The sequence below is a fragment of the Tenacibaculum sp. SSH1-16 genome, from assembly GCF_040104435.1.
Classification (GTDB): Bacteria; Bacteroidota; Bacteroidia; order Flavobacteriales; family Flavobacteriaceae; genus Polaribacter; species Polaribacter mesophilus.
In genome coordinates this window covers 1-57,671 of the sequence record NZ_JBECOV010000013.1, presented here as the reverse complement: position 1 = coordinate 57,671, position 57,671 = coordinate 1, and the positions used below count along the sequence as shown (strand labels likewise).

The following is a 57,671-nucleotide window of genomic DNA, read 5'->3' as shown; positions in this document are numbered from 1 at the left end:
AGATATTTGTCTGTCCTCTCCAAAATATTCAGCAAAATTTGCTAACGTTTTTAATAATTTATGCGGACTCTCATAAAAAATCATAGTACGTGTTTCTTCTGCTAAGAATTGTAAACGTGTTTGACGTCCTTTTTTTACAGGTAAAAAGCCTTCAAAAACAAATTTATCATTCGGTAAACCTGAGTTTACCAATGCAGGTACAAAAGCGGTCGCTCCTGGTAAGCATTCCACCTCTATATCGTTTTGTACACAAGCTCTGGTAAGTAAAAAACCAGGATCTGAAATTGCAGGAGTTCCTGCATCTGAAATTAAAGCAAAAGTTTCACCACTCTGCAAACGTTTTACAATCGTTTCAACCGTTTTGTGCTCATTATGCATATGATGAGATTGCATAGGTGTAGCAATATCATAGTGCTTTAACAACTTCCCACTTGTACGTGTATCTTCCGCCAAAATATAGTCTACTTCTTTTAAAATATTGAGTGCTCTTAGCGTAATATCTTCTAAATTTCCAATCGGTGTAGGTACCAAATACAGTTTACTCATACAACAAAGCTACAACAAAGTTTTCTTACATTTGTCCTATGCCAAAAAAGCTGTTAAAAAATATTGGTTTTCCTTCGGATGTAAGGAAATTAACACCTGAAAACCTACCGCAACTAGCAAAGGAATTGCGTGAGTTTATTATTGATGTGGTTTCCACAAAAGAAGGGCATTTAGGTGCAAGCTTAGGTGTGGTTGAACTAACCATAGCACTTCATTATTTATTTGATACTCCTAACGATTTGCTAGTTTGGGATGTAGGACATCAAGCATACGGACATAAAATTTTAACAGGAAGAAAAGACGTTTTTCATACCAATCGTCAATTTGGCGGAGTTTCAGGATTTCCTAAACGCTCAGAAAGTGAGTACGACACTTTTGGTGTAGGACATTCTTCTACTGCTATTTCAGCTGCTTTAGGAATGGCTATTGCCTCAAAATTACAAGACATTGAAAAGCATCATATTGCGGTGATTGGTGATGCCTCTATCGCAAGTGGAATGGCTTTTGAAGCCTTAAATCACGCAGGAGACACCAATACTAACCTCTTGGTTATTTTAAATGATAATGCGATTGGAATTGACCCATCGGTAGGTGCGTTAAAAGATTATCTAACAAAAATCAAAGCCCCTCGATTAGAGATTGAACAGCATAATATTTTTGAAGCATTAAACTTCGATTATTCAGGGCCTATAGACGGACATAATTTTGAAGAGTTACTACGTGAACTAGATCGATTAAAAAAGATTCAAGGTCCGAAATTTTTACACGTAATTACTACCAAAGGGAAAGGGTTACGACAAGCAGAACAAGATCAAGTAAGATATCACGCTCCAGGAAAATTTGATAAAGTTTCTGGGGATGTATTACCTAAAAAAGAAAGTAAATACACCAAATTTCAAGATGTTTTTGGAAAAACCATTGTTGAACTAGCACAACAAAACGAAAAAATCGTAGGCATTACGCCTGCTATGTTAACTGGAAGTTCGTTAAAATTTATGATGCAAGAGTTTCCTGATAGAGCATTTGATGTAGGTATTGCTGAACAACATGCTGTAACCTTAGCTGCAGGTATGGCTACTCAAGGACTGGTTCCTTTTTGTAATATTTATTCTACCTTTTTACAACGGGCTTACGACCAAGTAATTCACGATGTAGCTCTACAAAACTTACCTGTAATTTTCTGTTTAGACAGAGCTGGATTAGTAGGTGAAGACGGAGCAACACATCACGGTGTTTTTGATTTAGCCTACTTACGTTCTATTCCGAATTTAATTGTTTTTGCTCCTCGTAACGAAATTGAGTTGCGTAATATGATGTTTACCGCTCAACAAGGGTTAGAGCATCCAATTGCAATTCGTTATCCAAGAGGTAAGGGAAAACTAGAACAATGGCAGCTTCCTTTTGAAAACATTGAAATAGGAAAAGGAGCTTGTTTGAAAGAAGGAAATCAAGTAGCTGTGTTGTCTGTAGGAACTATTGCTGATAATATCTCTGAAGCGATTAATCAGCTTGAAAATAAAGAATTGGTTGCACATTACGATTTACGCTTTGTAAAACCTTTAGATGCCCAACTTTTAGATACTATTTTCGACAAATTTGATACCATTATCACTATTGAGGATGGCACTATCAAAGGTGGGTTTGGGAGTGAAGTATTAGAGTATGCTTCCGAAGTAAACTATCAAGGAAAAATGAAACTATTAGGAATTCCTGATGAGTTTATACATCACGGTACAATTCAACAATTACAAGAAGTTTGTGGAATAGATGTTAGTTCAATTAAAAAAACAATTCAAAATTTATTATAAAAGAAAAGCGAACCAAATTGGTTCGCTTTTTAACTCTTTATTTCAAAATCTATTTCTTCATTATCTTTTCAGAAAGTTTCTTTAGTCCTAATTCATCATATATTTCAACAATATAAATTGAGTTATTTGAAATTGTAGAAACATCTATTGAGTTATTAATTACAGGTATTTCTATTACTTTTCTTCCTGATACGTCTACTATTTTTGCAATCCATAAAAATGTATTCTTTCCTCCTTTAATATAAATCTTATCAACAGCTGGGTTTGGATAAATACTCATTTCTGAATTGTTTATTTCTTCTGTTTTTTTACTTCTTAATTGCTCCTTTGCAGCAGTAGAAGTATTCAAACAAACTTGTTTGGTTTCAGATGAGCCAAAACTTCCTCCTGAAGCTAATACGTCACCTTTGCTATTTGTTATTTCATATGAACCACTTCCATAACTGCAACATATACCATCACCATATTCGTCATTAATTGTAAAATCATAACATCCTACAGGTATACATTTTGACACAGTAATAGACTCTCCATTTCCTTGAGTATAATCACCTCCGCTTATCACTGTTTGTCCATTGTTATCCTTCAAGGTCCAAGAAGTTTCGTAAGAATATTTATCAAAAGTAATTGTTACGTTTACATCCTCACATTCTGGAATCTCTCCTCCACCATTATCAGGAGATCCTGTACTATAAGTAACCATCAATTTTGGAGCACTAGCACTACTTCCATCATATGATTCTGCCGTTCGTTCACCTGTTCCAGAAATATAAAACATCATAGAGTTACCAGAACTCCAATTGGACTTGTTCACAACGTATTGTACCAGTGATTTTAAATCAGGAGTTCTTTGTGCTGTTCCAGATGCTCCAACAGAACTCCAAGAACTAGGATTCCAAGCAACCGATTGACTGTAATAACTTCTTGAAGTTATATTATAGCTTTGAGAAGTAATATCTGGTGCATTTGACGAATCTTGAATTTTGATTGTTAATGATGTGCTTCCTGAATTTGTTTCATCTGTTGTAAATTGTATATACGCATTCGTTATCGTAGCATTTGCAGGTATATTTAAGTTTCTAAATAGCATTCCTACATGCTGGTTTCCTTTTGAGCTTCCATCATAAACCAATTCTAAATCAGAACTGTTCATATACATTTGCCCTGACGATTCATATTGTTCAGCATCATCATTGGTACTATTGATTGTTGAAGTAACAGTTTTAGAAACGTTTCCTACAAAAACTAAAACTTCTTCAGAAGTAGTTTCATATCCATCATTATCTGTTGCTATTGCTTTAATAGTATATGATTGGTTATTATTTGTTGGTGTCCAGTTATAAGAATAAGGAGTACTCATATCAGTTTCTACTAAAGTATTATTTACGTAAAACTTAACACTTGAAATAGTTCCATCACTATCGGTTGCAGTAGCAGAAATTGTTACTGGAGTGTTTACGGTATGTGATGCGCCTGATGATGGATTTGTAATTGTAACTTCTGGATAGCTAACATTACTACTTATAATTGTTACTACACTTCCGTTAGATGGGTTCCATATATCTAAATTAGAGGGTATTGTGAATGGATTTTGATTTGAAACTGAACCTACACTACTCGCATTATCTACCTTAATCGTTCTAACCTCTATTTTAGGTTCTTCAACAAAAATCCATTTAAATTGATTAAAGGTACTCGCATCTCTCGTCCAGTTTTTTGAATCATTCGAAGAGCGTAAAGGTGCTCCCCAGCAACCTTCTCCTACATAAACGGTTCCGTTTACATCGTCTCTAACAAAGCCTTCATCGCAATTACTTCCGCTGGAACAAGGTTTTACTGGCCATGTAGTTTTTACTGTATGAGAATCTGATTCAAATACTAAGTTCACTCCCTTGTCATAAAATAATTGAGCCCAACTAGCATATTCATCATTTCCTTCTGATTTTGATGATACGTGTGGGCGCATCGGTTTATGGTATTGAGCCGACTTCCAAATAGAGTTATTAGCATTCAACTTTTGACTTAGCCATGAATACTGACTCCCTCCTGCTGAAATTTCTGAATTCAACGTATAAATTGTATACAAGTTATTTCCAAAAGTTATATCGTAATAAACACTCGTTGAAGGAACGTTAAACAAGTTATAAATACTATTATTTGAACCTTCGTGGTTTCCTCTTGTTGGTACAATAGGAAACATTCTTCCGTCACTTGCTATTGTGTATTGCCAATCGTTAAACCAATCTTGCCATTCAGAGCTTGAGTCTCCGTTAGTCATATCTCCTCCAAAAAACACAGCTGTTGGTTTTAATTTAGAAACTAATAAGTTAGCATCTCTTCTTGGTGTTCTATTGTTTCTTGAATCTCCACCAGCGATAAATGACATTTTATCATTGGTACTTGGAGCTGTTTTAAACCAGAATCGACTACTCACTCCTTGGCTATCTCTAATTACAAAATAATAATTAGTATTAGGACTTAAACCTGTTAGTTTAGCAAAACTATTACTCATTCCTTTATAAGAAACTGAACGGTCTACAGATTTAGAGTTTGGATAATTTGACCAGTTGGTTCCATTATCTGTCGTTCCATAATACACAACTGGGTTGGATCCTGAAATTTGGTTCCAACCAATCATTATAGTAGTTGCAGGATTATCTGTGATGATTAATCGGTACTTATCGTTAGAACCATAAGTACTAAGGACTGCTAAAAATAACAGTGTTAAAATAATTTTTTTCATCGTGAGGGGGCTTTTAAGTTTACTAGTTAGTTATCACAAATATATTTTTTACCTTTCAAATTAATCGTTTGTTTTTATTAAAATTAATTATATAATAACCTGACTAACATTAACCTAACTGTTATTTTATAGTTTACTAATCTTATTTTAACAAACTACATATCCTCTATTCTTACTTTTGTTTAAACCTTACTTTATGAGTACTAAAACCCTTCTTTCTTTTTTAAAAATTTCTTCTTTTTTTATTTTTTTCGGTAGAGCTTACCAGCATTTATTTTGGGATGCTCCATACAGAAGTTTCTTTTGGGACCAACACTTATTAGAACCTGTGATTAATTTTGTTTTTGACATTAGTTGGCAGTCGTATGTTACAAACCTAAATACAGATTTAGCTATCCAAATTTTAACTAGAAGTATTGGTGTTTTATACTTAGTATGTGCAATCATTTCAATAATAATAAATGAAAATTCAAAAAAATGGATGCGTTGTATCTTAAAATTAGGTGCAGTAAGTTTAATTTTTTTAGCTTTAATGATTACCAAGAATAAGTTTTTTCACCTTATAATGTTTTTTGAGCACACTATTCAGTTTGGAGTTCCTATTGCTTTATTATATTTCTTAAAACACAAAAACGCACTTCTTTTACTTTTTTATCTTAAAGTTTTTATCGCCCTAGCTTTTATATGTCATGGAATGTACGCTATTAGTATTTTTTATCCATTACCTGGTAATTTTGTTACTATGACCTTAAACATCTTACCTGTACAAGAAGAAATGGCTAAAAACCTATTATTCGTAGCTGGTGTTTTAGATTTTATCATTGCTATTGCTATATTTATTCCCAAACTTTCAAAACCAGTCCTGCTATATGCTTGTTTTTGGGGGGGTGTAACTGCTTTGGCTAGAATTTTTAGCGCTTTTCACTATGATTTTTCTTTGAGTATTATGCACCAATACTTATACTTAACAATATATAGGCTTCCTCACGGGTTGATTCCTTTATTAGTATACTTATATCTATATAAGAATAGCTTAGAAAAACAAAAAGGTCAAAACTTAAATAAGCTTTGACCTTTTAAATGATTGAAAATATTATTCTAGTTATTTAAAGCTTCTGCTCCACCAACTATTTCTAAAATCTCGTTTGTAATTGCAGCTTGACGTGCTTTGTTATAAGTTAATAATAACTCATCACGTAATTCTGTTGCATTATCTGTTGCTTTATGCATTGCAGTCATACGAGCACCGTGTTCGGCAGCAAATGAATCACGAATTGCTTTGTATAATTGCGTTTTTAATGACTTAGGAATTAATTCTAAAATAATCTCCTCTTTAGACGGTTCAAAAATATAATCTAAATTAGCATTTGTTTCTCCTTCTATAGGTTGAATTGGCAAGAATTGTTCTACTTGTGGTATTTGAGTCGCTGCATTCTTAAATCTGTTGTAAATGATTTCTATTTTATCGTAAGAACCATCTACAAATAAATTCATTAACTGTTCAGCAACTTCAGCAACGTTATCAAAAGTTAAGTTATCAAAAATATCGTTTCTATTTTCTACAACGGTGTAATCTTTTGATAGAATATCGTTTCCTTTTTTACCAATTGTTAATAATTCAACAGCAGTATTATTATATTTCTCGTTAATTGTTTTAACTGTTTCTTTAATGATAGATGAGTTAAAACCTCCACATAAACCTCTGTTTGAAGTTATAGTAACTAACAATACTTTATTTACTTCTCTTTCTGTTGAATATACTCCACCTGCATCGCTATCTAATGTAGCACTTAAGCTTTGTAATAATTCGGTAAGCTTAGATGAATACGGACGCATTGCTGTAATTGCATCTTGAGCTTTTTTCAACTTTGCAGCCGATACCATTTTCATGGCAGAGGTAATCTGCATTGTTGATTTAATCGAAGTAATTCTGTTACGTATTTCTTTTAAGTTTGCCATTTAATTGAACTTAAAATTTATAAAACCCCCGTTGTAACACGGGGATGCCTTTTTTGTTTTTATTAAGCTGAAAATTTAGCTGAAATTTCTTTAGCAGCGTCCCTTAAAGTATCAATTACTTCATCAGTTAATTTCCCTGCTTTTAAAGTATCTAAAGTATCTCTATGCTTCGCATTTAAGTACTCTAAATAATCTTTTTCAAATTCTTTTACCTTGTTTACAGGCACATCTTTTAACAAGTTCTTAGAACCTGCATAAATAATAGCTACCTGATCTTCTACAGTATAAGGATCGTTTTGAGCTTGCTTTAAGATCTCTACGTTACGCTTACCCTTTTCAATTACATTTAAAGTTGCAGCATCTAAGTCAGAACCAAACTTAGCGAATGCTTCTAATTCACGGTACTGAGCTTGATCTAACTTTAGTGTACCAGATACTTTCTTCATTGATTTAATCTGAGCCGAACCTCCTACACGTGATACAGAGATACCTACGTTAATCGCTGGACGAACCCCTGAGTTGAATAAATCAGACTCTAAGAATATCTGACCATCAGTAATCGAAATTACGTTTGTTGGAATATATGCTGAAACGTCTCCTGCTTGAGTTTCGATAATTGGTAATGCAGTCAAAGATCCTCCTCCTTTTACTTTAGATTTTAATGATTCTGGTAAATCATTCATATCTTTTGCAATAGAATCATCAGCAATTACCTTAGCAGCACGTTCTAATAATCTTGAGTGTAAGTAGAATACATCCCCTGGGTAAGCCTCACGCCCTGGAGGTCTTCTTAATAATAAAGATACCTCACGGTAAGCTACTGCTTGCTTAGATAAATCATCATAAACAATTAAAGCTGGTCTACCAGTATCACGGAAATATTCTCCAATTGCAGCTCCTGCAAATGGTGCATATACCTGCATAGGTGCAGGGTCAGATGCATTTGCAGCAACGATAGTTGTATATGCTAACGCTCCTTTTTCTTCTAACATGTTAGCAATTGCTGCTACTGTTGAAGCTTTTTGACCGATAGCTACGTAGATACAGTACACTGGTTGTCCTGCATCATAAAATTCTTTTTGATTTAAGATAGTATCAATAGCAACAGTTGATTTACCTGTTTGACGGTCTCCAATGATTAACTCACGTTGACCACGTCCTACTGGAATCATTGCATCGATAGATTTAATACCTGTTTGCATTGGCTCAGTTACAGGCTCACGGAAGATAACTCCTGGTGCTTTACGCTCTAAAGGCATTTCAAAAGTTTCCCCTTCGATTGGTCCTTTACCATCGATTGGTTGCCCTAAAGTGTTAACAACACGTCCTACAATTCCTTCTCCAGCTTTTAAAGAAGCAATTCTTTCTGTACGTTTTACAGTAGATCCTTCTCTTACTGAAGTAGAAGCTCCTAATAATACAACACCTGCATTATCCTCTTCTAAGTTTAATACGATACCTTCTAATCCGTTATCGAATTCTACTAATTCTCCGTATTGTACGTTAGATAACCCATAAACACGTGCAATACCATCACCTACTTGTAATACAGTCCCTACTTCATTTAATGAAGCTTTAGACTCAAAATTTGTTAATTGTTCCTTTAAAATTGCTGATACTTCAGCTGGTTTAATTGCTGCCATCTTATTTCTTTTGATGTATAATTAAATTTTTGGAATGTAATGACCGTTGTCAAACTCTCTCCTTAACTCATTAAATTGACTAGAGATACTTGCATCATACTGCACATCTCCAACTCGTAAGATAAATCCTCCTAATATCTCTGGATTTACTATATTCTCAATACTTGCATTGTTTCCTGTAAGGGCTACAATTTTAGCTTGTATTTTATCTTCTAACTCTTTTGTTAAAGCTACTGCGGTTGTAACTCTGGCAATTTTTGTGTTCTTATAGTGATCATATATAACTGCATATTGCTTAGCAATAGGGTCTAACATCACCATACGCTTATTTTCCTCTAATAAATTAAACAACCCTTTTACTATGTTGTCTACTTTATCTCCAAAAAGTGCATTTAAAACTTTACGCTTATCTGCAGCTTTAATTACAGGACTTTTAAGCATAACATCTAAATCAGCGCTTTCGGCAATTGTATCTACGATTAACTTCATGTTATCATTTACTAAAGCTTCATTTCCTGATTCTTTAGCTAAATTTAAAATTGCTTTTGCGTAACGTAATGCTGCTCTTGATTCTTTCATCTACTGATTAGTTTAAAGTAACCTCTTCTAACATTCCTTCCACAAGCTTTAATTGTTCATCTTGTGAAGCTAATTCTTTTCTTACTACCTTTTGAGCTATTTCGATAGATAAGTTACCTACTGTTTTCTTTAACTCAGCGATAGCTGCTTGTTGCTCTTGTTTTATTGTAGCTTTTGCATTATCTATCATTATAGTAGTCTGATCCTCTGCTTCTTTTTTAGCATCAGCTATAATTTTATCTTTTATCTCACGAGCTTCTTTCATCATTGCATCTCTCTCTGCTCTGGCTTCTTTTGCTAATCTTTCGTTATCCGCTTGCAAGTTTTGCATTTCCTTACGTGCATTTTCTGCAGCATCTAAAGCACCTTGAATCCCTTCCTCACGCTCATTTAACGCATTTAAAATAGGCTTCCATGCAAACTTTGCCATTATAAAGATTAATAAAGCTAAAATTACTAGTTGCATAAAAAACAACCCTACAGAAAAGTCATTAAATATTCCCATTATTATATATTTTTTGTGTTTTTTTGTTTAATTGTGTAAACAATTCCTGCAACCAACCGTTACAGGAATTTATTTGTTTTTTGTTGCTTATCCTAAAAGTAAAGCACCGAATGCTAAACCTTCTAATAATGCTCCAATAATAATCATTGCAGTTTGGATTTTACCAGCAGCTTCTGGTTGACGAGCAATAGCTTCCATTGCACTACTACCGATTTTCCCTAATCCTAATCCTGCTCCGATTACGATTAATCCTGCTCCAACTAAATTAAGTGTCATAATAATTGATTTATATATAATTAAACAAATTTTTGATTCTAGTTCTTAGTGATGGTCATGTTCTTCTACCGCCATACCAATAAATAACGATGATAACATGGTAAAAATATAAGCTTGTAGAAAAGCTACCAACAACTCTATAATAGTTAAAAACAAGGTTAAAAAGAAAGAGATTCCTGTTGCTCCCGCTGTTCCAAACTTTGCTTTTAATAAAATCATTAACGCTGCGATACCCATAACTACTGAGTGTCCTGCAGTAATATTCGCAAACAAACGCACAAATAAAGAAAATGGCTTAGTTAACATACCCAACACCTCAATTGGTGCTAATACTAATTTCATTAAGACTGGCACACCTGGCATCCAGAAGATATGTTTCCAATAATCTTTATTTCCGCTAAATTGTACGATGAAAAATGTAAATAAAGCTAAACAAACTGTTACTGCTATTTGACCTGTTACGTTAAAACCTAACGGGGTTAACCCTAATAAGTTTAAAACCCAAATAAAGAAAAATACGGTTAATAAGAACCCCATAAATTTACGGTAATGTTTCTCTCCAATATTAGGACGTGCAATTTCATCTCTTACATATAAAACTAAAGGTTCTAATATACGTGCTACACCTGTTGGTATTGGTCCTTTTTTGTACCCAGAAGCCAAACTTCTAAATCCAAAGAACATTAACAAACCTGCCAAAAACATACCAAACACACTTTTGGTAATAGACAAATCCAATACTTTCTGTGCGTTAGTAGCATGATGCTCCTCATCAAAAGCAACCACTTCTTCACCCGCATTTAATTCATATATTTTACTATGAATTTTCACCAATTTCACATCACCTGCATCCACAACCAATGTACCATCATCGTTATGATGAAATTTTGACGACATGAAAAACTTAATTCCTTTAGTAGTTTTCACTATAACAGGCAATGGAAAGCCTATATGCTTACGCTCTCCTGCATCATTCGTATATGAAAACAAGTTAAAATCATGAGAATCTGCCAAGTGATGCTTAATATAAGCATCTATTGACTCTTTAGTGTTAATTCTACCACTATCATTAGAAGTTGTATCGTCTCCACCTGCAAATGCAGTTAACGATGAAAACACAAGTGTTAAAAGTGTTAAAAACTTGATAGTTTTGTTTGCTACCATCATACCTTTACTAAATATAGATTTTGGGTCTGTAAATTTCGGTGCAAAGGTACACATTTAATTAAAACTACAAACCCTTTTTTTGCTTAGTTTTAAAGAACACCACACATCGCCATAAACAACTCATCTATTTAGTGTTAAGTATTTTTGACAATGCTACAGTTTCGATAGCTAAAAAGACCATAATAGGAATTAATAAGGTTGCTTTTTCTGGGTTTGTTAACCCTGCTTCTGAAAAAATACTCTTTTGGAATAGTAGAATAAAAATTCCGAATTTTACCATTAACATTCCTAAATATAAATATCCTGTTTCATTTGGTAAATATCCAAGTACCCATTCTATTAAAGAATAAATTAAAATAGTTGCTATTACATTAAAACAGTATACTTGTAATACAGAAAAAGAAAGTGTTACACCCGCATTAGAAAGCAAAAAACTGTTTAAAAAGAAGCCTCCTATACCTAAAACTAATATAATAGAAGAAAATACTAAAATTCGTTTACTCATTATTGTCGGTTATCTTAATTACTTGGCGTATTACAGAGTAAATAGCACCAAAAACTGCTGCAAGTGTACAAATCTTTACGTAAAGTTGGTTGTCGTTTGGATATTTTTGGTCTAACCATTTACCTAGCAAACTTCCTAGGTAAATAGTTAATCCCATTTGAAGTGCGATTCCTGTGAATCGTATGTATTTATTAAGCGGTTTTTTCTTTGAGTCCTTGCTCATTTTTATTTAGTTCTTTTACCGCTCCTTTCATGGCACAAGTGGCATTAAATTCTGCTCCTGGTTCTACAGATAATTTTCCTATAATTACATCACCATTAATATTTGCTGAAGATTTTACTGTAAGAGTGTTTGAAACAAAAAGCTCTCCTGAAAACTCTCCTTCTATATCTGCATTAGTACATTCAACCTTTCCTTTAATTAAACCAGTATTTCCAATTATTACTCTTCCTTTAGTTTCTATGGTTCCTTCTAATATTCCATCTATTCTAAAATCTCCTTCTGAAATAATCTCACCTATTATTTTAGTGTTTTTTCCTATAATGTTTCTCTCTGCAACTTTGTTTTCTCCTGTTTTTTTACTCTCTTTACCAAACATATTCGGGGAATTTAAGGGGTTATGCTTTATTTAATAGTTCTATAATTTCTTTTGCTTTTTTACCTTCTTGAGTAGTAGCATAACTAACTGCAACAAACTCTAGCGCTTTTTTATAGGTCTCTTTATCTTGATATTTACCTATCGCCAAGGCTTTTAGAAGTGCGAATTTAGGGATTAAATTTGAATTTTTTAGTGTACTTGAAAATTTATCTATTTCACTAACAACCTCTTCAAATTTATTTTCTTTATATAAATAATATATTTCTTTATACTTATTTAAAACCTCATCTTCTTTCTTCTTTTTAACAAGTTTTTTATCTGGGTTTAAAATTATTTGAGCAAAACTTGTTTCTGGATACTTTTCTAGGATAATGTTCTTATAATCATTTGACTTAGCTACATTTCCTTGCTTTTTATATATTTGATACAAGTGGTAACTTATTGGCAGTTCCAACTTATTATTTATACTCACCTGTCTTAAGCGTTCTAGGTTTTTAATTGCTAGTGTAGTGTTTGTAAACTGCTCTTTATAAATTAGTCCTAATTGATATAATGCATCATTTCGCTCTTTTACAAGGTCATTAATTACATTGTCATCAGTTGGTATAGCTTCAAGATATGTTGAAAGCTCGTATCTTTTGTTGATTTTTTTTCCATTAGTATCATCAGACACATCTTCTGTGACGCTAATAGATTTGTCTGATAATCGCCAGTTATCTTCTAGAGGGCGTGTTCCCCATATTTTTTGAAAATCTGCTCTTCCAAATCCTAATGCTTGAGTATTGTAAAAGTACCACTTCCCTTTATTTGCACTATTATTTATAGATACACCGCCTCCAAAACCATTTCCAAAGTTCTGAGCATTGAGCATTTGTTGTCTTTTTTCTTCGTCTTCTTTCTTTATTTTTTCTATATATGTCTCAAAAAAAGAAGTTCTTTCATCTAGCGTCATTCCAACTAAACTAAGAATACTGTCGTTATTTTTAACAGTTTCCTCATATTTTCTTAAAGTTGTTAACCCTTTACTCTTTCTACGAATTCTACGAATTCTTTTTTCTTGATCAAACTCTTTGGAAACCACCTGCAATACGCTATCATAATATGAGCCTGCTAACAAATAATTCTCTTTTTCAAAAGCTATATTTGCCAAGCGTTCATACGCATATGTTTTTTGGTAATTGTTGTTATGCTTCGCTTGTAAAGATTTTTTATAATATTCTGCTGCCGCTTCAGGATTATTTCTCCCTTCTTGAATCACCCCTGCTTGGTAGTATAACTCGTTTAAAAACTTGCGGTTATCAGAGTTTTTAATCAGTTTTCTTAACCTTGCCAACATTAATATTGATGTTGAATCATTTGGAGTATTTTTAGCAAGTTCAATATTTGCTCGAATACGGAACTTGTCTGGTGCTCTTTTAAATTCTGATAATCTTCGAAACACCATTCTTGCTGAATCTTTTCTATCTAATTCGCTGTAAACCTGACCTAACACAAACATATTTCTTGCTGTTTGCTCTTTATTGTAACGTGTTTTAGTTGCTAATTTTAAATAATCTACCATTTTTTGAATGGTATCGGTTTGTTCATATGCCATTGCCATGGCTGTATAAGCTTGTTCTTTTACCGTTTTATTTATTTTTTCTTTCTCATCTAAAACATCTAATAACAACATTAATGTTTCTATAGCTCTTTTTTCATTACCTAGACGAATATTTGTTTTCGCCCTCCAAATTTTTGTTTCATAATTTAAATTTGCTTTTGGATAATTAACTATTACGTAGTTAAAGGCTTCTAATGCTGGAATAAAACGCTGGGTATAATATCTTGATTTACCTAACAATAAATAAGCGTCATCTATCTGGCTATTTTTTTCATAGCCATTAATATTCATTGAATGTGTTTGAATGGCTTTTATTGCTTTTTCTTCTGCTTTTTCAAAAGGAGTTAGGTTTTTGTCTTCTTCACTCTCTTCAGTATTAAATCCTGTACCTGGTGTAAGTACTTTCGTAGCTAACTTACTTTCATCAAAAGTTATAGGTTCTATTTGTAAGCGTTTCCAGAAATTGTCTTCGTGCTTTTCTTGAATTTCTTCAAGTCCTTTTAAATACGCTTGCTCTCCATTAAAAAGCACATTATATTTAGTAGTAACAGCATGGTAACTTCTATTTAAAAAAGCATCCTTTTTAACACTACACGAATACACAATAGCTACTAAAACACTGAATACTATTATATTTACCCCTTTTTTCATATACTATTACTTTTACAGTACAACAACGTAATAATTGTATTTTTTGTACGTAAAGAGGTAAAAATAATAATTATAAGATGATTTATACACTGTTTTATTCAGAAAAATAGCTTTCTAACTCTTTTAAGGTTTCTTGCGATGTGCTTATATCTTTTACTACATTTCCTTTATCTAAGACTACTATACGTTCACATACCTCAGTTACATGACTTAAATCGTGACTAGAAACTAGTACAGTTACATCATTATTTTCTGTAAGTTTTTTAATTATTTTTTTTAATCTAATTTGTGTTGTAGGGTCTAAGTTTGCAAAAGGTTCATCTAAAATTATCACTTGTGGATTCCCCATCATTGCAGCTACAATACCTACTTTCTTTTGATTTCCTTTACTTAAGCTTCGTAAGTATTTTTTCTTTCCTAAAATCTCTTCATTAAAAAACTCGTCAAACTGAGCTAAAAAAGCTTTTACATCAGCTTTATTCATCCCGCGTAAATCTCCAACAAAATCAAAATATTCTTCAGGTGTTAGATATCCTATTAAAAAAGTTTCATCTATAAACGACCCTGTAAATGTTTTCCAGTTTTCACTTTTGTTTACAATTACTTCATTATTTACAATCTCTCCTGTAGTTGGTCTAATTAAATCTAATAACAGGTTAAACAAAGTTGTTTTTCCTGCTCCATTATTCCCTACTAACCCAAAAGCTTGTCCGCTTGGAATATTCAACTCTTCTATGTTTAAAACTTGTGTACTTCCGTATGTTTTTGAAATATTATGTATAGATATCATTTTGTTTAGTTTTTGGATTGTTATGATTTTTGACTGAATGCATGTATTACTGCATACTTACTTTTAATGTATCTTTTTTCTATAAAGTTCATAAAGTAATTTTTGAACGCTAATGCTAGTACTCCTGCAATAGCAATTGCTAAAACTCCTGCATTAAAGCTGACAAACTTATTGAAAACCCAGAATAAGAACATAGGAATTCCGATTATGGGAATTATGATTAAAAAATGGGTTGCACTGGTTCCTTGATAATTTGAAAACCCACTTTTATTTAGGTCTATACGTTTTCGGTTAAAAGAACCTGCAAATAACAAAAAGAGCGAGTTAAAACCAATATTAAATATTGCTCCTGCGGTTATCATTAAAAAAATATTTACTCCATAGAAATAAGCATAAGGAATACTCAATAGGTATAATGCTCCTGACATTACAACCATTAAATACCATTTACTTTCTAAGAATTTTCGGTAACGAATATTTTGACTCATAAGCATGTTGTAGTACTCACTATCCCACGCAGGAATAAATTGTCCATAATTTATCGTAAAACCTCCTGTCACAAAAATTGCTGCAAAGACTAAGAAAGCAGGCATTTTTTCTCGATATGTTTCTTCTCCAAAGAAAATAGTTCCGTAAAAAAGAAATATAAACGACATAAAAAATACCGTTTTGGTACGTTTATTCCTCCAAATTTGACGAATATCATTTTTAATAAATGGCGCGACATCTCCTAATCTATCAACAAAAGATAAGTCTGATTCTTTTGCTACTTCTTCTTTACTTTTTATAGCGTCATCTAAATATGCTTTTTCTCTTAATAATTTAAAGTTTATATAATATAAACCTATCAATAGAACCACTCCTATTAATGCAAAAGCAGGAAGGTTATATACTGATTGAAAAACAGGAGCAAACACATCATTTACGTTAAACAGCTGGTATTTATTTCCAAAAAACAATATTGCTAGTACAACAATCATTACTCCTAGTGCATAATTGTTTTTATTTATTAAAAAATTTACGTAGTTAGCACTTAACACTAGCATAACCATTAAAAACAACCATCCTAAAACCCCTATAATATCATAGCCTTGACCTATTAATACTATTGAAAAAGGCACATAAAAAAACAACGGCATTATATTGAAGAATGACACTGCTGATTTTCCTAATACAAAATGGACTAACTTTTCTTTTTTTACCGGTAAGTTTAGAAACGGCTTAATGTTTAGTACTGGTAATTTTTGCATTAAGTAACGAAAAATTAAATCTCCAAGTAGTAAAAAAACAAGAAATCCATTCACAAAAAAAAGTGGATCTGTATTTGGGTATTCTTTTTTAATGAAAAAATACCCTCCTATTCCTATCATTAAAAATGAAACTAGCATATACAATGCAAAAAAGCCCATGATAATTTTTAATGCAATACTTTTTCCGAAATAAGAAGAGCGAAAAAACTGCTTCCACTCTAACTTTAAAAAATGTGCAATCATTTGGTTTTGTATTTGGTTGATTATCTTATTTGTCTTTTTCTACAACTTTTTGTTACATAAAAAAAGCATCAATTTTTAAATTGATGCTTTTCTACCGTTGTTATGATTTATCTTTTATTTTATTTTTAAAGATTTTGCTATTGCTTCTAACTCAAATATAAAATCTCTTTTATTTACTGAAGGTGCATAAGTAAAGCCTTCAAAAACAAGAACACGGTTGTTTTCTTTATCAATTATCGAGTAATTAATAAACGGTCCTGCCATAAAATCATTCTTTACTTCCCATTTACCTCTAGTTTCATAAGCTTTTCTTCCATCAATTTCTGCATCGAAAGTAAATGGCGTATATGCTTGTTCGGTAATCATGTGCATTCCTTCTTTACTTCCTGGAATATATTTTTTACCAATCGTATCGCGCATTCTTGTTATATTATCTTCTACTTTGCTTTCATCTTCTAATGGATAACTATACACTAAAATATTGTTGGTTCCATCTCCTCTTGCTATTCCGCTTTTTAAGTGTTGACGTAACCATAAAAAGTCTCCCGTATCTTCAACAAGTTTAAACCTTTCAGGAATGGTTAATGAAATACCTAATTTTTTTATTGTTTTGAATTGGCTTTCGTCTAATTTCTCTTTTTTAAAAATGTTTTGAGTAAATTTTACATCTTCATCTTTAAATAATTTAATAATCTCTTTTCCTCTGTTGCGAATCAAGTCAACCAAAGCTCCTTTACTTTTAGCTGTTGCATAAACTAAAATTTGAGGTTCAGCATATTTGTTTTTTTCTACTGCTATTTTTTCTTTTTCTCCTTCTCTAAGAATCAAAACAGCTCTTGCATTCCTTATAAAACCTTTAAATCCTATAGGGTCTATTTGTCCTACTGAAAGTAATGTTTCAGGCTGTGGTAATCCTACCTGATGCTCCCCAAAAACAGAGCGAATTTCGTCACCAATTTTACCTTCCCAATCATTTCCTTTAATTACTACTAATATTTTATTAGTATTTCCATTTGATGTTGGTAAAACATAGTCGCTTTTCTCTCCTTTATTTTTACACGAAACTGTTATAAAAATCAGGGCAAATAATGCTATTAGTTTATTCATAGTTTGTGGTGTTTAGTAGTTGTTTTTTTAGCTTTTAAATATTTTAAGTTTCATTCCTGGTTTCAAACTCTTAACACTCCAAATATTGTTCCATTTTTTAATTTCATCAACAGAAACTGATGGATATTTTTTTGAAATAGTCCATAATGAATCTCCTTCTTTAACAACATACACCTCATGCTTACCTGTTGGTGCTTTATATTTTTTCTTTGAAACCTTTTTTGGAACAGCCATTCTTTTAGGATAAACACTTAATCTCTGACCTATTTTTAAATGATGTGTGCGTAAACCATTCCAACGTTTAATATCACTTACTCGTACTCCAAATTTATTAGCTATTTTACCTAAATAATCTCCACTTCGAACTCTGTAACGAATACGTTTATCCATTTCAAAATACTTTGGTAATGGCTTTTCTCTTTTAGCATCATCTTCATTTGCTAAAGCATATATTTCTTTTTCCTTTTCTAAGAAGTCCATTAAGTTTCTTCGAGGTAATCGAACTGCATAATTTTTTTCTTTTACATATGGAATAATATCTAGCTTATACGACGGGTTTAGAAACGCTAATAAATCAGGATCTATCCCTGTTTTTTCTGAAATCTGATCAAAACTAATGGTTCTTTTTACACGAACTGTATCTGTCTCAAAATTGAAGATTTTCGGTGCTTCAGAGTAAATATGGTGCTTTTCTGCATACTCAAAAATATACATCGTTGCATAAAATGCTGGTACATACCCTGCTGTTTCACGAGGTAAAAAAGGGCGGATATTCCAATAGTTTTTATATCCTCCAGAACGCTTTATTGCCTTTGATACATTTCCTGGACCCGAATTATATGCTGCTAAAGCTAAATCCCAATCACCAAATATTTTATATAATTGACTTAAATATTGACAAGCTGCTTTTGTTGATTTCACAGGATCTTGACGTTCATCTACATACGAATTTACTTTCAAATCAAACTGAACACCTGTTCCATACATAAACTGCCATAAACCTGTAGCTCCTACCCAAGAACGAGCGTCTGGTCTTAACGCTGACTCAACTATAGCCAAATATTTCATTTCTAACGGAATGTCGTATTGATCTAAGTATTGCTCAAACATTGGAAAATAATATTGAGCACGAGCCATTAATGCTGGATAGTATTTTTTTCGGTATTTTAAATAACTGTTTATTACTTTTTCTAACGCAGGATTATACTCTAAATGAAACGGTGTTTTTACGTTTAGGTCTTGTAATCTTTTCTTTAATAAATCTGTTGTTAGAATTGTGGTTGTATTTCCTAAAATATCTTTATCGTTAATTACATATTGAATACTATCAAACAATGATGAGTTGAATTTTTCTTCAATTAGTAAACTATCAATTATTTTTAAATCTTCTGTAGAAAATAGCTCTTGGTTTTGCGATAAGTTTATAGAGTCATTTACCACAACATCAATACTGTCTTTAGCTATAAAAAGACTATCAACAGGTTGTTGCGCAAAAATTGAAGTTGTAAAAAGTAGTAGTGTTAGTAATTTCTTCATGTTGGTTTTATAAATCTAATTCAACTGCAATTGGGCAATGATCTGAATGCTTTGCTTCTGGTAAAATATACGCTCTTGAAATTTTGTTTTTTAAAGTTTCTGTTACCATGTTATAATCAATACGCCAACCTTTATTATTCGCTCTTGCATTTGCTCGATAACTCCACCAAGAATACTCTTGTTTTTCTGGGTGTAAATGGCGGAAACTATCAATAAATCCACTATTGATAAACTTCCCTAACCATTCACGCTCTTCTGGTAAAAACCCAGATACTCCTTTCATTTTCGGGTTGTGAATATCTATTTCTTCATGACAGATGTTGTAATCTCCACAAATAACCAAGTTAGGAATTTCTTTTCTTAACTCTGTAGCATAGGTTAAAATTTCATCCATGTAGTTGAACTTATAGTCTAATCGAGCACTATTAGTTCCTGAAGGTAAATACATACTCATTACAGAGACCTCATCAAAATCTACACGAAGATTTCTCCCTTCAAAATCCATAGATTCTATTCCTGTACCATACTCTACATGGTTTGGTTCTTCTTTACAAAAAATTGCTACTGATGAATACCCTTTTTTCTCTGCTGAAAACCAATAATGGTATGGATACCCAGCGTTTTCAAACTCAGTTACATCTAATTGTTCTTTATGAGCTTTGGTTTCTTGAATACATATTACATCAGGGTTCGCTGCTTGTAACCAATCGATAAACCCTTTTTTTAATGCTGCTCTAATTCCGTTTACGTTGTATGAGATTATTTTCATCTATTTTTAAAATACAAAAACGTAAAGATTAACACTTTACGTCTTTTTTTTATCCTATAATTTTGTTAAATATTCATTTCTGGAATGTCTCCTTCGACTATTAAAGTTCCTTCTGTAGCTGCTTGAATTTCTTCTACAGATACTCCCGGTGCTCTTTCTAATAAGTAAAATTTACTGTCTTTAATTTCTAATACCGCTAGGTTGGTTACAATTTTAGTTACACAACCTACACCTGTTAATGGTAAGGAACATTTTTTAAGTAGCTTCGATTCTCCTCTTTTATTGGTATGCATCATTGCTACAATAATGTTATCGGCAGAGGCTACTAAATCCATTGCCCCCCCCATACCTTTTACCATTTTTCCTGGTATTTTCCAGTTTGCTATATCTCCATTTTCAGCTACTTCCATAGCTCCTAAAATGGTTAAGTGTACATGTTTACCACGAATCATTGAAAAGCTAGTAGCAGAATCAAAAAAACTAGCTCCTGGCATAGTTGTTATAGTTTGTTTTCCTGCATTGATGATATCAGCATCTTCTTCTCCTTCAAAAGGAAAAGGTCCCATACCTAACACTCCATTTTCTGATTGAAACTCTACTTCAATATCATCACGAACAAAATTGGCTACTAATGTTGGAATTCCGATACCAAGGTTTACATAATATCCGTCTTTTACTTCTTTTGCGATTCTTTTCGCTATTCCGTTTTTATCTAACATAACTAGCTTCTTTGTCTTACTGTTCGTTGTTCAATTCTCTTCTCATATTTTTCTCCTTGGAAAATGCGTTGTACAAAAATTCCTGGAATATGAATTTGATTTGGATCTAATTCTCCTACTGGAACTAACTCTTCAACCTCAGCAACTGTAATTGTAGCTGCCCCACACATATTAGGGTTAAAGTTTCTTGAAGTTCCTTTAAAAATTAAGTTTCCAGCAGCATCACCTTTCCATGCCTTTACAAAAGCAAAGTCTGCTTTAAATGCTGGCTCTAATACATACATTTTCCCGTCAAACTCACGAGTTTCTTTTCCTTCTGCTACCTCTGTTCCATAACCTGCTGGAGTATAAAATGCTGGAAATCCTGCTTGTGCTGCTCTACATTTCTCGGCTAAAGTTCCTTGAGGTGTTAATTCTACTTCTAATTCTCCGGATAACATTTGACGCTCAAATTCATCATTTTCTCCTACATAAGAAGAAATCATTTTCTTTATCTGACGATTTTGCAATAACAACCCTAAGCCAAAATCATCAACTCCTGCGTTATTAGAAATACAAGTAACATCTTTTACTCCTATTTTTACTAACTCAGCAATAGCATTTTCAGGTATTCCGCATAAACCGAACCCTCCTAACATAAAGGTCATTCCATCTTGCACACCTTGCAATGCTTCTTGTACGTTATTTACTTTTTTATTTATCATTATAGTTGTTGTTTTAAGCTTTATCCTACTAGGTGAGATTTTAAATACTTTACAATTTACTAAAAATCCGTATCGTCTGGTACTGTTTCTTCTTCTCCTTCTTTAGCTTCTTCAACTTTTGAACAGTCTAAATTAATACTTATATCTTTAGGTTTTTCAAAATTTCCTTTACTAACCTCTAGCGTTTTATCTTCATAGCATTTTCTCATAAATATTCCCCATGTTGGTAGTGACATTGTTGCCCCTTGACCATATCTTAGTCCTGCAAAGTGTGTTGCTCTATCTTCTCCTCCTGTCCATACTCCAGTTACTAAGTTTGGCACCATTCCCATAAACCAACCATCTGATTGATTTTGTGTTGTACCTGTTTTACCTGCAATAGGATTCGTAAATTTATAAGGGAAACCTGTTACTGCATCTCCTCCTGATGTCCATGTTGATCTTAAACGAGCTCCGGAACCTACTTGAGTTACTCCTTTCATTAAATCTAAAATCACATAAGCTGACTCTTCACTTAACACTTCTTTTGTCTCAGGAACAAACTCTTCTAAAACTGTTCCGTTTTTATCTTCAATTCGAGTAACCATTAGTGGACTAACACGTAACCCTTTGTTCGCAAAAGTTGAATATGCACTAACCATTTCTAATAAAGATAAATCAATTGCTCCTAATGCAATAGACGGATTTGCTTCTAATTTGGATTGTATTCCTGAAGACTCTGCTAGTCGAACTACATTTATAGGTGAGACTTTATCAATTAATTGTGCTGTAATCACATTTACTGATTTTGCTAAGGCGTCTTTTAACGTTAATTCACCTCCATATTTACCTCCTGCATTTTTTGGTGTCCAATCTTCTGGCATTCCATATTTTTCCTTCGGAATGGTGTATGGTGTGTTTGGTAATTTATCACAAGGTGACATTTTTAATTGATTAATTGCAGTAGCATATACAAAAGGTTTAAATGTAGAACCTACTTGGCGTTTTTGTTGCTCAACTGCATCATATTTAAAGTATCTATGATTAATTCCTCCAACCCATGCTTTAATGTGGCCTGTTTGAGGTTCAATAGACACCAAACCTGAACGCAAGAAGTGTTTATAATGACGTATTGAGTCAAAAGGAGTCATTACTGTATCACGTTCACCTTTCCACGTAAAAATACGCATATCAGTAGCTGTGTTAAACACCTTATCTATTTCTTTTTCAGACTTACCTGCTGCTTTCATTCGCTTATAACGGTCTGAATTTTGCTTTGCTCTTCTTATTATTTTTTCTATGTCCTTTTTCCCTATATCATAAAAAGGAGCTTTTTTATTTCTTTTTTGTTCTTTATCAAAATATGATTGAAGGTTTTCCATGTGTTCATAAACCGCTTCTTCAGCATATTTTTGCATACGAGAATCTATAGTAGTGTAAATTTTTAATCCATCTCTATAAATATTATACTCTTCTCCATTTGGTTTTGGGTTTTCTTTAACCCACTCTTTTAAGATACTTCTTAAATGCTCTCTAAAATATGTTGCTAAACCGTCACTATGTCCTTCTCTGTTTATATTAAGTCCTAGACCTAATTTTTGTAATGAGTCTTTTTGTTTTAAAGTAATAAACTCACTTCTATTCATTTGCTTTAAAACAACATTCCTTCGTTGCTTTACCATCTCTTTTCTCCTTAAAGGATTAAAAAGGGAAGAGTTTTTAAGCATTCCTACTAGCATTGCAGATTCTTCTATATCTAACTCTTTGGGTTCTTTTCCAAAATAAATTCGAGCTGCTGAACGAACACCTACTGCTTGATTTAAGAAGTCATATTTATTCAAATACATGGTTATGATTTCTTCTTTAGTGTATTGACGCTCTAGCTTAACAGCTACTACCCATTCTTTCACCTTTTGAAGTACTCTTTTGAAAATATTGCGAGAAGCTTTTCCTGTAAACAACATTTTTGCTAGTTGTTGGGTTATTGTACTCGCCCCTCCACTTCCTGGTTTTAAAACGGCTCTTGCTGTTCCTCTAAAATCAATTCCTGAATGTTCATAAAAACGCTCATCTTCTGTTGCAACTAACGCTTTTACCATATTTTGTGGAATGTCTTTATATTTTATAGGTGTTCTGTTTTCAACAGCGTACTTACCTAAAGTTTTACCATCAGCTGAAATAATTTCTGTAGCTAAATTATTCTCTGGGTTTTCTAACTCTTCAAAAGTAGGTAGTGCACCAAACACTCCCCAAGAAGCTAGTAAAAATAGTAGGCAAACAAATAAGAACCCTCCTAAAATGATACCCCAAAACCATTTAATGTACTTGCTAAAATTTGTTGTTTTTTTCTCTGTCATTACTTTATTTTTTCTATTCTAAACCCTACATGAGTTATTCCTTCTAATTCTTCAATTCCTTCCAACTTTCCATTTTTTCGCATGGCTTGTCGAACCTTAAAAGTATATTCTCCTTTTCGGGGAAACGTTATGTTTTCTTTATAAAAAAGTTTATTCTCTTTAATGTCTGTAAAACCTTGTCCTAAAAATTTCCCTGTAACGTCTGCCATATCATATTCCAATGTATCTATGATTATTTGTCCGTCAGGAAAATTCATTTGCGTAATTAAAAAAAGATTGCTGTATGCATAATCTTTATTATTTCTAAGGTTTATAAAAAGATTTTTCTTACCAATAGAGTCATTAATTGGAAATGTAAACTGTATTGCATTTTTTTTATTCCATGAGCTTTTAGGAAGCGCAATATAATTGTCAAACTCACTATTTGAGTCGCATGAAGCTAATAGTATGGCTACTAAAAAAATGATGCCAATTTTACTTCTCATTATTGGTATTGTTTTTATTATCGCTATTATTTCTTTTTCGTTGATTGTTGTTTTTTCTTCTGGGATTTCTCGGTTTTTTTTGTTGTCCTTGTGGTTTATCAGTTGTTTTACTTTCTGGTTTTGGCTTTCTAGTTTTTGGATTGTTTTTAGGTCTTGGTTTCCTTTTATCAACTCTCTTTTTTTCTGTTTTTTGGCCTCCTTCAGTTTTTTCCGTTTTTCCTTGTGGTTTTTTCTTTTGCCTTTTATTTGTTTGTGGCTGTTTATCTACTTCCGCTTTATTTGCTGGTTTTCTTTTTCTACGCCTACTGTTTTTACGACTTTTTTTAGGTGCATCAAAACGCGTTAAACTATCTTGACCTACAACATTCTCAAAATCGACAGAAACCTCTTCAGCTATCTCCAATTCATATTCTTCTAACGGTAACGCAAGTTCATTATTTTTGTTTAATTCTATAATCTCTTGAACTTGATCTAACGATAGTTTATACCATTTAAAACTTTCCTCTTTGTAGGTATACCAAAGTAATTTTTTGAATATGTCCATTTTAACGAAAACAGCATCTCCTTTTTCTGTTTTTAGCACTTTATCTTGCTTCGGAAAGCTTTGTAATGCATCTAAATACGTATCTAATTCGTAGTTTAAACAACACTTTAGTTTACCACACTGTCCTGCTAACTTTAATGGATTTAATGATAGTTGCTGATAACGGGCTGCTGCTGTATTTACTTTTCTAAAGTCGGTTAACCAAGTAGAGCAACATAATTCTCTACCGCAAGAACCAATTCCTCCTAAACGAGCTGCTTCTTGGCGCATTCCTACCTGACGCATTTCTACTCGTATAGAAAAAGCACTAGCTAAGTCACGAATTAACTGACGAAAGTCTACACGTTCGTCTGCTGTATAATAAAAAGTAGCTTTGGTTCCGTCTCCTTGATATTCAACATCAGAAAGTTTCATTTTTAACCCTAAACGGCTAATAATTTCTCTTCCTTTTCGTTGTGTTTCTAACTCTCTTCCTCTGGCTTCTTGCCAAACATCAATATCTTTTTGAGATGCCTTTCTGTAAATTTTCTTTACATCATCACTATCTGCAGTAATTTTTCTTTTTTTCATTTGAACTCTTACTAGCTCTCCTGCTAAAGAAACAATACCTACATCATGCCCTGAAGATCCTTCAACTGCAACCACATCTCCCATGGAAAGGGTTAAGTTTTCAGGATTTTTATAAAAGTGTTTTCGTCCATTTTTAAAACGGACTTCAAAAATATTAAATGGTGCTTCACCTGAAGGTAAAGTCATATTTGATAACCAATCAAAAACAGCGAGCTTATTTCCACTTCCACATGTACCTGTAGCACAATTTCCGTTACTCTTACAGCCATTTGGCACACCGCTTTTGTTAGTTGAGCAACTGCTACAACTCATACGATAATATATTTTTTTGAAATATTTTTTAAACCTGTGGTATTTACAGTATCAAAAAATATTTTTATTATTTGATTTTCAGCTGTATAAAATTTACTTTATAACAACTATCCTTAATCTGTAAAGATACATATTCTAATGAAAAGTGGAAATTGATTTTTTTGTTAAAAAAAATGCTGCTTTTTAACTTAAAAGCAGCATTTTTTATTTATTCTAGTCTTTGGGCACTAATTATTCTTTTTCGCCCAATTATCTCGTAATCCAACTGTTTTATTGAATACTAAACTTTCTGCTGTTGAATCATCATCTACATTAAAATATCCTAAACGTTGGAACTGAAAACGATCTCCAATTTTTGCTGTTTGTAAGCTTGGTTCAACGTAAGCCGTAATTTTTTCTAACGAATTCGGGTTTAAGAACTCCATAAAGTCTTTGTCTTTATGACTGTCCGGTGCTTCATCTGAAAACAACCTATCATACGCTCTTACCTCAGCTTTTACTGCATGTTTTATAGAAACCCAGTGTAAGGTTCCTTTCACCTTACGCTTACTTTCTTCTGTTCCACTTCCTGATTTTGTTAATGGATCATATGTACAGTGAATTACTGTAATGTTTCCATTTTCATCTTTTTCTACACTATTAGCCGTGATAAAATACGCGTTCTTTAAACGCACTTCTTTTCCTAATTTTAAACGGAAGAATTTTTTGTTTGCTTCTTCTCTAAAGTCTTCACGCTCTATATAAATTTCTCTTGAAAATGGAACTTCTCTTGTTCCTGAGTTTTCATCTTCTGGATTGTTTTCAGCAATTAAAATTTCTTCTTGATCTTCTGGATAATTATCTATTACCACCTTTACCGGATCTAAAACAGCCATTACACGATTTGCTGTTTTATTTAAATCTTCTCTAATTTTAAACTCTAGTAATGCTACATCAATCACATTTTCACGTTTAGAAACTCCTACCGTTTCAATAAAACTACGTATTGAAGCAGGTGTATAACCACGACGACGTAATCCTGAAATAGTTGGCATACGTGGGTCATCCCATCCTGAAACGATTCTTTCTTCCACCAACTTCATTAACTTACGTTTACTCATTACGGTATAACTTAAGTTTAAACGTGAGAATTCTCTTTGTTTTGGTGGTAATGGGTATTCTGATTGACTATACTCATATACGTTATCTCTAAACCAATTGTATAGTTCGCGGTGAGGCTTAAACTCTAATGAACATAATGAGTGCGAGATTTGTTCTATATAATCACTTTCTCCGTGTGTCCAGTCGTACATTGGGTAGATTACCCAATCACTTCCTGTACGGTGATGTTCTTTCTTTAAAATACGATACATTATAGGATCACGCATTAACATATTTGGTGAAGCCATATCTATTTTAGCACGTAATACATGAGACCCTTCATCAAATTCACCGTTTTTCATACGTATGAATAAATCTAAATTTTCTTCAATACTTCTGTCTCTATTAGGTCCTGCTACTCCCGGTTGCGTTGGCGTTCCTTTCTGTTCAGCCATTGCTTCAGAAGATTGATTGTCTACATATGCTTTTCCGTCTTTAATTAATTGAACTGCCCAATCATATAATTGTTGGAAATAATCAGAAGAATAGCATTCTTTTTCCCATTGATACCCCAACCAAGCTACATCTCGCTTAATAGCATCTACGTATTCTTGCTCTTCTTTTGCTGGGTTTGTATCATCAAAACGAAGGTTTACTGGAGCATTGTATTTTTCTCCTAAACCAAAACTAATACCAATAGCTTTTGTATGTCCTATATGTAAATATCCATTGGGTTCTGGTGGAAAACGAAAACGCAAATTTTCTTTTGGCATTCCATTAGCCAAATCTTCTTCAACAATTTGCTCTAAAAAATTCAATGATTTCTTTTCTTCTGACATCTTTATAAATTATGTACGTGTTCTATTTTTACAACCTTCTATGATTCTCTCTTAAAATAGAATCAATTAAGAGCTTCCTAAAAGGTTTAAACAACAAAATTACATAGAATCTATGAGATAATTACACAAAGAAAATTATGGATTATTTTTTTTAATAAAAAAACGGAAAACCTGTATAGATTTTCCGTTTTAATAATTTTATTTGGTTTGAACTTACTTTCCGAACGAATTGTTTTCTTGATTTACGTCTGCCATTAGTTTTGACGGATCAATTTCAACTGATTTCACCTCTTTTTTGGCTGTAAAAGTGTACGTTGGATGTGCAAAAGTCCAATCTGTAATAACTGTAGCATTGGTTGATTTCTCTCCACGCATCATACGTAACGGAATGTTAAATGATTCTTTTGAACCGTCTGTATACGTTACCTCAACATCAATAGGCATTGGCATTTGACCAATACGTTCTAAGGTAATTTCTTTTCCGTTTACTGATTTAATTCCGTAATCGATAGTATGTGTTGTTTGCGTCCATTCATTTAAATACCAGTCTAACTGAAGTCCTGAAACTTTTTCAGCTGTACGTTTAATATCATTTGGTGTTGGATGCTTAAAAGAAAAGTCTTCAAAATACTTCTTTAGTGTTTTTGCTACGTTTTCTTCTCCAATAATATATTCTAATTGTGATAAGAAAATATTTCCTTTTGAATAACTCGCAACTCCATACGCTGTATTTGTATGATACCTATCAGCATGTGTTGTTAAAGGTTCTTCAATATTATTTTTTACCACGTAATTATACCCTCGGTAAGATCCTGCATGTGGATTTTCTTTTCCTTCTCCTAAAATTTCATTTTCTGCTTTGTTTGAAATATAAGTAGTGAATCCTTCATCCATCCAAGGGTGTTTACTTTCGTTAGTTGCTAACAAGAATTGGAACCAAGTATGTGCTAATTCGTGTGCTGTTACTCCAAATAAGCTTCCCCATTTACGTTGTCCTGTAATTAATGTACACATTGCATATTCCATACCTCCATCTCCTCCTTGAATAACTGAGTATTGCTTGTATGGATACTGACCTATGTGCTCACTAAAATATTTCATTAATTCAGCAGTTTTAGGTTGTAATTTTTTCCAATTTTCTAAATATTCAGCATCTAATGTTTTCTTGTAAAGGAAATGCAAGTCGATTCCATTATCCATTTTATAGGTATCATGAATAAACTCAGGATCTGCTCCCCAAGTAAAATCATGTACGTTTGGCGCAGTGAATTTCCATGTTAATTTATCACCTGACGGAAGGTTTAATGGTTTTGTTTTGTCTTCGTAACCATGACCAACCTCTTGAGGGTTTTGCACATATCCAGTTCCTCCAACTACATAATTTTTATCAATATGAAGTGTTACATCAAAATTACCCCAAACTCCATGGAATTCTCTTCCTAAGTATGGTGGTGTATGCCAACCTTCAAAATCATATTCAGCCATTTTAGGGTACCATTGTGTCATTGACAAAGCAACTCCTTCAGTACTATTACGACCTGAACGACGGATTTGTTTTGGTACTTGCGCATCAAAAATCATATCAAACGTTACACTTTCCCCTGGTTGAATTGGTTTGTTTAATGTAACTTCTAAAATCGTTCCAACAGTTTCGTGTTTTACTACCGAACCGTTTTGTTTTAAAGAACTTACTTTAATGTATCCTATTTCTGAAGGTGATAATTTACTAATACGATCTCCTACTCTTCTGTCTGGATCTTGGATATTTCTTGAACGAACATCCATTTGTGAGTTTGGTTGAAATGCATTAAAATATAAATGATAGAATACTTTATTTAACGCATCTGGTGAATTATTTGTGTACACCAATTTCTGTGTTCCTTTGTATTGATATGTTTTAACATCCATATCAATATCCATAGTATAATCAACATGTTGCTGCCAATATCCTTGGCTAGATTGCTTGTGTACTTTTGTTTTTGTTACGGTTTTGTTTTTTGCACTATTTACGGTAGCACAAGAAATAACCGGTAACAATAAAAGGCTTAAGATTATTTTCTTCATATTAAACTGGTTTAATTCCCATTGAGGTTAGTGTTTTCTTAAAATCGCTTAGTTCTTTTTCATTTTTTAATACTGGAAAACTACGTCTTTTTCCATTATGTAACTTTAGAAAAACCCGCTCTCTTCCGTAGGCTTTTCTTGTTTCTATTCCTTCAATTTCATTAAGTAAGTGTTTAGATTTCCATGATCTTTTTACCACGTAATAAAATATTACTACTACAGAAACTACTGCAAGTAAAAACATAAAAACAAAAAGAGTTTCATTGTTTTTATAACTCATTAAATACAACTGAACTCCCATATTAATTCCATTAATTAACATCAAAGAGATTATTAACCATGAATGCATTGGCACTTCATCTTTTATTGTTAATTCCTGTGTTTTTTTGTTGAATTCTAGTTGCATGTGTTTTCTTATAACAAAAAAAGAGCATCAAAAAATAATGCTCTTTTTTAGCTTGTTTATACTGGTTTTATTTTCTTCCGTTTACCATTCTATCAGCCATTCTTACTGCATTGTATGCATTTACAACACGCCCTGATACTGATAATTCTGAGAAAGGAACTTTTACAGGCGCAGTACCATATCTAGCTCCTGTTCCTGGTTTATTAACTTCTAAATCTATCTTCGTTCCTGAATTCATTAAAATATGCTTTACTTGACTCGCTGTTAACTCAGGATAATAAGAACGCACTAATGCAGCAACTCCAGCAGTTGCTGGTGAAGCAAATGATGTTCCATCTAACTTTTTATATTCATTATCAGGGGTTGTCGAATATACTTGTACTCCTGGTGCAAATACATCTACATTCTTTTTACCATAATTAGAGAAGCTTGCTGGTAACTCTTCATTGTATTTAGCGCTCATTGCACCAACAGTTAATACATTGTCTGCTATTTCATCTACTAAGTTTGGTGCATCATTAGGAAAGGTTTTCTCTACGTCAATATTTTTACCATCATTTCCTGCTGCATTTACAATTAATACATCTTTAGATGCAGCATACTTAATTGCTTCGTAAACCCATTCTTTATTAGGAGAGAAACCTTTACCAAAGCTTGTATTAATTACTTTTGCTCCGTTATCAACTGCATAACGGATACCCAAGGCAACATCCTTATCATACTCATCTCCTTCAGAAACTGAACGTACAGCCATAATTTTTACATTATCAGCAACCCCATTCATTCCTTTTCCATTATTACGAGTAGCTCCTACAACTCCTGAAACATGTGATCCATGAAGCTCTCCTTTTTCAGAGTGACCTGTATTGCCATTTCCGTATCCTGGTTTATCGTTAATATTATACGCATTATCACCAACAACAGTACGGTAATCAATTTTTAAATTATCTCCATTAATAGTCTTTTGAGCGTCTTTAACACCTTTTTCAAAGTATTCTTTTGCTTCTTCTAGTGTATCAAAATAACCAAACATTCTAGTAGCAAACATCTTTGCTTGGCTTAACACTGAATCATTTGTATTAATAGCCTCTACTTCTTCTTTAGTATAGGTTGATTTTCCAAAATATTTAGCAAAGGCTTTATCAGCTTCTTCAGCCATTACTTTCAAACCTCCATAACGAGTAACCGTTTTCTTTGCTTCTGCTATTTTCTCTGCTTGATAAGCTTTTACTTCTGCTAAGGTTTCAGCATCTGCAACTTCGGGTTTCATTAAAATACGCTCGTATTCTAAGTGTTCTTTGTAAGAATCTCCTAAAAAGTTCCATCCATTAATATCATCAACATATCCGTTTTTATCATTATCTATTCCGTCTCCTGGAATTTCTTCAGAATTCACCCAAGCTACATCAACTAAATCTTCATGTTTTAAATCAGTTCCTGAATCAATTACTCCTACTACAACTTCTATATTCTTTTTACCTTTTAAAAACTCATAAGCTTTATTTACACTCATTCCAGGAATTGTATCTGTAGCCAAGTCTAAATGTTGCCAGTTTTCTTGTTCATAGTCTGTTAATTCAGCTTTTTTCGCTGGAATATTCACTACGGTATTACTTCCTGCTGGCACAGGGATTTTGCTTACTGTTTTACAGCTAGCTAAGGTAGCCACTGCAATTGCCGAGTAAAATACGGGCTTTAAAACTCTCATAATCTCTATCTTAATTAAAAATATCTGTAAACTCAAATGTTTCCTTTAAACGAACTCCTTTTTCTGTATGCTTTACTGTTATTACTTCGTTGTAAGCATCATGTTCTAAAAACAGGTAAAATTCTTTATCTGCTGCTTCGTTTAAAAAAGCTTCTTTTTCTTTTAAGGTAAGTAATGGCCTTGTATCGTACCCCATAACATAAGGCAAAGGAACATGACCTGCTGTTGGTAGTAAATCTGCCATAAACACCAATGTTTTTCCTTGATATTCTATTTTCGGTAGCATTTGTTTTTCGGTATGTCCATCTTTGAACAACACATCAAATCCAACATAATCTTTTGCGTTTAGATGCAAAAAGTTTAGTTGTCCGCTTTCTTCAATTGGTAAGATGTTTTCTTTTAAAAAAGATGCTTTTTCTCTCGCATTTGGGTGTACTGCCCAATCCCAATGACGTTGGTTACTCCAAAAACGTGCGTTTTTAAAAGCTGGTTCATACCCCGTTCTATCTTTGTTCCATTGAATCGCTCCTCCACAATGGTCGAAATGTAGGTGTGTTAAAAACACATCTGTAATATCATCTCTATGAAAACCATGTTTTGCTAAAGAAGTATCTAATGAAAAGTCTCCATATAAATAATAATATCCAAAAAACTTATCTGACTGCTTATTACCAATACCTGTATCAATGAGTGTTAAACGATCTCCATCTTCAATCAACATACAACGCATGCCCATTGAGATCATGTTGTTTTCATCGGCTGGGTTTGTCTTTTGCCAAATTGTTTTCGGAACTACGCCAAACATGGCACCCCCATCTAATTTAAAGTTTCCTGTTTCTATCGGATAAATTCGCATAACTACAAAGATGCAGAATTTTAGCGAATTAATTTGTTAAGGAAAACAAAAAGTGCCTAGTTTCTAGAAATGCTATCTGCCATAATTAAAGCATTGTATGCATTTAAAACTTTACCTGATTTTGATAATTGATTAAAAGGTGTTGTTTTATTTTTATCTTCTCTTGTTGGTGTACTCACTTCAAAAGTATACTCTAAACCAGAGTCCATTAAAATATGTTTTACCTGAGATACTGTTAAGTTAGGGTAATACGAATAGATTAATGCTGCTACACCTGATGTGATTGCAGCAGATAAAGACGTTCCTGTATCAGTTTTATATTTATTGTTGGGCATTGTTGTGTGTATACTCTGTCCTGGAGCAAATAAATCTACATCTATGTTTCCATAATTTGAAAAATAAGAAAATAGGGTTTTATCTAATTTGTAAAACATTGAGCCTACCAATAAAAAGTTATCTGTAACCTCCTCTTTATTATTCACATTATCGTTGGGATAATAATTATTAGTGATATTTAAATTCAGTTTTGTATTTCCAGCCGAGGATACTATTAAGACATTTTTTTCTGCTGCGTACTTCATGGCATCAAAAACCCACTCCTTATACATTGACATATCCTTTCCAAAGCTCATATTAATTATGTTTGCTCCATTATCAACTGCATATTGAATAGCGAGAGCTATATCTTTATCATGTACATCTCCTAGGGGTGCAATAGGTAAAGGCATAATTTTTATTTTTTTTACTATACCATTAACCCCTAAAGAGTTTTTACTTTCCCCTGCTATAACTCCAGCAACTTCAGTACCATGATAATATGTATTTATGTTTTTATTAATGTAAGGGTTACCATAATTAGTATAATTAATATCGTTTGGTTTTATATCTATCATCAATCTTTCATTAAACTCTAAATTAAGTGTTTTGCTTATCATAAGTTCCGCCTCTTCTTTATAATTCTTTATCCACTCTTCAGATAAATTATACTTTATAAAATCTGACATGAAATAAATATACCTTGCTAAGTTTTTATTTTCATCCTTGTACTTTTTATAGATACTATCTAAATCTTTCGTCGTGTAACCTCCTTTTGGATAAATACTATCTACTTTTTTCACAGCAATTGGATATCCTTCGTACAAAAAATCTCCATACTTCTGTTTTTTTTGAGCTTTTATCAATTCTTTTTGAAATTGTCTTTTTGCTTCAATATATAATTGATGTTTTTTAGGGTATTTATACTTTAAGTTAATTGAGTCACTATTTTCAAATATTTTTCCATATTCTCTTAGAATTCTTACGCACTCTAAATTTGCATAAATAATATTATCTCCTTTAAGGTTTCCTAGAAAATTCCAGCCTTTTACATCATCTACGTACCCATTATAATCATCATCAATATTGTTGTCTGGTATTTCATCTTCATTTATCCAAAACTTTCCTTTTAAATCTTTATGATTTGTATCAATTTCTGTATCAAGAATAGCAACTATAACTTCCTTTCCCTCCTTATCAACCAACAAGCTATCATATAACCTGTAAAGACTTATTCCTGGTATTGTATCTATTAATAAGTCCTTACCTAGCCAATTCTTTAATTGTTTTTTATTTAAAGGCTTTTTTTTCTCGAATAAATTAGCAGGAAGGTAGATTCTAGAATACCTTTTCTTATTACATGAAACAAGACATAAAATAATAATAAAATATATTTTTTTGACCAACTTTTTTCTTTTTTTTCATAAAAAAAGAAGATAATGGTTATTATCTTCCTTATTCTTTTCTTAGTTGTACTCTTTTGAAGATTTTTCTAATAATTAATAGTTTTGATAGGATCGTCGTCAATAACCGTTTCTGTTTGTGTACCTCTTGGTACACTCATCCTATTAACATTTCCTCCAAAAATATTTGATGGTTTTTCCAACCTTACCACTCTAAACTTTTCAATATTTAATTTCTTTTTTTTCATAATTAACTTAAATTATTATCATTCTACAATCGTAAAAATACTCACAAAAATCATATTTCTCTAAAAAAGCCACTCTAAATTTATAAATACCGTGTATCTTAACTACCCTTTGTTCAATTCTTTAATAAAATAAGAAGGTTTTATTCCTTTTAAGTTATAGAATGCTTTAGAGAATGACTCGGCATTCTTAAAACCTACCTCATGAGCTAATGCTTTAACCGTATACTTCCTGTAAGTTTTGTTTTCTTTCAACTCTTCAATTATATACTCTATCCTAAGTGTATTTAGATAATTTGAAAAAGACAGTTTTTTGTAATAGTTTATAACCTTTGAAAGATAGCTCGTATTTGTTTCTAAACTTTTAGCTAGAGAATTAAGGGTTATATCTTGTTCAAGATACCGTTTTCCTTCTTCAAAACTTTTTAGTTTTTGAAGTATTTCATCTATCTTCTTTTGGGGCAACGCCAATTCTTTCTCTTTTTCTCTTTTATCTTTTTTAGTTGTCCTTAATTTATCTTTTTTAGTTTCCTTTAAAATTTCTTGAAATCTTTTTTTATACACTTTTCTCTTTTTAAAATTATATACTCCAAAAAATATTGCGCTAAATACAAGTATAATTGAAAACAAAAGCAACCAACCTTGTAGTGTATTTTCTTTTTTTAAACTTTTAACTATTTCCTTTTGTTTAAATAATAGTTTGGGAGTATCATACTCTTTATTAAAATAATTGGTGATAGACTTATAATTTTTACTGAAATATTGATCTAAATCCAATAGTTTTCTAACATAAACTAGTTCCTTTTCTGGGTTGTCTTTTTCCCTATAATATTTAATAACAAATTCGTAACCTTCTCTCAAATCAGGATGAATATCTTTAGATAAAAAATAAATGCTATCCACTTTCTCAAAATAACTCAAAGCTTTCTTTTCATTATTTAACTTATCGAATGATTTTCCTAAATAAAAGTTAGCATAAGAGAGGTTAGCTAAGTCCTTTGCTTTAATAATTTCCGGAATAGCCAAATTAATACTATCAATAGCTGTTTTATAGTTTTTATCCCAAAATTCAATTACACCTTTTTCTAACCTAAAATAATTTTTAAATAACTTTCTATTATTCTCAATACTTTTTGCATAGCCTATTGAACAAAAGTACCTTGCAGAATCATTTTTTTTATTCCTTAAATAAGCATCAGATAAAGCAAACAAAATAGAAAGATGGTAGTCAACATATTCTTTCTCATAATTATTTCTTTTATTATATGAGTACACCTCCTTAAGTAACATCAAATATTCTTTATTCTTATTATATCTCGACTTCAACAATCCTAACCTATGTTTTATAATATTTGAGTATTTTTCGTTACTTGTACTTTTAACTGCTAAGAGATAATTTTCTAAGGACTTATAAAAAAGACGGTTTTTATAAAAATAATCACCCTTGTTAAAGTAAGCTGTTACTGGAAAAAATTCTGTTTTTACAAGTTTTGTAGATTCAATTATACTGTCATTATAACCCAGAAACAAACTATCGTTGCTTTTGTTTACAATTGATAAATAATGAAAACCTTTTGCCATTTTAATTGTATCTTTTTTTGACTTCGCCTTTTGTAAATATATTTTTGCTATACTCAAAGACAATAAAGAATCTTTTTTATGCTTATGAAATAAGTTTGACAACTCTTTGAATCCTTTTATACTTAAAGAATCTTTGTTTTGAGCATTAATGTCTAAAATTAAAAAAGACAAAATAGCAACGGATAAAATATATCCTCTTTTATATTGTTGTTTCATTACTCTACTAATTTCCTTTTACATTTCTTATACAAAAAATCATATACTACCATTTCATACATTCGTTGCTTGCTTTTAAATATTCTATTTACAGACATGTGAATCAAACTCGCTACTAAACCATCTAAAGAAACCAATAACTTTTTCTCTACTGCTTTGGTTTTGAAATTTTTTATAACTTCTTTTTGTAGAGTACTTAACACAACCCACTCTGTATTTAAAGAAACTCCAGTTACTTCACTATACATCACATTCATTTCTTTTTTCATCTTCTTATCAGCATTAAACTCTCTTTGAAATTGATTTTTATATCGTTCTAGAAACAACAACTCTTCATGTTTTGAAAAGTTGAAAGTGTTTATAATTTGCTCTAGGTATTTAAGTGTGTAAATAAACCTGTACTTATCATCAATCGTTTGTTCAATAAGACCTAAAACTGTTTCACTATCTCCGTAAAAAAAAGTTTCTGCATCGGCAATCGTGTTTTTCCCATAACGTTCCAATTCTCTTTTATAAGTTCCTAATTGAATATCCCAAACTTGTTTGGTTTCAATAAAAGACGCTATATATTTTTGAAATTCTAAAACAACACTCCCAATACTCTCTGTATCATTTAAATGAAAACGAATGCGTAAATGGTTGTCAGGATCGGTATAACGAATAAAAAACCATTTATCTATAATTTTCTTTTCAAAAAGAACTCCTACTAAAGGTTTTACACATTGTAACAACACATTGTCCGCTACTTCTTTTCCACAATATACTTTGTAGTACACCCACTTTTCTCCTGGAAAAAAATTTCTTTTTATTACAACTTCCATTTTCAACAATTAGTTTTATTGTTATAAAAAGATACTACAAATTGATTGCAAAAAGACATCCCTTCTCTCTTTACAAGCTCATCATCAGTAAATAAAAACTCTTCTAACACAAAGTTCTTTTTTCTTTTAACTACATTGTATAACATTTGAACCGCTGTCTTATTTTCTAAATAAATAAGTAGTCTGTTGTCCCCTTCAACTAACTCAACATAATTGGGTAATTGCAATTCCTTTTTCCAATTGACCATTTGTTTAAAAAAGTCTTTACTTTTTAATATTTCACCTAACTCATCAGTTTGAAGGTTCCATCTAGCTTTAGAAAAAATAATATCTTTATATACTACTCTTGGTAAAAAAGGTAGGTTTAAAAAAGTTGCATTCCAACTAAACCCTATACTAGCTCTTTTATTTTGGGTTTGTAATTCGCACAAAAAATGGTAAATCGGCAATGTACTATTGCTATAATTATGAGCATTCCCTAATCTTGGAATTACTTCTTTATTTAATTTTTTTGAAAAAAGCGTAATCTCATCGCCTTTTACTGTAACTAAAATGTCGCTTAATGGAATTTGCTTTTTTTTATCTACACTAGACTTCCCTAAATAAGGGATTTCATAATCTCTAAAATTAGGACGCTGTAAGATATTTCCTGTTCTAGCCTCTGGCAAATGGACTATTTCAGCTATGACTTTATCCTTTTCAATGTTTTTTTCCGTTTTAGCTATATTATTTATGTGTTGTGACAAGCCTTCGCTACCGTGACCAAACCTGCCTAATAAATTTATAGCACTGCTACCTCCAGTTCCTTTTATAAACAGTTTTTCTTCACCTGAACTCTTAAACACTTCTATAATTGATGAAAACGTATCGGGCAAATCGTCCCATCTTTCTTCTATACTTTCAAAATCTTGCTCCGTTAATTTAATTGTAGTTTTTCCTTCAGTCAGTACCTCAAATAACTTCTCTTGTAAAATACTATCTACATCTCTCCAAACTATATGTTTATATCTTTTCTTTTTGGGAGTGTTTACAATTTTATCTAAAAAAGGAGTGTTGTTTTCTTCTTTTTTTCCATAACCAATACCTGTTTCAACATCTAATACTAAACTTAACGGTAACCTTTCACCTTCGTAACGTTTTGTATAAGCTCTTTTAAAGTCTTCTAGCCTTCCACTTGTGGAACGCAACGTCATTTTATTAAAAACTCTTAACGCTTTGTATAGATTGTTTTTAAGTTTTCTATCTAGTTTATTTTCAATTGTGTTTGAAAAGGTATCCGTTTGGAATAAGTATTTGGTATCTTTTTTTGGAACTACCTGTTTGCTTAGTTCCTCAATTACTTCATATCTAGATGCTGGGTTTTCAAAAGAATCATCTATCTTATTTAAATGATTTGATAATTCCATGAGTTTATTTTTAAACTCTTTATTCTCAGAAATCTCAAAAACTTTTTTTATTAAATTAGAAAAGTAATCGCTTCCTGTAACAGTAACTTCAAGTTCAGACACCAAAATCTGATGCTCTATTAACTCTTCTATAAACCCTTTTGCTTCTATTAATTCAATATCATCGCTAACAAGTACTTTTGCTAACGCTGTAATTGTTTGTCCTTCTTTTGCAGCTTTGAGCACCTCATCTAAATATGTAGAAAACTTAATTCCTTCAATTGAATACTCTCTTTTTTTGTTTTGTACTATATACTCAACATATCTGTAATGTTCTCCTACTTTATACAAACTTGTGTTCGGAAAAAACAGTAATTGTTTTCTAATTTCATCTTCTTTTAACAATTCTAGAAATAGTTCTGCTAAAAAAGTAGTATCAAAACGAGTAATTCTTTTGTAGTCTTCTACTGCTGCTAATTGAATTGATGTTTTATTACTAAAACTTCCTTGAGAACAAGAAGCAAATAAACCAAAAGGAGTACAGCGAGTAGCTATTCTTGTAAAATATTTTAATATTGTTAGCTCTAACCTTTCTTTTTTCTTCTCATCAAAAACTTCTTGATTTTTCCATTTCTGAATTTGCCCTACTAATTCAGGAGAAGCTAAAAATAAAGCCTCTTCAAAAATTTTGTTTTGCAACAAATTTCTAAAATCAGATTCTAAAACCTCTTCCTTTTCTATTAAAGTTCTATAATCAGAAAAAGAAAACAATGGAGTTCTTAAACAATAAGAATCAAAAATTTTATATGGCATTCTCTTCTTTTGAGTCAATTTTTTAGTGTCTTTATCCCTGCAAATGTAGTTATTATTAAAACAAGCTCATAAAACAGCTAAACCCTTAAAAAACAAACACAAACTAACAAAATTCTAACTCGAAATTTATAAATAACGTCCATTTTTTTATAAATCTCGCTATATATGAATTTTTTACTGCATTTATTTTGCGTTGGTTTGCATTGTATTCGTAGACAGGGAAAGTTATACGTGAAAAAGAAAAACCACCCCTTTATTTTTACTTTTTGTTCTCATAAATAAAGGGGTTTTATTTTAAAAAAGTTATGAGCAAACAAATATTTCCTAAAGAAATTATTGAAAACAGTACTGAAGTACATCAATTTAAGCACACCAATAAAAGCAAAATTATTTATAGTGTCTTTTTAGTAGCTTTAATAATTACTATAGCTTCTTTACCTTTTATTAAAGTAACTATTTATAATACTTCACAAGGACTTATACGCCCAGATAAAGAACGAATTTCTTTACAAAACAGCACTAGTGGTAAAGTTATTTTCCATCAACTTAAAAACAATCAAGAAATACATGAAGGAGATACCTTATTACTGGTAAACAATTTAGCTATTACTCAAAAAATTGAAAACATTGAAAGTCAGACGCATGAAATTAAAGCTTTTATTGAAGATTTAGAGTTTTTATCTAAAAGCAAAAAACAAGTAACCCAAATACAATCATCAAAGTATCAACAAGAATATAATTTTTACCAACAAAAATTAAATGAGTTACGTACTCGCTTTAAAAAACTAAAAGATGATTATAAACGGAATCAACAATTATTTAAAAAAGGAGTGATTGCTAAAGTTGAATTAAACAATAGTCAATTAGAGTACGATTTGGCGCTGAATGCTATTTATCAATATAAAAAGCAACAGTCGAGTACTTGGCAATCACAATTGGTAGACTATCAAAATCAATTAAAAGAGCTAAAAAACAATCATACTCAACTACAAGAGAATACTAATTTATCAATCATAAAAGCTCCTGTTTCGGGTACTTTATTAAATGTGAAAGGAATTGAAAAAGGAAGTTTTATTCCTTCTGGTACACAACTCGCTGAAATATCACCAAAATCAGATCTTATTGTTGAGTGTTTTATAAGCCCAAGTGATATTGGATTGCTAAAAAAAGAAAACAAGGTAAATTTTCAAGTAAGTGCCTTTAATTATAACCAGTGGGGGTTGGCAACAGGAAACATACTAGAAGTAGGAAACGACATACAAATGGTAAACGATACGCCCATGTTTAGAGTAGCATGTTCTTTAAACCAACGTTTTTTAACATTAAAAAATGGTTTTAAAGGTCAGCTAAAAAAAGGGATGTTGGTAAATGCTCGTTTTGAACTCACAGAACGCTCTTTATTTGACTTACTCTACGATAAAATGGATGACTGGTTGAATCCTAGCACTCAATTATCACATAACAATTAATAACATGTCAGTTTGAGTAGTTTTTGGTGGTTTCGACTTCGCTCAACCATCAAAGATGGTATTGATAACTCACTAAAACATATAGAAAAAGAAAGAAGTATGAAAAATTTAAAAACGTTAGAACGCTTACAACAACTGCACAACCTAATTACAAACGAAAACACAGGAACACCTAAAGAATTGGCTAACTTATTACAAATTAGTCAACGTTCTGTACATCTGTTAGTAGAACAATTAAAAGATTACAATGCAAATATCTGTTATAGCAGAAGTAGAAAAACTTATTACTATTGTGATGATTTTGACTTACAAGTATCTATCTCAGTAAATGTATTAACGAATAACGAGGTAACCCAAATATTTGGTGGTAGTTACTTTTTACAAAATAATTTACACATCGCAAGTTAGTTGCAGTGAACAAGGCTATACTTGTAGTATCAAAACAAACAAATAGGTGCACATATTTAGGTTGGTTTTGATATGGATTGTGATTTTTTATGTTATCCCTATTTAGGTGATTGAGCGTAATCGAAATCACAGTCAAAAACAGATATTAATTAAAAAATTAAATTTTATGAAAAATTTAGAAAATTTTGGGGTTCAGGAATTGAACGCTGGAGAAGTTAAAAAAGTTCAAGGTGGCGGTTGGTTAGCTTATGCTTTAGGTTTTTTAACTGGTGCAATGATAAAAGCAGGAGAAGGATTAGAAAGATCTGGTTTTAATAGTGCTGGAGCAAATAAATAAGAATAGTAATTTAAAAATAACTAAAATGAATATTAAAAAAATGAATGTTATTGAATTAAATTCAAATGAATTTAAACAAGTAAATGGAGGAAATTGGTATAGATGGGGAATAACTTTATTAGGAGCAATGATTAATGATGCTCAAAATAATCCTGATGACTTTGAGGCTGGCATGGCTTTTTGGGAATAAATCAATCTTTTACATTAACAAAGAACGTGTAATTTTTGTACGTTCTTTGTTATGACACACCCTATGTCATAATTATATCTTTTTCAGTTTTTTTTGGGGAGGGAGGGGGAAATAGCATATTTTTTTGTAAAAAAGGTAGTTCTCCATTTATAACAATAGTGATTTTACACTTTTTATATAAAATTACTGTTTATTTCTTTGAAAAAACATATTTCAATATTTTAATTCTTCACCGCAATCGAATTGCACTAAACACTCCTTTCTTTGTCTTTCTAAATTGAAAAAGAATGGCAAAAATTACCATAAAGCAACACGATATTACTGACTGTGGTGCTGCTTGTTTAGCATCTATCTCAGCACATTATAAATTACAACTTCCCATTGCGCGTATACGCCAATATGCAGGTACCGATAAAAAAGGAACCAATGTATTAGGACTCATAGAAGCCGCTGAAAAATTAGGTTTTGAAGCCAAAGGAGTACGTGGTGAACTCGATAGTTTGTTTAAAATACCTAAACCAGCCATAGCCCATGTAATTGTTAGAGAACAGTTACAGCATTATGTGGTTATTTATGAAGTGACTAAAGGGTACATTAAAATTATGGATCCTGGTGATGGGAAAATCCATAAAAAAACACATGAGGCCTTTTTAAAAGAATGGACAGGTATTTTGGTCTTACTCCTACCTAAAGAAGAGTTTTCAGCAGGTAATGAAAAGGTGTCTGTAATCAAACGTTTTTGGTTTTTACTAAAGCCTCACAAGTTTGTTTTGTTACAAGCTTTAATAGGTGCTGTTATTTATACCCTCTTAGGTTTTTCAACATCCATATACATACAAAAAATTACAGATTATGTATTGGTAGGCGGTAATACTAAGTTATTGAACTTACTCAGTATTATAATGCTTGCGCTACTAGTTTTACAAATTGTTATCGGGGTGTATAAAGATGTATTTTTAATAAAAACAGGGCAGCAAATTGATGCTCGATTAATTTTAGGCTACTACAAACATTTATTAAAACTACCACAACAGTTCTTTGATACAATGCGAGTCGGTGAGATTATTTCTCGTATTAACGATGCTGTAAAAATTAGAACTTTTATCAACGGAGTGTCGCTAAGTTTAACAGTAAACATTCTTATTTTATTTTTCTCTTTTGGTTTAATGTTCATGTATCATTGGAAATTAGCTTTAATTATGTTGTTAGTTATTCCTTTTTACCTAGCTGTATATATTATTATTAATAAACTAAATAAGAAAACAGAACGTACGATAATGGAACGCTCTGCCGATTTAGAAAGTCAATTAGTAGAATCATTAAACTCAGTAGGTACTATAAAACGTTTTGGTTTAGAAAGTTTTGCCAATATAAAAACAGAAACACGTTTTATAAGTTTATTACACATAGGTTACAAATCGGCTTTAAACTCAGTTTTTTCTGGAACTTCAACTACTTTTATCGCACAGTTGTTTACTATAGTTTTATTATGGAGTGGGTCTTATTTTGTAATTGAAAGGCAAATAACTGCTGGTGAGTTGATGTCTTTTTATGCTATTATAGGCTACTTTATGAATCCTGTTGCTAGTTTGATAGGTGCTAATAAACAAATACAAAATGCTTTAATTGCTGCTGATCGTTTGTTTGAAATTATGGATTTAGAGCGTGAAGAAAACACAGAAAAAGTAGTTCTTACAAAAGAAAAAATAGGAGATATTGAGTTTAAAAATGTAGCTTTTCGTTACGGAACAAGAGTACAAGTTTTTACAGACTTTAATTTAAAAATTAAAAAAGGGAATATTACCGCCATTGTTGGTGAAAGTGGCTCAGGAAAATCAACCTTAATTTCACTGTTGCAAAACTTATATCCTATCCAAAAAGGACAAATTACACTGGGGGATTTAGACTTAAAATATATTCAACATGAAAGTTTACGGGAGTTAGTAAGCGTAGTTCCTCAAAAAATAGATTTATTTGCAGGAAATGTAATTGACAATATTGCTGTTGGTGATTTTGCTCCCAACATGGAATTAATTATTGAAATTTGTAAGTCTATAGGTATTTTAGAGTTTATTGAAAGTTTACCTAATGGTTTTGACACCTATTTAGGAGAAAACGGAGCTACTTTATCTGGCGGGCAGAAACAACGAATAGCTATTGCTAGAGCTTTGTACAAACAACCTGAAATACTCGTTTTAGATGAAGCAACCTCATCTTTAGATTCTACTTCAGAAAACTATATTCAAAAAGCTGTAGAAAGATTACGCCAAGAAAACAAAACCATTATCATTATTGCTCATAGATTAAGCACTGTAATTAATGCTGATGAAATTGTAGTCCTAAATAAAGGAAACGTCTTAGAGCAAGGAAACCATAAAGAACTATATGTTGCTGAAGGAAAATATTACAATTTATGGCAACAACAAATGCCTCAAATAGAATTAAACAAAAAAGCTCATCAAATTTGATGAGCTTTTTGAGGTGTCGAGCGGATTCGAACCGCTGTAGATGGTGTTGCAGACCACTGCCTAGCCACTCGGCCACGACACCTTATATTGATAAGGACTGCAAATTTACAGCTTTTATCTTTTTTTGCAAGCTTTTTTTACTTTTTACGCACTTCTGATAAAACAATTGCAACCTCAGCAACATTTCCGCCAATTGGTGGGTTAATTTTTGCTACGCTAACCTCCGCTTCATCAACAAGTTGTATTTCTTTAAAAATTCTACTTAAAATTCGTTGAGCAACATGCTCTAGTAATTTAGAACGAATTGCCATCTCTTCTTTTACAATTTTATTTAAATGCACATAATCTACCGTATCAACCAAATTATCTGTTTTTGCAGATGTTTGTAAATCAGCTTTTACTTCAATATCAACTCTATATTCCGAACCGATTCTTGCTTCTTCATCTAAGCATCCGTGATTTGTAAAAACACGAATGTCGTTTACACGTATTATTCCCATACCGCAAAAATAGTAATGTTTCTTTATTAAGTTGTGTAAATTTTATTTCAAAAAAAGAGAAAAACAGTTTTGTTTTTCTCTTTTATAATCTCTTTGTTAAAGAACTTCAAATGTTTGACTTAACTCACCCACTGTTACTTTATATTTCCCTTTAGGTAAATAATACTTGTTATTCTTTGCTTTTTTTACCTTAGCTTCTTTGTTTTTCTTTAAGTACTTTTTTCTTCCTTTTTCAGAAAAAGAAACATCGTACACTACTTCATTAAATCCTTTTGTTGCTTTAGCCTTTATAGTATTTACCAAAACTTTACCCGAATATATTTCTAACACAACTTCTTTATCTGCATTTACATAAAAAGGAATTGTGATTTTTGGTGTATTTGGTTCTAACCATTTACTCCAAGAACTACCCCAAGATTTTCTTTTCTTAATATCCTTCATACTGAAAATAGCTTCTTTGTTATCAAATTCTTGTAAAGAAGTAATATTCGCTTTGTACAAACTACGCCCATGCGTTCCTACTAATAAATGTTTTGCTTTAGGTTGAATTACTAAATCGTGTACTGCAACATTTGGCAATCCGTTGCTAAAAGCTTCCCATGTTGAACCTTGATTGAAAGAAACATACAATCCGTTGTCAGTTCCTAAGTATAGGACATTCTCTTTTTTAGGATCTTCCTTAATCACATTTACCGCAGAAGCTGGAATATTACTACTTATATTTTTCCATGTTTTTCCATAGTCATCAGACATGTATACATACGGTGTAAAATCATCAAAACGATATCCGTTTAACGTAACATATACACGCTCTTTTTTATATTTTGAAGCTATTACACGACTTACCCATAAATTTTGGGGTAAAGAATTAGAGATTTTCTCCCAATTTCCTCCTCCGTTTTTAGTTACTTGTACCAATCCATCATCAGTACCTACGTAGATTAATCCAAATTGAAATGGACTTTCAGAAATAGTAGTTAATGTTCCGTAAGCTACATTTCCTTCCTTTTCTCCTTTGGTTAAATCTCCAGAAATTTCTTCCCAATCATCACCTTTGTTTAAAGAACGGTGTAACTTATTTCCTCCTAAATATAAAATATCTTGATTGTGTTTTGATAGCTGAATAGGAGTTTGCCAATTGAATCGATATGCTGGTTTATCTTTTTTTGGTTTCGGCTGAATATAGGTTTGCTTTCCTGTTGCTCTATCAATTCGATAATAGTTTCCAAATTGATACCCTGTATACACAATATTCGGATTTCTGTCATCAACAGCAACCTGCATTCCGTCACCTCCCATTAAACTTTCGTAAGGATTTTGTCCTGTTTGATGCCAGCTTTTGTCAATTTTTGCATTGTGGTTTCCTACCCAAACTCCGTTGTCTTGTAATCCTCCATATACCTTGTACACTTCTTGATTATCCGCATATACGGTATAAAATTGCCCAACTGCTGGCTGATTTAACTTAATCCAGCTTTCACCATCATCATATGAAATATTTAACCCACCATCGTTTCCATCAATTAGGTGTCCCTGTTTTTTAGGGTTCACCCATAATGCTTGATGATCGGCATGTACATTTTCTTTACTAATAGATGTAAATGTTTTTCCACCATCTTTCGACTTTAAAATTGGAACTCCCAATACATAGATTCCATTTTTGTCTTGAGGATCAACACGAATTTCTCCAAAATAATACCCATACGAATAGTATAAATCATCTAAATGCCCTTCATGTGTTTTTTTCCATGTTTTTCCTCCATCAGTAGTCTTAAAAACCTCCGCTCCTATTACTGGAGTATCAAATAACGCTGCATTTGCATCTTTTAAATAACCAATTAAATCACTTGGTTTCATTTCTCCCGGACTTGAGCGAATGATTTGCTTAATATTTTCTGCACGATATTTTTCTTGAAGACCATTCATTTTGATATATGAATTCAATTTTTTGTCTTTCATATTCAAAAGTTCATCTGCCGAAATTGATGCAAGCTCCTCTTTTGTTAAGGCTCCTGCTCCCTTCTCTTTCTTAGCAGGATCTTTTTTTCTTCGGAATTGACTATCGTGAAAAGCATATACCGTGTTTTCATCATATACTGCTAAACCAATTCTTCCTACTCCATCTCCATTAGGGAAACCATTATTATCAGAAATTTTAGTCCATGTACTCCCAGCATCTGTTGATTTATAAATTGCAGAATTTTTTCCGTCTCCATCAAAATTCCATGCTTTACGTTCACGCTCCCAAGCAGCAGCATATAAAATATTGAAGTTATTTGGTACAGGTTGAATATCTATAATTCCAGTATTTTCATCAATAAACAAGGTTTTTATCCAGGTTTTTCCTCCATCTGTAGTTTTAAAAATTCCTCTTTCATTGTTTGATGAATATAAATGTCCTATTGAACCTACTATTACTTCATCAGGATTTTTTGGATTGATTAAAATTCGTCCAATATGATGTGAATCGAGTAACCCAACGTTTGTCCAAGTTTTACCTTTATCGGTAGATTTTAAAATTCCGATTCCTGCATACGATGATCGAGAAGAATTATTTTCTCCTGTACCAACCCAAATTGTTCCATTTTTCCAATCTACAGCAATATCGCCTACGTTTTGTGTAGGAGAGTTGTCTAGAATTGGAGTAAAAGTTGTTCCGTTATTATCAGTATGCCATACTCCTCCTGAAGCATAACCTACATAAAACTCTGTAGTATTTACTGGATTTACATCAATATCCACTACACGCCCACTCATCACTGTAGGTCCTATATTTTTAAAGGGAATATTTTTTACTGTAGAAGTTAAAGTTAATGCTTCTTTTTGTTGTAAAGCTTGTTGTATTTTCTCTGCAGATGTAGGTTGCTGTGCAGCTACTGTAAACGGAAATAAAGCTATTAAAGCTTTGGCTAAGGTTCTCATTATAATTTGGTTTAGAAGAAGTGAAAATACTGTAAGCAAAAACTATTTCAAAAAAATTAACAGAATATTGAGAGACTTCTTTTTGAAGTTCTTGTCAAACAAAAAAATTAGTAGCTTTGTTTAACCTCAAAATTTTTAGGTTATGACTATTTTTATTCTTTCTGTTAGTGACCAGATTTATTCAACACAAAGAATATATAAAGAGGCAAGTCGTCGTGGACATAAAGTTGAAATTATAAACCATTTAAAATGTTTTATAAAACTTGGCGATGGTAAACCTGCTATTCTATACAACGGTAAAAATATTATTGATATTCCTGATGTTATTATTCCTCGAATAGGTCTTTCAGCCATGAAACATGGAACAACAGTTGTAAAAGAGTTTGAAATGAACGGAGTATATAGTACTGCTAGTTATTTAGGTATCGTTGATGCACAGAACAAAGCTCGTACTTTACAAATAATGAGTAGAAATGGACTTCCTATTCCGCAGACTGTTTTTTCTGTTGACGCTGAAAATATTGGTGAGCAAATAGATTTATTAGGTGGTTCTCCTGTAATTATTAAGCTACAAGAAGGAACACATGGCTCTGGAGTAATTTTAGCTGAAAGCAAAAAATCTGCGATGTCTATTATTGATACTATGCACGGAACAAATACCAGTATTTTACTACAAGAATTTATTCAGGAAAGTAACAGTGAAGATATTCGTGCTTTTATTGTAAATGGCAAGGTGGTATCTTCTATGAAACGTAAAGGGCTCGAGGGGGACTTTCGTTCTAACATTCATAAAGGAGGTAGCGGACACAAGGTTACATTAACTCCCGAAGAAGAAGAAATAGCTATTAAAGCAGCTCAACACTTAGAACTTCCTATTGCTGGCGTTGATATGATTCGATCAAAAAGAGGACCTCTATTAATTGAAGTCAACTCAACTCCTGGCTTACAAGGAATTGAATCCTACACCAAAGACAATATTGCTAAAGTTATTATTAAATTTTTAGAAGAAAAATGTTCGAACAAAATTTTAAAAACGAAATCATAGAAATTCGTGGACAAAAAATTGGTTTAGGCGAATCTAAATTAATTAAGATTCCAATTGATAGGTTACCTACAGGTACTCTAATAGAAATTCCTGTGTATATTTTTAATGGTAATCAATTAGGTCCTACTATTCTACTACAGGGTGGTCTACACGGAGATGAAGTAAATAGTATTGAGTTAGTCAGAAGAATGTTAATTGATAAATCGTACAAAATTCACCGAGGTTGTGTTATCGTGGTTCCTTTACTTAATGTGTTTGGCTTTTTAAATATGTCGAGAGACATGCATGGTAAAGATGTAAATCGTAGTTTCCCTGGTTCAAAAACGGGTTCTTTAGCTAGTAGAATGGCGTATTATTTAATGAAAGAAATTACCAATAATGTAGATTTTGCTATTGATTTTCATACGGGAGGTGAACAACGAAATAACTTCCCACAAATACGATACACTCCTGAAGATAAAAAAGGAGTTCAACTAGCCAATATTTTCAATGCTCCATTTATGTTTGGCTCTAAACTTATTCCGAAGTCTTTTAGAAATCAATGTTATAAAAATAATATTCCTGTAATTGTTTATGAAGGAGGAGAATCGTTAAGGCTTGAAGAGCATGCTATTAAACAAGGTATTAACGGAACACTTCGTGTTTTAAAACATTTTAAAATGATAAGTGAAAATATAGATATACCTAAAAACACTACTTCAATACACATTAATAAACATAAATGGGTTCGTGCTAAAGTAGCTGGCTTATTTACTTCTGTTGTTAACAATGGTAATCAAATAATAAAAGGACAAATATTAGGGTATATTATGGATACCTATGGAGAAACAAACTTTTCCGTAAAATCACCTTACGATGGCTATATCATTGCTAAAAATAATTTTCCAATCATTAATATGGGAGATGCTTTATTCCACATAGGGAAACCATAACAACTTTTCTTAATTGTTGTTTTTAGTTCTCTCATTAAATCAGTTATATTAATATAGAAGCATCTTAGGTAAGGCTTTTTTTATTTATAGCCGAAGCCCAATAAAATAGCAGTACCTTTGCTGGCTCATAGTAGTATTTTCTTTAAATACTACTGAAGAATTATATATGACATTTACATCGTTAGGTTTATCAAAAGCTTTAGTGAAAGCTATAACCGAAAAAGGGTACGAAACTCCCTCTCCTATTCAAGAAAAAGCAATTCCCGTTATTTTAGAAGGTAAAGACGTATTAGCCTCTGCACAAACTGGAACCGGTAAAACAGCAGGGTTTACTTTGCCTATTTTACAAAACATATCAGAAAAAAAGAATCCGAAATACCGTCCAATTAAAGCATTAGTGCTAACTCCTACAAGAGAATTAGCAGCTCAAGTATATGATAATGTACGCGAATATAGCACGCATTTAAACATTAAATCTACCGCTATTTTTGGTGGTGTAAAACCAAGTTCTCAAATAGCTACTCTTAAAAAAGGAATAGATATTTTAGTAGCTACTCCTGGTAGATTAATTGATTTACATGAACAAAATCAACTTTCTTTAAAACGTGTAGATGTTTTGGTTTTAGATGAAGCCGACAGAATGTTAGACATGGGGTTTTTACGAGATATTAAAAAAATCATCTCTTTTTTACCTCAAAAACGTCAAAATTTATTGTTTTCGGCAACTTTTTCAAAAGAAATAAAAAAATTAGCACAAGGTATTTTACACAACCCGGTTTTAGTTGAAGCAGCTCCTGAAAATACAACTGCCGAAAAAGTAAATCAGAAACTATACAAAGTTCCGAAGAGTAAGAAAACGGAATTGGTTGGTCAGTTAATTTCAAAAGGAAACTGGAGCCAGGTATTAATTTTTACTCGAACCAAGCACGGTGCTAATAGGTTGACTGAAAAACTAATTAAACGAGGAATTTCAGCAGCAGCTATACATGGTAACAAAAGTCAAGGAGCAAGAACCAAAGCTCTAAAAGGCTTTAAAGATAATTCTATCAGAGTACTGGTAGCTACCGATATTGCTGCTCGTGGATTAGACATTCCATTATTACCACACGTTATTAATTTTGAACTTCCCAATGTTCCTGAAGACTATGTACACAGAATTGGTAGAACAGGAAGAGCTGGTGCTAGTGGCGAAGCAATTTCTTTGGTCGCACAAGAGGAAGAAGCTTATTTAAAAAGTATTGAGAAGTTATTAGGGCAAAAAATAACTATTTCTGAATTAGAAGGTTTTGATTTATCTACCATAAAAGATGAAGTAAAAACAGAACGACCAAAGCAGCAACCTAGAAATAAACCGACTAAAAAAACACTTAAAACATCTTCTAATTCAAAGAAAAAAGTGTCAACAGAAAACACTAAAAAACATACTCCTAGAAAACGAAATAATCGTAATAGAAGAAATAATAATAAAACATCTCGCTAGCAATATTATTTCTTTAATTATTAAGTGTTTGAAATTTCGTTACTAAAAAACTTCTATGTTAATTCTTTGAAAAACTAAAGAAGTTATTAAAATATTAGATAAAAAGCCTATACCAGATTAGTTGAGTTAAAATCAATTATCAATACAATTTATTTCAAAGGATGCTGTAAAAAGCATCCTTTTTTATACTTTTAAGCTAAAAATTTATTTCCATAAATGGATGCTTCTAAAAAAGCTATTACACAGCACATACAAAACATTATAAATAATGAAGTCTTAAATATGTTAATTCCAGAAATTATTGACTGTTTTAAAGAGTTTTCCTTATCTAGAAATGATTTTTTTGTTAAAAAAGGAAACGTTTGTTCCTATTTTTGTTTTATAGAAAGTGGCATTTTACAACATGCTGTCTCGGTTTCAGGAGAAGAAAAGACCACTTATTTAGCTTTAAAAAATAGTTTTACCTCATCATTAAAAAGTTTTTTACAACAAACTCCTTCTCCTAAAAACATTAAAGCTTTGAGTGCCTGCAAGCTTTGGATTATTAACATAAGTGATTTTAAACATTTAATGAAACATAATAAGGCCTTTTATCAGTTTTATTACAACTTAGTCGAACATCAAATTTTTTTGATTGACGATTACCGCATTGATTTACTGACTTTAACTCCTGAAGAGCGTTATAAAAAACTACTCGTAAACGAACCTAAACTACTTCAAGAAGTTCCACTACATTATTTAGCTTCTTTTTTGGGAATTTCTACTCGCCATATGAGTAGAATTCGAAAAAACATAAATTAGCGCCAAATGGCTAATATTTGCATAGTTTCTTTCCGTATTTTTGAGGGAATCTTATCAATTTAATTGAAACATTATGAAGTACGACGCAATAAACAGTCAATTATTTATAAAAAACCGTAAAAACTTCATGGCTCAAATGAAGCCTAGTAGTTTAGCTATTTTTAACTCAAACGATATTTATCCTGTAAGTGCCGATAGCACGTTACCTTTTGAACAACACCGTGATATTTTCTTTTTAAGTGGTGTTGACCAAGAAGAAAGTATATTAATTTTATTTCCTGATTGTCCGAAAGAAAATCTACGTGAAGTACTATTTTTACGTGAAACTAACGAGCATATTGCTGTATGGGAAGGTGAAAAACTAACCAAAGAAAGAGCATTAGAGACTAGCGGTATTAAAAACGTATACTGGTTACAAGACTTAGAAAAAGTACTGGCTGAAATGATGGCTTTAGCTGATACGGTTTATATCAACACGAACGAACATTACCGTGCTAGTGTTGAAACTGAAACTCGTGAAGCTCGTTTTACTAAATGGTTATTAAACAAATATCCTGCACATTCAGTAGCAAAAAGTAACCCAATTTTACAACGTTTACGTTCGGTAAAAGATCAAATCGAAATTGATTTAATTCAAACGGCTTGTGACATTACTGAAAAAGGATTCAGACGTGTGTTAGACTTCGTAAAACCTGGTGTTTGGGAATATGAAATAGAAGCAGAATTCATTCACGAATTCATCAGAAATCGTTCTAAGAAATTCGCTTATACCCCAATTATTGCCTCTGGTAACAATGCAAACGTATTGCACTATATTGAAAACAACCAACAATGTAAAGCAGGTGATTTATTACTGATGGATGTTGGAGCTGAATATGCTAACTATTCTTCGGATATGACTCGTACCATACCTGTTTCTGGTCGTTTTACCGACAGGCAAAAAGCGGTATACAATGCTGTTAACCGTGTAAAAAACGACGCTACTAAAATGTTAGTTCCAGGAACTCTTTGGGCTGAGTACCATGTTGAGGTTGGTAAATTAATGACTTCGGAATTATTAGGTTTAGGGTTATTAGACAAAGCTGATGTGCAAAATGAAGACCCTAACTGGCCAGCATACAAAAAATATTTTATGCACGGTACTTCTCACCACATGGGCTTAGATACGCATGACTACGGATTGTTACATGAACCAATGCAAGCAAACCAAGTATTTACAGTAGAGCCTGGTATTTACATTCCTGATGAAGGTTTTGGTATTCGTTTAGAGGACGATGTTGTTGTTCAAGAAAATGGTGAGCCATTTAACTTAATGCGCAACATACCTATTGAAGCTGACGAAATAGAAGATATTATGAATAAATAGTATCATTTCCCATATTTTAAAAACGTCATTAAAATTTCTATTAAAAGGAGTTTTAATGGCGTTTTTATTTTACTACTTTTAGCATTTAAAAATCATTATGATGACTACCTATATAGAAATGGTTGGAGTATGGCAACTAATTTTAATCTTAATTGTTTTACTTGGAATTATTCCAACAGTAATTGCGCTTATTGATATTTTAAAAAGTAAATTTAAAGGAAATAATAAAATTGTCTGGATTCTCGTTGTTTTATTAGCTAACTTTTTTGGTGCTTTTTTATATTTCCTAATTGGAAGAGAACAAAAAATAAAAGAGTGAACAAAAATCCTTTACCATGAAAACCCTACTTTATATATTCGCTTTTGCATTGATTTCTTGTGCTTCAACTCAAATAAACAAGATTGATAATTCCGATTTGGTCGGAACATGGAATTGGACCAATACTGATGGTGGTTTTGGAAACCATATTCATAAAACTCCCGAAACACTCAACAAAAACGTACAATTAACCTTGTTGAAAAACAATCAGTTTTCTATATCAAAAAATGACTCCCTCATTTCAAAAGGTACATACACCCTAGAAATGAAAAAGGCAATTTATTCAAATAAACAAGAACGTTTTATACAACTTTCCAACGATCAGCAATTTTCAGGAATTGTCCTCTCAGGAATTATTAGACTCATAAAACCAAATACTTTAGAAATTTCTGACAATAACTACGATGGACTTGGAAGTAGATTTGTAAAATTGAATTAAAAAACCCGTAAAAACGGGTTTTTTATTATTAATCAATTATTAAAACACTACTCTACTGTTAAGGTATATTGAGGTGTTGGATTAAGCGGACAAAAGTACACGTACTCCCCTTTTGTTAAAGTTACTTTTTTAGAGCTTGACTTACTGTTGTTTTTTACTAAAGAAGTTACATACGCGTTTTTTATATGATGCTTTTCTTCTGTTTTTCCTTTTGGCGCTAATACAAACCCTACATCGTGTCCTACGTTCTTGTTTGAAATTTCAAAAACATAAGTTCCTTCTGAAAGAGTTAACGATTTTTGAGTGAATTTTCCTTTTGTTTGCTCTAAAGAAATGGTTTTTGCTTTTTGCGCATTTGCTGTAAATGCAAATCCAACTAATAATACTAAAATAGCTACTACTTTTTTCATTTTTATTGATTTTTATGATTTTACTTTTTATAGATGAATAGCTCTGTAACCTAAAACCCCGTAACTACACTTTGTAAATAAGGCTACAAGAGCTATTCGTTTTTTATGCATTTTGTGTGAATTTTCCTGCTTCTACTTTTGGAAAATCAACTTCAGTTTCTGCTATATGATTTACATAGTTTGTTAAGGTGTTGGCTACAACATTTAATACAATTTCTAAAATATCTCCGTCGTTATACCCAGCTGCTTTTACCTCAGCTATTTCTACTGAACTTACATTTCCTTTGTTTTTTGTAACACTTTGTGCAAATTTTAAGCCTGCTTTGGTTTTAGCATCAGAAGCCTCTGCTTGTCGGTTTTGTTCAATTTCTTCCTCTGACAAGCCATTGTTTTTTCCTATTGCCGTGTGTGCTGATAAACAATAGTTACATTCATTTTCTTCTGCTATAACTAATGCTAATTGCTCTCTAAATTTGTTTGAAAAATTCCCGCTTCCATTTAATTCTCCCAAGCTTAGATAGCTTTGTAAAAGTGCTGGTGAATTTCCCATTACTTTAATTAGGTTTGGAATAAATCCTAACTTATTTTGAACTGCATCAAACAGTTCTTTTGATTTTCCTGTTGTGGTTTCTGGGTTTAAAGTTTCAATTCTTGTACTCATAATTTTACTATTTTAAAGTTGTCTTTTTAGTTTGTTTTTTCACAGTTACATAATTCTCTTTCAGGAAACTGATCATCGTATTCTTGATATCCCCAACAATTAGGGCATTGGTTAATTTCTGTTCTCATAATTCGTTGTTCTTGAATTCTGATACAAAGGTGCGACAGGAATAGACCTTAAAAAATGGACAAAGGTTCTTAAAACTTGGACAAGCTATTTTTGCTAACATTTTTCTTACAAAAAACTAGCTTTTTATTTATGGTTTCGTAAAATACAGGTAACGTAACAACACGTTTATAGTAGTACTTTTAAGGCGTCGAAAAGGTTGTTTGTATTAGTGTAACAAAAAACTTTATTAGTTGTGTAGTTTACCACGCATTGCGTGGTTTTTTCTTTTATAAGCTATAGCTTCTTTTAAATTGTTTTGGCGATTGCCCTGTAGCTTTGGTAAAAAACCGAGAAAAGTAGGCAGGATCATTAAATCCTAAATCAAAAGCAACTTGTTTAATAGAATCATCTGTATACAACAACAGTCTTTTTGCTTCGGTAATAATTCTGTTTTTTATAAAGTCGCTTGGAGTTTCCGTTCCTATTTTTTGAAGGTGTTTTGTTAGTGATTTTGGTGATAAGCCTAACCGATAAGCATATCCTGTAACTCGGTGTATCTTTTTAAAATTTTGCTCTACCAATAGGCTAAAATCTTTAAAAAGCTTGGTTTCTACACTCTCTTTTACAACATCTTTTTCTTTTTTTATTCGTACTGAATATACAATAAACTGTTTTAAAAGCGATTGTAGCATATCGTATTGGGCTGTTTCTTCTAACTCAAACTCTTCTTTTAGGTTTTGAAGAATAAAATCTAATTTTTGCGTTTCTTTTTCTGAAGGTACTACAAAAGGTGTTTCATATATATTATTAAACAATACTCCATTACATGATACCTCTGCATCGTGTGTTTGAATACAATAAAAATCTCTTGTAAAACTAAGTTGATAGGCTTCTTTAATTTTTTCGGAATCTACTGAAAATACTTGTCCTGGTGATAAAAAAAATAATACTCCATCTTCAAAAGAGTAACTTTTAAAATCGATATTATACTTACCTGTTCCTTCTTTTATCCAAAATACTTTGTATTGATTTATTTGCTGTGGTGAGTTTACTACACATGATTCTTCAAACTGAACTGTTTGCAACGAAAAAATATTTTGATAGGAGTAGTTTTGAATATCTTGTACCGCCATTTATACATAGTTTTATTGTTTGTCGAAAAAAATAGAGAGAGCTGACAAGTTTTTTAAAAACTTAAAATTCGTTTTAATACCCGAATAGTTTATTGTTCGGGTATTAAAACGAATTTTTAACTTCTATGGTTGAAAATTAATTCTTTTAATTCAACAATCGATACCCTACACCTACATTATGAGTAGGTTGATTGAGTTGGTTGATATTTAATCGGTAACTAGCAAACCATTTTCCTTTTCGGTTGTATTGCAGTCCGAAACTAAGGTTGTCAAAGGTTTGTGGATTTCCTCCTATTTCGGTAAAGAGATACAAGCCACTTCTGTAGGTTTTTGGATGCTCAATCGTTTTGGTAATAGTTATTTCTCGGGGTACTTTGAGTTTATACGATAACTGACTATCTAACAATTTTCCTTTTACCAAATCGTAGTTATAAATTTCTATATCGGCATTCTTTAAAGTATCTCGGTATATTTTTGCGGCTACATAATCGTTAGTGTCTTTGATAAAAATGGTGTCTTTTACAATCTTGGTGACATCATTTTTATGGACATACACTTTTTGGTATTTAATGGTTTGTACCTTAAACGTATCTATTTTGGTTTGCCAAACGGTGTCTTTTACTACGGTTATTTTTGGGGTTTGTGGGTTTGTTTTTTGATATCTCTTAGAAAAAAGATTGATAAATAACAGCACTATAATGACACCCAATAATAACCTGTCGGTTTTATGATTAAAAAAATTCATGCTATTTTGTTTTAGGGTTTATACCTTTTACAACTTGAAATTATAACTGGTATTAGAAAAATGTTTGTCAGTTCAAAGAGCGAAGAATGAGTGACGAAAAATCTCTTAAAGATGAGATTTCTCCTCATATCTCGTCGAAATTGTAAAGGTTAACTAATTCGTTGACAATTTTGGTTAAAAATATTAGGAGCCACACCATTTAAACTTTGGTGTGGTCTTTCTTGATTATAATAATAAATATATTGTAATATTTCCTCTTT

52 protein-coding genes and 1 tRNA gene (1 of these 53 running past the window's edge) are annotated in these 57,671 nt (G+C 31.9%); 14 read left to right on the top strand and 39 right to left on the bottom strand.

Going from position 1 to position 57,671, the window contains the following annotated elements:
* Positions 1–546, bottom strand: the 5' portion of a protein-coding gene (gene rsmI, locus ABMY20_RS13810; RefSeq protein ID WP_159488830.1) for a 16S rRNA (cytidine(1402)-2'-O)-methyltransferase. It extends 126 nt beyond the left edge of the window; the window shows 546 of its 672 coding nt (coding positions 1–546); its start codon is at positions 544–546; its stop codon lies off the left edge, out of view.
* 38 nt (positions 547–584) lie between these two features.
* Here rsmI and dxs point away from each other — a divergent pair, with 38 nt between their 5' ends.
* Positions 585–2,354 (top strand): 1-deoxy-D-xylulose-5-phosphate synthase, encoded by a 1,770-nt coding sequence (gene dxs, locus ABMY20_RS13805; protein WP_349265580.1) that lies wholly within the window; start codon positions 585–587, stop codon positions 2,352–2,354.
* Positions 2,355–2,403: 49 nt separating this feature from the next.
* On the opposite strand, the gene ABMY20_RS13800 is transcribed toward dxs, so the two are convergent.
* Positions 2,404–5,097 (bottom strand): Ig-like domain-containing protein, encoded by a 2,694-nt coding sequence (locus ABMY20_RS13800; protein ID WP_349265579.1) that lies wholly within the window; start codon positions 5,095–5,097, stop codon positions 2,404–2,406.
* 196 nt (positions 5,098–5,293) lie between these two features.
* On the opposite strand from ABMY20_RS13800, the gene ABMY20_RS13795 reads away from it, so the two are divergent.
* On the top strand, positions 5,294–6,169 hold the full coding sequence (locus ABMY20_RS13795) for a hypothetical protein (protein ID WP_349265578.1): 876 nt from the start codon (positions 5,294–5,296) through the stop codon (positions 6,167–6,169).
* 26 nt (positions 6,170–6,195) lie between these two features.
* On the opposite strand, the gene atpG is transcribed toward ABMY20_RS13795, so the two are convergent.
* The 30 genes from atpG to ABMY20_RS13645 all read right to left on the bottom strand — a co-directional run bounded on the left by atpG (position 6,196) and on the right by ABMY20_RS13645 (position 39,678).
* Positions 6,196–7,056: an ATP synthase F1 subunit gamma gene (gene atpG / locus ABMY20_RS13790; protein WP_047788152.1), complete on the bottom strand. Its 861-nt coding sequence runs from the start codon at positions 7,054–7,056 to the stop codon at positions 6,196–6,198.
* Positions 7,057–7,118: 62 nt separating this feature from the next.
* Positions 7,119–8,699 (bottom strand): F0F1 ATP synthase subunit alpha, encoded by a 1,581-nt coding sequence (gene atpA / locus ABMY20_RS13785; protein ID WP_047788151.1) that lies wholly within the window; start codon positions 8,697–8,699, stop codon positions 7,119–7,121.
* A 21-nt stretch (positions 8,700–8,720) separates the two neighbouring features.
* A complete protein-coding gene (gene atpH / locus ABMY20_RS13780) occupies positions 8,721–9,278 on the bottom strand; it encodes an ATP synthase F1 subunit delta (protein ID WP_047788150.1) in 558 nt (185 codons plus the stop codon).
* Between the two features lie 7 nt (positions 9,279–9,285).
* Positions 9,286–9,783 (bottom strand): F0F1 ATP synthase subunit B, encoded by a 498-nt coding sequence (locus ABMY20_RS13775; RefSeq protein ID WP_047788149.1) that lies wholly within the window; start codon positions 9,781–9,783, stop codon positions 9,286–9,288.
* Positions 9,784–9,870: 87 nt separating this feature from the next.
* Positions 9,871–10,059: an ATP synthase F0 subunit C gene (gene atpE, locus ABMY20_RS13770; protein WP_028891526.1), complete on the bottom strand. Its 189-nt coding sequence runs from the start codon at positions 10,057–10,059 to the stop codon at positions 9,871–9,873.
* Between the two features lie 45 nt (positions 10,060–10,104).
* A complete protein-coding gene (gene atpB, locus ABMY20_RS13765; RefSeq protein WP_047788369.1) occupies positions 10,105–11,226 on the bottom strand; it encodes a F0F1 ATP synthase subunit A in 1,122 nt (373 codons plus the stop codon).
* A 124-nt stretch (positions 11,227–11,350) separates the two neighbouring features.
* Entirely contained in the window at positions 11,351–11,731 is a 381-nt protein-coding gene (locus ABMY20_RS13760; protein ID WP_073182425.1) for a DUF6168 family protein, read from the bottom strand.
* On the bottom strand, positions 11,724–11,954 hold the full coding sequence (locus ABMY20_RS13755; protein WP_159488822.1) for an AtpZ/AtpI family protein: 231 nt from the start codon (positions 11,952–11,954) through the stop codon (positions 11,724–11,726). Before ABMY20_RS13755 ends, ABMY20_RS13760 begins: the two co-directional genes overlap by 8 nt.
* Positions 11,923–12,330, bottom strand: coding sequence for a polymer-forming cytoskeletal protein (locus tag ABMY20_RS13750; RefSeq protein ID WP_047788147.1), 408 nt, complete (start codon positions 12,328–12,330; stop codon positions 11,923–11,925). Before ABMY20_RS13750 ends, ABMY20_RS13755 begins: the two co-directional genes overlap by 32 nt.
* 19 nt (positions 12,331–12,349) lie before the next feature.
* On the bottom strand, positions 12,350–14,581 hold the full coding sequence (locus tag ABMY20_RS13745) for a tetratricopeptide repeat protein (RefSeq protein ID WP_349265577.1): 2,232 nt from the start codon (positions 14,579–14,581) through the stop codon (positions 12,350–12,352).
* A gap of 94 nt (positions 14,582–14,675) precedes the next feature.
* The gene (locus tag ABMY20_RS13740; protein ID WP_349265576.1) at positions 14,676–15,371 is read right to left on the bottom strand and encodes an ABC transporter ATP-binding protein; all 696 of its coding nucleotides are present in this window, start codon (positions 15,369–15,371) and stop codon (positions 14,676–14,678) included.
* Positions 15,372–15,391: 20 nt separating this feature from the next.
* Positions 15,392–16,864 carry a DUF5687 family protein gene (locus ABMY20_RS13735; RefSeq protein WP_349265575.1) on the bottom strand — a complete coding sequence of 491 codons (1,473 nt, stop codon included), beginning with the start codon at positions 16,862–16,864 and terminating at the stop codon, positions 15,392–15,394.
* Between the two features lie 114 nt (positions 16,865–16,978).
* Positions 16,979–17,971, bottom strand: coding sequence for a DUF4837 family protein (locus tag ABMY20_RS13730; protein ID WP_073182420.1), 993 nt, complete (start codon positions 17,969–17,971; stop codon positions 16,979–16,981).
* Positions 17,972–17,998: 27 nt separating this feature from the next.
* Positions 17,999–19,507 (bottom strand): LysM peptidoglycan-binding domain-containing protein, encoded by a 1,509-nt coding sequence (locus ABMY20_RS13725; RefSeq protein ID WP_349265574.1) that lies wholly within the window; start codon positions 19,505–19,507, stop codon positions 17,999–18,001.
* A 7-nt stretch (positions 19,508–19,514) separates the two neighbouring features.
* Complete coding sequence (locus ABMY20_RS13720) at positions 19,515–20,276, bottom strand: exodeoxyribonuclease III (protein WP_159488815.1); 762 nt, start codon at positions 20,274–20,276, stop codon at positions 19,515–19,517.
* A gap of 65 nt (positions 20,277–20,341) precedes the next feature.
* The gene (locus ABMY20_RS13715) at positions 20,342–20,995 is read right to left on the bottom strand and encodes a CoA transferase subunit B (protein WP_073182418.1); all 654 of its coding nucleotides are present in this window, start codon (positions 20,993–20,995) and stop codon (positions 20,342–20,344) included.
* Positions 20,996–20,997: 2 nt separating this feature from the next.
* Positions 20,998–21,699 carry a CoA transferase subunit A gene (locus ABMY20_RS13710; RefSeq protein ID WP_073182417.1) on the bottom strand — a complete coding sequence of 234 codons (702 nt, stop codon included), beginning with the start codon at positions 21,697–21,699 and terminating at the stop codon, positions 20,998–21,000.
* Positions 21,700–21,758: 59 nt separating this feature from the next.
* Positions 21,759–24,035 (bottom strand): transglycosylase domain-containing protein, encoded by a 2,277-nt coding sequence (locus ABMY20_RS13705; RefSeq protein ID WP_349265573.1) that lies wholly within the window; start codon positions 24,033–24,035, stop codon positions 21,759–21,761.
* Positions 24,035–24,520, bottom strand: a complete 486-nt coding sequence (locus ABMY20_RS13700; protein WP_073182415.1) for a gliding motility lipoprotein GldH — start codon at positions 24,518–24,520, stop codon at positions 24,035–24,037. The genes ABMY20_RS13705 and ABMY20_RS13700 overlap by 1 nt, the downstream gene beginning before the upstream one ends.
* Positions 24,510–25,946 carry a regulatory iron-sulfur-containing complex subunit RicT gene (ricT, locus tag ABMY20_RS13695; RefSeq protein ID WP_349265572.1) on the bottom strand — a complete coding sequence of 479 codons (1,437 nt, stop codon included), beginning with the start codon at positions 25,944–25,946 and terminating at the stop codon, positions 24,510–24,512. Before ricT ends, ABMY20_RS13700 begins: the two co-directional genes overlap by 11 nt.
* A 227-nt stretch (positions 25,947–26,173) precedes the next feature.
* Positions 26,174–27,865 (bottom strand): glutamine--tRNA ligase/YqeY domain fusion protein, encoded by a 1,692-nt coding sequence (locus tag ABMY20_RS13690; protein ID WP_349265571.1) that lies wholly within the window; start codon positions 27,863–27,865, stop codon positions 26,174–26,176.
* 213 nt (positions 27,866–28,078) lie between these two features.
* A complete protein-coding gene (locus tag ABMY20_RS13685; protein WP_349265570.1) occupies positions 28,079–29,929 on the bottom strand; it encodes a M1 family metallopeptidase in 1,851 nt (616 codons plus the stop codon).
* A gap of 1 nt (position 29,930) precedes the next feature.
* Positions 29,931–30,335: a hypothetical protein gene (locus ABMY20_RS13680; protein WP_125066413.1), complete on the bottom strand. Its 405-nt coding sequence runs from the start codon at positions 30,333–30,335 to the stop codon at positions 29,931–29,933.
* Positions 30,336–30,402: 67 nt separating this feature from the next.
* A complete protein-coding gene (locus tag ABMY20_RS13675) occupies positions 30,403–32,043 on the bottom strand; it encodes a S8 family peptidase (RefSeq protein WP_349265569.1) in 1,641 nt (546 codons plus the stop codon).
* 10 nt (positions 32,044–32,053) lie between these two features.
* Positions 32,054–32,899, bottom strand: coding sequence for an MBL fold metallo-hydrolase (locus ABMY20_RS13670; RefSeq protein WP_349265568.1), 846 nt, complete (start codon positions 32,897–32,899; stop codon positions 32,054–32,056).
* A 56-nt stretch (positions 32,900–32,955) separates the two neighbouring features.
* The gene (locus ABMY20_RS13665; protein WP_349265567.1) at positions 32,956–34,620 is read right to left on the bottom strand and encodes a S8 family serine peptidase; all 1,665 of its coding nucleotides are present in this window, start codon (positions 34,618–34,620) and stop codon (positions 32,956–32,958) included.
* An 86-nt stretch (positions 34,621–34,706) separates the two neighbouring features.
* Positions 34,707–34,865 (bottom strand): hypothetical protein, encoded by a 159-nt coding sequence (locus ABMY20_RS13660; RefSeq protein ID WP_349265566.1) that lies wholly within the window; start codon positions 34,863–34,865, stop codon positions 34,707–34,709.
* Between the two features lie 102 nt (positions 34,866–34,967).
* A complete protein-coding gene (locus tag ABMY20_RS13655) occupies positions 34,968–36,659 on the bottom strand; it encodes a helix-turn-helix domain-containing protein (RefSeq protein WP_349265565.1) in 1,692 nt (563 codons plus the stop codon).
* Entirely contained in the window at positions 36,659–37,480 is an 822-nt protein-coding gene (locus tag ABMY20_RS13650) for a thiopeptide-type bacteriocin biosynthesis protein (protein WP_349265564.1), read from the bottom strand. Before ABMY20_RS13650 ends, ABMY20_RS13655 begins: the two co-directional genes overlap by 1 nt.
* Positions 37,481–37,482: 2 nt before the next feature.
* Positions 37,483–39,678: a lantibiotic dehydratase family protein gene (locus ABMY20_RS13645; protein ID WP_349265563.1), complete on the bottom strand. Its 2,196-nt coding sequence runs from the start codon at positions 39,676–39,678 to the stop codon at positions 37,483–37,485.
* A gap of 305 nt (positions 39,679–39,983) precedes the next feature.
* On the opposite strand from ABMY20_RS13645, the gene ABMY20_RS13640 reads away from it, so the two are divergent.
* From ABMY20_RS13640 to ABMY20_RS13620, 5 genes are all read left to right on the top strand, one after another.
* Positions 39,984–41,147: an HlyD family efflux transporter periplasmic adaptor subunit gene (locus ABMY20_RS13640; protein ID WP_349265562.1), complete on the top strand. Its 1,164-nt coding sequence runs from the start codon at positions 39,984–39,986 to the stop codon at positions 41,145–41,147.
* 12 nt (positions 41,148–41,159) lie between these two features.
* Positions 41,160–41,555: a DNA-binding protein gene (locus ABMY20_RS13635; protein WP_349265561.1), complete on the top strand. Its 396-nt coding sequence runs from the start codon at positions 41,160–41,162 to the stop codon at positions 41,553–41,555.
* Positions 41,556–41,721: 166 nt separating this feature from the next.
* The gene (locus ABMY20_RS13630) at positions 41,722–41,892 is read left to right on the top strand and encodes a hypothetical protein (protein ID WP_253679208.1); all 171 of its coding nucleotides are present in this window, start codon (positions 41,722–41,724) and stop codon (positions 41,890–41,892) included.
* Positions 41,893–41,932: 40 nt separating this feature from the next.
* Entirely contained in the window at positions 41,933–42,082 is a 150-nt protein-coding gene (locus tag ABMY20_RS13625) for a hypothetical protein (RefSeq protein ID WP_253679209.1), read from the top strand.
* A 287-nt stretch (positions 42,083–42,369) separates the two neighbouring features.
* Positions 42,370–44,550 carry a peptidase domain-containing ABC transporter gene (locus ABMY20_RS13620; protein ID WP_349265560.1) on the top strand — a complete coding sequence of 727 codons (2,181 nt, stop codon included), beginning with the start codon at positions 42,370–42,372 and terminating at the stop codon, positions 44,548–44,550.
* A gap of 11 nt (positions 44,551–44,561) precedes the next feature.
* Here the strand turns inward: ABMY20_RS13620 and ABMY20_RS13615 are convergent.
* From ABMY20_RS13615 to ABMY20_RS13605, 3 genes are all read right to left on the bottom strand, one after another.
* A tRNA-Cys gene (locus ABMY20_RS13615) sits at positions 44,562–44,632 on the bottom strand.
* Positions 44,633–44,687: 55 nt separating this feature from the next.
* Entirely contained in the window at positions 44,688–45,050 is a 363-nt protein-coding gene (gene folB / locus ABMY20_RS13610; RefSeq protein ID WP_047788131.1) for a dihydroneopterin aldolase, read from the bottom strand.
* 96 nt (positions 45,051–45,146) lie between these two features.
* Positions 45,147–47,972 (bottom strand): glycosyl hydrolase, encoded by a 2,826-nt coding sequence (locus ABMY20_RS13605; RefSeq protein WP_349265559.1) that lies wholly within the window; start codon positions 47,970–47,972, stop codon positions 45,147–45,149.
* Positions 47,973–48,114: 142 nt separating this feature from the next.
* On the opposite strand from ABMY20_RS13605, the gene ABMY20_RS13600 reads away from it, so the two are divergent.
* From ABMY20_RS13600 to ABMY20_RS13570, 7 genes are all read left to right on the top strand, one after another.
* Positions 48,115–49,017, top strand: a complete 903-nt coding sequence (locus ABMY20_RS13600) for a RimK family alpha-L-glutamate ligase (protein ID WP_349265558.1) — start codon at positions 48,115–48,117, stop codon at positions 49,015–49,017.
* Complete coding sequence (locus ABMY20_RS13595; RefSeq protein ID WP_159488769.1) at positions 48,984–49,949, top strand: succinylglutamate desuccinylase/aspartoacylase family protein; 966 nt, start codon at positions 48,984–48,986, stop codon at positions 49,947–49,949. Before ABMY20_RS13600 ends, ABMY20_RS13595 begins: the two co-directional genes overlap by 34 nt.
* A gap of 166 nt (positions 49,950–50,115) precedes the next feature.
* Positions 50,116–51,429, top strand: a complete 1,314-nt coding sequence (locus ABMY20_RS13590; RefSeq protein ID WP_349265557.1) for a DEAD/DEAH box helicase — start codon at positions 50,116–50,118, stop codon at positions 51,427–51,429.
* A 216-nt stretch (positions 51,430–51,645) separates the two neighbouring features.
* Positions 51,646–52,230, top strand: a complete 585-nt coding sequence (locus ABMY20_RS13585) for a Crp/Fnr family transcriptional regulator (protein WP_073182406.1) — start codon at positions 51,646–51,648, stop codon at positions 52,228–52,230.
* Positions 52,231–52,303: 73 nt separating this feature from the next.
* Positions 52,304–53,596: an aminopeptidase P family protein gene (locus ABMY20_RS13580; protein WP_073182405.1), complete on the top strand. Its 1,293-nt coding sequence runs from the start codon at positions 52,304–52,306 to the stop codon at positions 53,594–53,596.
* 97 nt (positions 53,597–53,693) lie between these two features.
* Entirely contained in the window at positions 53,694–53,915 is a 222-nt protein-coding gene (locus ABMY20_RS13575) for a PLD nuclease N-terminal domain-containing protein (RefSeq protein ID WP_231128365.1), read from the top strand.
* 16 nt (positions 53,916–53,931) lie between these two features.
* Positions 53,932–54,354 carry a hypothetical protein gene (locus ABMY20_RS13570; RefSeq protein WP_047788124.1) on the top strand — a complete coding sequence of 141 codons (423 nt, stop codon included), beginning with the start codon at positions 53,932–53,934 and terminating at the stop codon, positions 54,352–54,354.
* Between the two features lie 47 nt (positions 54,355–54,401).
* On the opposite strand, the gene ABMY20_RS13565 is transcribed toward ABMY20_RS13570, so the two are convergent.
* From ABMY20_RS13565 to ABMY20_RS13550, 4 genes are all read right to left on the bottom strand, one after another.
* Positions 54,402–54,764: a cupredoxin domain-containing protein gene (locus ABMY20_RS13565; RefSeq protein ID WP_073182403.1), complete on the bottom strand. Its 363-nt coding sequence runs from the start codon at positions 54,762–54,764 to the stop codon at positions 54,402–54,404.
* A 103-nt stretch (positions 54,765–54,867) separates the two neighbouring features.
* Complete coding sequence (locus ABMY20_RS13560) at positions 54,868–55,425, bottom strand: carboxymuconolactone decarboxylase family protein (RefSeq protein ID WP_173360493.1); 558 nt, start codon at positions 55,423–55,425, stop codon at positions 54,868–54,870.
* Positions 55,426–55,820: 395 nt separating this feature from the next.
* Entirely contained in the window at positions 55,821–56,666 is an 846-nt protein-coding gene (locus ABMY20_RS13555; protein ID WP_073182401.1) for a helix-turn-helix domain-containing protein, read from the bottom strand.
* Positions 56,667–56,811: 145 nt separating this feature from the next.
* Positions 56,812–57,411: a hypothetical protein gene (locus ABMY20_RS13550; protein ID WP_349265556.1), complete on the bottom strand. Its 600-nt coding sequence runs from the start codon at positions 57,409–57,411 to the stop codon at positions 56,812–56,814.
* Between the last annotated feature and the right edge of the window lie 260 nt (positions 57,412–57,671).

Excerpts from the sequence above, each read along its gene's own strand:
- dxs (WP_349265580.1), top strand. The coding sequence starts at position 585 with ATGCCAAAAAAGCTGTTAAAAAATATTGGTTTTCCTTCGGATGTAAGG.
- ABMY20_RS13800 (WP_349265579.1), bottom strand. The coding sequence starts at position 5,097 with ATGAAAAAAATTATTTTAACACTGTTATTTTTAGCAGTCCTTAGTACT.
- ABMY20_RS13795 (WP_349265578.1), top strand. The coding sequence starts at position 5,294 with ATGAGTACTAAAACCCTTCTTTCTTTTTTAAAAATTTCTTCTTTTTTT.
- atpG (WP_047788152.1), bottom strand. The coding sequence starts at position 7,056 with ATGGCAAACTTAAAAGAAATACGTAACAGAATTACTTCGATTAAATCA.
- atpA (WP_047788151.1), bottom strand. The coding sequence starts at position 8,699 with ATGGCAGCAATTAAACCAGCTGAAGTATCAGCAATTTTAAAGGAACAA.
- atpH (WP_047788150.1), bottom strand. The coding sequence starts at position 9,278 with ATGAAAGAATCAAGAGCAGCATTACGTTACGCAAAAGCAATTTTAAAT.
- ABMY20_RS13775 (WP_047788149.1), bottom strand. The coding sequence starts at position 9,783 with ATGGGAATATTTAATGACTTTTCTGTAGGGTTGTTTTTTATGCAACTA.
- atpE (WP_028891526.1), bottom strand. The coding sequence starts at position 10,059 with ATGACACTTAATTTAGTTGGAGCAGGATTAATCGTAATCGGAGCAGGA.
- atpB (WP_047788369.1), bottom strand. The coding sequence starts at position 11,226 with ATGATGGTAGCAAACAAAACTATCAAGTTTTTAACACTTTTAACACTT.
- ABMY20_RS13760 (WP_073182425.1), bottom strand. The coding sequence starts at position 11,731 with ATGAGTAAACGAATTTTAGTATTTTCTTCTATTATATTAGTTTTAGGT.
- ABMY20_RS13755 (WP_159488822.1), bottom strand. The coding sequence starts at position 11,954 with ATGAGCAAGGACTCAAAGAAAAAACCGCTTAATAAATACATACGATTC.
- ABMY20_RS13750 (WP_047788147.1), bottom strand. The coding sequence starts at position 12,330 with ATGTTTGGTAAAGAGAGTAAAAAAACAGGAGAAAACAAAGTTGCAGAG.
- ABMY20_RS13745 (WP_349265577.1), bottom strand. The coding sequence starts at position 14,581 with ATGAAAAAAGGGGTAAATATAATAGTATTCAGTGTTTTAGTAGCTATT.
- ABMY20_RS13740 (WP_349265576.1), bottom strand. The coding sequence starts at position 15,371 with ATGATATCTATACATAATATTTCAAAAACATACGGAAGTACACAAGTT.
- ABMY20_RS13735 (WP_349265575.1), bottom strand. The coding sequence starts at position 16,864 with ATGATTGCACATTTTTTAAAGTTAGAGTGGAAGCAGTTTTTTCGCTCT.
- ABMY20_RS13730 (WP_073182420.1), bottom strand. The coding sequence starts at position 17,971 with ATGAATAAACTAATAGCATTATTTGCCCTGATTTTTATAACAGTTTCG.
- ABMY20_RS13725 (WP_349265574.1), bottom strand. The coding sequence starts at position 19,507 with ATGAAGAAATTACTAACACTACTACTTTTTACAACTTCAATTTTTGCG.
- ABMY20_RS13720 (WP_159488815.1), bottom strand. The coding sequence starts at position 20,276 with ATGAAAATAATCTCATACAACGTAAACGGAATTAGAGCAGCATTAAAA.
- ABMY20_RS13715 (WP_073182418.1), bottom strand. The coding sequence starts at position 20,995 with ATGTTAGATAAAAACGGAATAGCGAAAAGAATCGCAAAAGAAGTAAAA.
- ABMY20_RS13710 (WP_073182417.1), bottom strand. The coding sequence starts at position 21,699 with ATGATAAATAAAAAAGTAAATAACGTACAAGAAGCATTGCAAGGTGTG.
- ABMY20_RS13705 (WP_349265573.1), bottom strand. The coding sequence starts at position 24,035 with ATGACAGAGAAAAAAACAACAAATTTTAGCAAGTACATTAAATGGTTT.
- ABMY20_RS13700 (WP_073182415.1), bottom strand. The coding sequence starts at position 24,520 with ATGAGAAGTAAAATTGGCATCATTTTTTTAGTAGCCATACTATTAGCT.
- ricT (WP_349265572.1), bottom strand. The coding sequence starts at position 25,946 with ATGAGTTGTAGCAGTTGCTCAACTAACAAAAGCGGTGTGCCAAATGGC.
- ABMY20_RS13690 (WP_349265571.1), bottom strand. The coding sequence starts at position 27,865 with ATGTCAGAAGAAAAGAAATCATTGAATTTTTTAGAGCAAATTGTTGAA.
- ABMY20_RS13685 (WP_349265570.1), bottom strand. The coding sequence starts at position 29,929 with ATGAAGAAAATAATCTTAAGCCTTTTATTGTTACCGGTTATTTCTTGT.
- ABMY20_RS13680 (WP_125066413.1), bottom strand. The coding sequence starts at position 30,335 with ATGCAACTAGAATTCAACAAAAAAACACAGGAATTAACAATAAAAGAT.
- ABMY20_RS13675 (WP_349265569.1), bottom strand. The coding sequence starts at position 32,043 with ATGAGAGTTTTAAAGCCCGTATTTTACTCGGCAATTGCAGTGGCTACC.
- ABMY20_RS13670 (WP_349265568.1), bottom strand. The coding sequence starts at position 32,899 with ATGCGAATTTATCCGATAGAAACAGGAAACTTTAAATTAGATGGGGGT.
- ABMY20_RS13660 (WP_349265566.1), bottom strand. The coding sequence starts at position 34,865 with ATGAAAAAAAAGAAATTAAATATTGAAAAGTTTAGAGTGGTAAGGTTG.
- ABMY20_RS13655 (WP_349265565.1), bottom strand. The coding sequence starts at position 36,659 with ATGAAACAACAATATAAAAGAGGATATATTTTATCCGTTGCTATTTTG.
- ABMY20_RS13650 (WP_349265564.1), bottom strand. The coding sequence starts at position 37,480 with ATGGAAGTTGTAATAAAAAGAAATTTTTTTCCAGGAGAAAAGTGGGTG.
- ABMY20_RS13645 (WP_349265563.1), bottom strand. The coding sequence starts at position 39,678 with ATGCCATATAAAATTTTTGATTCTTATTGTTTAAGAACTCCATTGTTT.
- ABMY20_RS13640 (WP_349265562.1), top strand. The coding sequence starts at position 39,984 with ATGAGCAAACAAATATTTCCTAAAGAAATTATTGAAAACAGTACTGAA.
- ABMY20_RS13630 (WP_253679208.1), top strand. The coding sequence starts at position 41,722 with ATGAAAAATTTAGAAAATTTTGGGGTTCAGGAATTGAACGCTGGAGAA.
- ABMY20_RS13625 (WP_253679209.1), top strand. The coding sequence starts at position 41,933 with ATGAATGTTATTGAATTAAATTCAAATGAATTTAAACAAGTAAATGGA.
- ABMY20_RS13620 (WP_349265560.1), top strand. The coding sequence starts at position 42,370 with ATGGCAAAAATTACCATAAAGCAACACGATATTACTGACTGTGGTGCT.
- folB (WP_047788131.1), bottom strand. The coding sequence starts at position 45,050 with ATGGGAATAATACGTGTAAACGACATTCGTGTTTTTACAAATCACGGA.
- ABMY20_RS13605 (WP_349265559.1), bottom strand. The coding sequence starts at position 47,972 with ATGAGAACCTTAGCCAAAGCTTTAATAGCTTTATTTCCGTTTACAGTA.
- ABMY20_RS13600 (WP_349265558.1), top strand. The coding sequence starts at position 48,115 with ATGACTATTTTTATTCTTTCTGTTAGTGACCAGATTTATTCAACACAA.
- ABMY20_RS13595 (WP_159488769.1), top strand. The coding sequence starts at position 48,984 with ATGTTCGAACAAAATTTTAAAAACGAAATCATAGAAATTCGTGGACAA.
- ABMY20_RS13590 (WP_349265557.1), top strand. The coding sequence starts at position 50,116 with ATGACATTTACATCGTTAGGTTTATCAAAAGCTTTAGTGAAAGCTATA.
- ABMY20_RS13585 (WP_073182406.1), top strand. The coding sequence starts at position 51,646 with ATGGATGCTTCTAAAAAAGCTATTACACAGCACATACAAAACATTATA.
- ABMY20_RS13580 (WP_073182405.1), top strand. The coding sequence starts at position 52,304 with ATGAAGTACGACGCAATAAACAGTCAATTATTTATAAAAAACCGTAAA.
- ABMY20_RS13575 (WP_231128365.1), top strand. The coding sequence starts at position 53,694 with ATGATGACTACCTATATAGAAATGGTTGGAGTATGGCAACTAATTTTA.
- ABMY20_RS13570 (WP_047788124.1), top strand. The coding sequence starts at position 53,932 with ATGAAAACCCTACTTTATATATTCGCTTTTGCATTGATTTCTTGTGCT.
- ABMY20_RS13565 (WP_073182403.1), bottom strand. The coding sequence starts at position 54,764 with ATGAAAAAAGTAGTAGCTATTTTAGTATTATTAGTTGGATTTGCATTT.
- ABMY20_RS13560 (WP_173360493.1), bottom strand. The coding sequence starts at position 55,425 with ATGAGTACAAGAATTGAAACTTTAAACCCAGAAACCACAACAGGAAAA.
- ABMY20_RS13555 (WP_073182401.1), bottom strand. The coding sequence starts at position 56,666 with ATGGCGGTACAAGATATTCAAAACTACTCCTATCAAAATATTTTTTCG.
- ABMY20_RS13550 (WP_349265556.1), bottom strand. The coding sequence starts at position 57,411 with ATGAATTTTTTTAATCATAAAACCGACAGGTTATTATTGGGTGTCATT.